Consider the following 57671-nt stretch of genomic DNA (forward strand, 5'->3'; position numbering starts at 1 on the left):
CGCGTTGGAAGCCTTGGCCGGGGCAAACAGGATGCCGTTGGCCTGCAGGTAGGCGACGGCGTCCGGGGTGGAAGGCATGTTGGCGCCTTCGGCCACGGCGTAGCAGCCGTTGGCCACCAGGGCCTTGGCGCCTTCCAGCGGCAGTTCGTTCTGGGTGGCGCAGGGCAGGGCGATGTCGCAGGCGACGGTCCAGATTCCCTGGCTGCCTTCCACGTACTTGGCGCTGGGCACATAGTCCAGATAGGTCTTGATGCGGGCGCGCTTGACTTCCTTGATCTCCTTGATGACCTTGTAGTCAATGCCGTTTTCGTCCACAATGTAGCCGTTGGAGTCGCTCATGGCAATGACCTTGCCGCCCAGCTCGGAAGCCTTCTGGTTGGCGTAGATGGCCACGTTGCCGGAACCGGAGATGACCACCTTGGCGCCGTCAAAGCTCTTGCCGTTGGCCTTGAGCATCTCGTCGGCAAAGTAGCACAGGCCGTAGCCGGTGGCTTCGGTGCGCACCAGGCTGCCGCCGAAGGTCAGGCCCTTGCCGGTGAGCACGCCGGTGAACTCGTTGCGCAGGCGCTTGTACTGGCCGAACATGTAGCCCACTTCGCGGCCGCCCACGCCGATATCGCCGGCCGGCACGTCGGTGTCGGGGCCGATATGACGGAACAGCTCGGTCATGAAGCTCTGGCAGAAACGCATGACCTCGGCATCGCTCTTGCCGTGGGGGTCAAAGTCGCTGCCGCCCTTGCCGCCGCCCATGGGCAGGCCGGTCAGGCTGTTCTTGAAGATCTGTTCAAAGCCCAGGAACTTGATGATGGACAGGTTCACGCTGGGATGGAACCGCAGACCGCCCTTGTAGGGGCCGATGGCAGAGTTGAACTGCACACGGTAGCCGCGGTTGACCTGGACCTTGCCATTGTCATCCACCCAGGGAACACGGAACATCACAACGCGCTCGGGCTCCACCAGGCGCTCGATCAGGCCGTTCTTTTCCAGCTCGGGGCGAGCTTCCACAACGGGTTCCAGGGATTCCAGAACCTCGTCAACAGCCTGCAGGAATTCTTTCTGCTCAGCATTGCGCTGGGCCAGACCCGCGTACACATTGGCCAGATAGGCATTTTTGATGGACATGGGTAACACTCCTTTGTTCTAATTTCTTTCACCGGTTTTTATGTTAGCACGTTTGGAAGTATTTGACAAGGTTTTTGCGAAACTTTTGTTGCCTGTGCGGGGCCATCTGTATCTGAATGAAAAACAAAATATACACTTTCTGTAAATTTTCACAAAATATGTAGGCACGATGTACATATGTGGTGTATAATGGACAAAACGCCGGCCGCGGGGCCGGCAACTGCATTTTTCTCTGCTTTTTCAAGGAGGAAAGTTCCTATGCAACCTGCAATTTCCGAACTTCTGGCCGGCCTGACCCTGGAAGAAAAGGCCGGTCTTTGTTCCGGCGCGGATTTCTGGCACACCAAGGCGGTGGGACGCCTGGGCATCCCCGCCATGATGGTGTCCGACGGCCCCCACGGCCTGCGCACCCAGAAGGAGGGCGCCGGCGTCAATGAGAGCATCACGGCGGTCTGTTTCCCCGCCGGGTGTGCTGCCGCCGCCAGCTTTGACCCCGACCTGCTGCGGCGGGAGGGGGAGGCCATCGGTGCCGAAGCCAGAGCCGTGGGTGTGGGCGTGGTGCTGGGTCCGGCGGTGAACATCAAGCGCAGCCCGCTGTGCGGCCGCAACTTTGAATATTATTCCGAGGACCCCTGTCTGGCCGGGACGCTGGCTGCCGCCTATATCCAGGGCGTGCAGAGCCGGGGCGTGGGCACCAGCATCAAGCACTTTGCAGCCAACAGCCAGGAATACCGCCGTCTGACCTGCTCTTCCGACATGAGCGAGCGGACGCTGCGGGAGATCTACCTGCCCGCTTTTGAGAAAGCGGTGAAGGAGGCAGCCCCCTGGACCGTCATGTGCAGCTACAACCGGATCAACGGTACCTACGCCAGCGAGAACAAGACCCTGCTCACCGATATCCTGCGCAAGGAATGGGGATTTACGGGCTTTGTCATGTCCGACTGGGGCGCCGTGGCTGACCGGGTGCGGGGGCTGTGCGCCGGCCTGGACCTGGAAATGCCCGGGTGCGGCGGGGTCAATGACAAAAAGATCGTGGCCGCGGTGAAAAACGGCACCCTGGACGAATCGGTGCTGGACAAGGCGGTGAGCCGGATCCTGAACATCGTGCTGCGGCACGCCGACCTGGCGGGGGCTGCGGCCGGGGCGGAGCTGGATCTGCCCGGTGACCACACCGCAGCCGCTGCCATGGCGGCCGACTGCGCGGTGCTGCTGCAGAACCGGGGCACCCTGCCCCTGAAGCAGGACCAGCGGGTGGTCTATATCGGCGGCTTTGCCGAAACGCCCCGCTACCAGGGCGGCGGTTCCAGCCATGTGAATGCCTTCCGGGTGGAGAGCGCCCTGGAAGCCGCCCGTGCCCGTGGCCGGGTGGTGGACTATGTGGAGGGCTTCCCCGCCGACCGGGACCAGCGGGAGGAAAGCGAGTTCCTGCGGGCGGTGGAGGCCGCCGAGGAAGCGGACGCCGCTGTGATCTTTGCAGGCCTGCCCGAGAGCTTTGAAAGCGAGGGCTACGACCGCCGCCACATGCGTCTGCCCGAAGCCCAGAACAACCTGATCGCCCGGGTGGCGGCGGTGCAGAAGAACACGGTGGTGGTGCTGCACACCGGCAGCCCGGTGGAGTGTCCCTGGGCGGAGGATGTGTCCGCCATCCTGTGCATGTATCTGGGGGGCGAAGGCGTGGGCCGTGCCGCCGACGCCCTGCTGTACGGGGAAGCGGACCCCTGCGGCCGCCTGCCCGAGACCTGGCCCCTGCGGCTGGAAGACACCCCCTGCTATCTGGATTATCCCGGCGACGGCCGCACCGCCTGGTACCGGGAAGGCGTCTTTGTGGGCTATCGCTGGTACGATGCCCGCCGGATGCCGGTGCGCTGGCCCTTCGGCCACGGCCTTTCCTATACCGGCTTTGTGTACAAGGCGGCGTCCCTGTCGTCGGCTTCCCTGACCGACGGCGGCAGCGTGGATGTCTCGGTGACGGTGCGCAATTCCGGCGCCCGGTTCGGCCGGGAGGTGGTGCAGCTGTACATTGCCCCGCCGGAGAATGCCGTGCCCCGTCCGCCCAAGGAACTGCGCCGCTTTGCCAAGGTGGCCCTGCAGCCCGGGGAGGAGACCACCGTCACCTTCACCATCACGCCCCGGGACCTGTGCTATTTTGATGAGGAGCTGGGGGACTGGTACGCCGAATCCGGGGAATACAAGGTCCTGCTGGGCCATTCCAGCCGGAACATCCCCACCGTGCTGCCCCTGCAGTACACCACTGCCCGCCGCCGCCCGCTGACGGTGGACGAGAACACCCCCATCGGGGACCTGCTGCGGGACGACCGCACCGCCCCCATCGTGCGCACCATGCTGGCCAGCTATGGCCGGCAGATGGGCGAAAACGGCGGGGATGCCATCAGTGAGGAAGCCGCCCTGCAGATGATGGACGGCATGCCCCTGCGGTCCATGGTGGCCTTCGGCGGTCCCCAGGCAGCGGCCGCTATGCCCGGTCTGCTCAGCGCCCTGCGGGGGGCGGTGCGTCCCCGGGACGAGCGGACCTGAGCCCCGCGGCCCCCATACAGAACAAAGCCCCGGCCCCGGGCGGCAGCTGCCGCCCGGGGCCGGGTTCGTTTTGCCTGGTTCAGATGAATTCCCGCCAGGTGGTTTCCGCCTGGGTCTGGAAGTCGCACAGCTCCTGCATGAGCTTGTGGGCCCCGGGGGAGGCCAGCGGATAGTCGGTCTCCGCCCGCTTGCAGTCCAGCACGCCCTGGCTGCTGCCCTCGGCCAGCATGGTGGCGATGTTGCGGGTGGACTTGTCCAGCATGGTGCGGGTGCGGATGCCCATGCTCACGCTCATGCGGGCGGCGGCGCTCTGGCCCTTGGCCTGCCGGCCGATGGCGTCCAGGGCCGTGTGGGCCTGCTGGTTCAGGCGGCGGTATTCGTTGCGCTGGCGCAGCATCTCGTTTTTCAGCGCCTGGTCGTGGGTCAGGCCCATGAGCTCTTCCAGCGTGTTCTTGCCCATTTCGGTGTTCTGGACCACTTCCTGGAGCATGCTTTCATTGTCGTTCTGCATCTGTTCGGTCTGAGACATAGAAAAACCCCCTGTGTACATTTTTTCACCGTGCGTGTATGGCGGCACGGTTAGTATGCGTACACAGGGGGTGTGTTATACAGGATCCGGTTCTCAGCCGCCCAACCGCTGTTCCGCCAGACTGAGCATCCAGTCCCAGCTGCCGGTCTCGGCCCAGTCGGCGGAGACCACCGTGGCGGTGAACTCGCCCCGGCGGGCCAGGGTGATGGAGAAGGTGCGGCGGGCGGAATCCAGAGCATCCCGCAGCCGGTGTTCCAGGGTACGGGCATCGGTGCCGATGCCCACCACCAGGAATACGCCGTCTTCCAGACGGATCAGGGGCGTGTCGGACTGCTCCGGCCCCACGGCCAGACTCAGGATGCCGGCGGCGGTGGTCAGGCAGCGGTCGGCGGCAGCCACGCTCTCGGTGCGACACAGGCGGGCGTACTCGTTCACCCGCACCAGCACCACGCTCACCGGCTGTCCGGCGGCAGCGGCCTGCCCCACACGGTCCCGGAACTCCGCGTCCAGGAAAGACCGGTTGTACACGCCGGTCACATAATCCCGGCACATTTCGCTGCGGCACTGGGTCAGCATCCGGGACAGCGCCGCGGCTTCCCGGGCGCCGCCATTGGGATGGACGGGCAGCTTGTACACCGCCGTCAGCACAAAGGGCCGGTGGTCGGCCATCAGGCTCCAGTACAGCGCCATCGAACCGCCTTCCTGACCGTACAGCGGACGCCAGGCGCGGCCGTGTTCGTCCAGATCGGGGATGGACTCAATGGTGTCGGTGGGCTGCATGGTGTCCGGGTCCAGACGGCGGCTGGTGGCCGCATCCACCACAAACACCTCGTCAAACAGGCAGCGCAAATTTGCGATCTGGTCGATCAGCTGTGAATGGGTATACTCCATGCTGTTGCCTCTCCTTCACTCCAACGCTCAAAATGGTGGGACCCGACACAGCGGGCCACGTCTTTTCTGATTTTATATTTTATCACATAGTGTTCAAAATTTCACCGTCAGCCTTGTACAAAGAATCCTTTGCACAAGTGTGAAAAGTTGGCTTTTTGCCCAATGGGTCAGCCCTCGCTGTCCCCGTCGGTCCCGGCGGGGACCAGGGCGGCGATGACCGCATCCCGCCAGGTGTCCCGGTCGGCGCGGACGAACTCGGTGCGGGGGGCGCCGGCCTCGTCAAAGCCCAGCGCCACACAGGCCGCAGCCAGGGCCTGCTGTTCCGCGGGGGTCAGGGTCACCTCGGGCAGGATGCCGGCCCCCACCTGGTCGATCTGCTTCTGGCAGGCGGCGGTGTCGTTGGAGGCGGTCCCCCAGGGGGTGATCAGGCCCAGGGTCTCGGTCAGGGTCTCCTCCCCGGGCTCGCTGGTGTACAGCCACAGGATGGCCGCGGCCGCAGCCCGCACGCCCTCCTCGTCCGTTCCGGCAGGAATGGCAAACCAGGCGGCGGTGGACAGGATGGGATAGTTCATCAGGCCGGTCAGGTTGTACTCGGTGGTGGAAAGGTCGCTCTCCACAAAATCACATTTGAGGGGCAGGCAGACCAGATTGTCCTGCAGTTCGCTGTCGGTATGGACCAGCAGGTCGGCCATGGTGCCCCGGTAGAACAGGGCTTCCCCTGCCTGCAGGGTGCCGGCTGCCTCGGACTGGTCGGGCATGGTCCCGGCGTCCCGGTTGGCCAGTTCCAGGGTCAGGGCGCTGTACAGCCCGTTCAGGGGGCCGGTCAGGGTGGTCTCGGTGCGCTCCTCCCCGGCGGCCAGCAGCACGCCGGTAAAGGCAGCGCCCCCGAACGCCGCCGATGCGTGGCTCATGGGCAGGGTGAACACCGCCTTCAGGTCGGCGGCGGATTCCGGCTTCTGGTCGGGCAGGGTATAGTCGCTGCCGTTCAGGGTCACGGTGGTCTCGGCCGGTTCGGCCAGCCACTGGGTCACCGTTTCCGCCAGCAGGCTCCATTCGGACCAGTCGGCGGCTTTCAGGTCGGCAACCAGGGTGTCGGTGTCCTCGGTCTGGAACAGAGCGGCCAGCATCCGGCTGTCCGCCCAGTACCCGTACAGGGTCTTGCCCAGGGGCAGGGCGGTCACGGCGGACACCGCGGTCTCGGCATCCACACCCGCCCGGATGGCGGCGGTGGACAGAAGGCTGTCGGCACTCATGTTCAGCCAGCTGCCGTCATCGGTGGCCGGCGCGGCACCCAGCACGGCCAGATCTGCCTGGGCGGGGTCCGCCGTGTCGGACAGATCCACCAGCTCCACACCCTGGGCGTCGGCATACTGCTGCAGGGCCCGGGCCGCGGCGGTGGAGGCCCCGGCTTCGTAATAGACGGTCAGCTGCTGAGGTGCCGCCGTGGGAGCGGGGGCGGTTTCAGCCGTTTCGGCGGTGGTCATGCCGCCGGAAGGCGCGGGGACACAGCCGGCCAGCAGGCCCAGGGCCAGGACCGAACAGAGGATACGTTTCATAATCTGGTTCTCCTAAACTATGAGGTGGCAATATATCTACCATTATACCGGATTTGCCTGTTTTTTTCTACCCCGGTTTTATGATATAATAAATGCCATATAACCTCAGGCCTGTCGGGGCCTGACCGAAAGGATGGGACCCCTGTTGCAGCCGACCGAAAAACTGTACGAACAAGACGCCTTTCTGCGCCGGTTCACCGCCAGGGTGCTGGCCTGTGAGCCGGCGGACAAAAGCTGGTGTGTGGCCCTGGACCGCACCGCCTTTTACCCGGAAGGCGGCGGCCAGCCCGCCGACACCGGCACCCTGGGCGGCGCCCGGGTGGCAGACACCCGGGTGAAGGCGGGGGTCATCTGGCACCGCACCGACGCCCCGCTGCCGGTGGGGCAGACGGTGACGGGGGAGATCGACTGGAAACCCCGTCTGGACCATATGGAACAGCACACCGGGGAGCATATCCTCAGCGGCACCCTGCACCGGCTTTTCGGGGCGGAGAATGTGGGCTTTCACATCGGGGACCCGGCGGTGCGCATGGATACCGACATCCCCCTGACCCCCGACCAGCTGGCCCGGGCGGAAGCGCAGGCCAACGCCGCCGTGCGGGCGGACGCCCCGGTGCGCTGCTGGTATCCGGCTCCCGAAGAGCTGGCGGCCCTGACCTACCGCAGCAAGAAGGAGATCGACGGCCCCGTGCGGCTCACCGATGCCGGCGGGGCGGACCTGTGTGCCTGCTGCGGCACCCATCTGCGCACCACCGGTCAGGTGGGGCTCATCAAGATCCTCAGCGCCCAGCACTACAAGGGGGGCATGCGGCTGGCGGTGGTCTGCGGGCAGCGGGCCCAGCAGACGGTGGCCGACGTCTGGCAGGACGCCGAGGCGGCCGGGGTGCTGCTCAGTGCCGGACCGGGACGCCTGCGGGAGGCCGTGACCCACACCGCCGACGCCGCCGAAGCCCTGCACCGCCGTCTGGCTGCCCTGCAGCAGGCCCTGGGAGAGGCCTGGGCCGCAGGCGCGCAGCCGGGGCAAAGAACCGCATTCCTCTGCCCGGAGGCGGACGCCGACACCCTGCGCCGTCTCTGTCTGGCGGTCACCGCCCGCACCGGTGCGGTGTGTGCCGTGCTGGCACCCGGCGGGCGGGGGCTTTCCTATGTGCTGCACTGTCCGGACGGGGACGCCCGCACCCTGGCCCATGGGCTCAACGCCGCCTTTGACGGCCGGGGCGGCGGCCGGGGCGAGCTGTGCCAGGGCAGTCTGGCCACCGATGATTTTGACGCCGTGCGGCGTTTTCTTCTGGAACAACACTGACAAAACGACGAAAGAGGTACCTTCATCATGCGCATGCGTTTCAAACCCTACGCCCGTCCGGAGCTGCTGGCCTGCAGCTTCCACGTTCACGAGCCCCTGACCCATGCGGGACACTGGCGGGAGCTGTTTGCCCGCCCGGACCAGCCCTTCTGCCTGGAACTGGGCTGCGGTAAAGGCGGGTTCCTGGCCCAGCTGGCCCCCTCCGACCCCACCCGCAACTTCCTGGGCATTGACATCACCGACAAGGTGCTGATCCTGGCCAAGCGCAAGGTGGAAAAGGCCTATCTGGAAAAACAGCTGCCCCCGGACAACGTCCTCATCGCCTCCCTGGACATCGAGCGGATGTCGGGCGCCTTTTCTCCTGCGGACCGGGTGGAGCGCATCTATATCAACTTCTGCAATCCCTGGAGCAAGAATGCCAGCAGCCACAAGCACCGGCTGACCCATCCCCGGCAGCTGCTGCAGTACCGCACCCTCATGGACGAGGGGGCGGAGATCTGGTTCAAGACGGATGACGACGACCTGTTCCGGGACAGCCTGAGCTACTTTCCGGCGGCGGGGTTCGAGATCACCTGGCAGACCTTCGACCTGCACGCCGACGAGCCCGCCTGGAACCTGCGCACCGAGCACGAGGGCATGTTCAGCGAGCAGGGCATTCCCATCAAGGCGCTCATTGCCCGCAAGGGTCCGGACAGCGCGGTGACCTGGGTGGAACCCAAGGAACTGGCCCGCCGTCTGGACGGGGAGGATGAAGAATGACCGCCGCCTGTACCCTCTCCCAATATGTGTGCTTCTTTTTTGTGTATTCCATCCTGGGCTGGTGCGTGGAGGTGGCCTTTGCGGCGGTGAACACCCGCCAGCTGGTCAACCGGGGCTTCCTCAACGGGCCGGCCTGTCCGGTGTACGGCTTCGGCATGGTGGGGCTGCTGGCGGTGCTGGGGCCCTGGCAGAGCAACATAGCCATGGTCTTCGTGGTGGCCGCCGTGCTGGCCACCCTGGTGGAACTGGTGGCCGGTGTGGCGTTGTACAAACTGTTTCACACCCGCTGGTGGGACTACACCAAGTTCCGGGGCAACCTGGGCGGGTTCATCTGCCCCCGGTTCTCCCTGCTGTGGGGACTGGGCGGCATCATCATGGTGCGTCTGGTGCATCCGCCGGTGGCCGCTGCTGTGCAGGCTGTCCCGCCTCTGGCCCTGGCCGTGGCGAACGGGGTGCTGACGGTGGTCTTCGCGGTGGATGTGGGCATCTCCTTCGCCCAGGCCGCCGGTCTGGAACGCCGCCTGGAACGCCTGAAGGACTTCTCCGCGGCCATGCGCCGGCTGAGCGATGCCATGACCGACAAGATCGGCACCGGCGCCATGACGGTGGACACCCTGCTGGACGAGCAGAAGCTGCAGCTCATGCTGGCCGCCATGGAAGGGCGGGAAAACACCGCCGCCCTGCGGGAGCAGCTGCTGGATATGGCGGCCCGGGCCCGCACCGTGCGTGCCGAAGTGGAACGTCTGGCCCGACAGCAGCATTTCGGCGAAGGCCGTCTGCTGCGGGCCTTCCCCCATATGAAAGCCCCCAGCTATGACGAGGTCCTGACCCGGCTGCGTGCCGCCACCGCCCGGTTGGCCCGCACCGCCCGGGAACTGAAGGACAAGGTCTCCGGCCAGTAAAGATCCCCTGTACAGACAAAAAAGCCCCGGCCCCGCGTTGTTGGCGCGGGGCCGGGGCTGTGTGTTTTTTTGCTTCGGACGAAACCCGTCAGCCGATCATTCGATGGCGATCAGGTTGGGCTGTGCGGGAAGTTCGGGCGCGGCCTTGGGCAGATGGATCTTCAGGATGCCATCCTCGAACTTGGCGGAGATGTCCTCCGGCTTCAGCTGGTCGCCCACATAGAAGCTGCGGCTGCAGGCGCCGGTGTAACGTTCCCGGCGGATGTAGCGGCCGTTCTTGTTCTCGTCATCCTTGTCCAGGCCCTTGGCGGCGGAGATGGTCAGGTAGCCCTGTTCCAGCTTCAGGCTGACTTCGTCCTTCTTGAAACCGGGCAGGTCGATATCCAGCTCATAGGCGTCCTCCGTCTCCCGGATATCCGACTTCATCAGGTTCTTGGCGTTCTTGCCGTAGAGCGGATTGTGGTTGCCGAAGAAGGGGCGCATACCGTACATATCATCAAACATATCATCAAACAGATCTTCACCAAAAATGCTGGGCAACATAAGTCATAACCTCCATTCAAACCGGCTGTTGGCCGGCTGTCAAACGCTGCCCGCCCGACGGCGGTCTGCTGCCGGACGTCTGCCTTGGTGGGGAGCTCTTTGTTTCTCTCTCAAGGTACGGTTATACTATACCACTGAATTTTAGCGCTGTCAAGCCTAGAGTGCTAAAATTCACATAAAGTTAACAAGTATACAAAATGTATATAATGCGGAAGGCCCGACTCCTCTTTCTGTACGCACAGGAAAGGGATCGGGCCTTTTGCCGCAAAAGTCAGCGGTGCGCCGCGTACCGGCGGCGGAAGTCCAGCAGCAGGCCGGCGGCCAGCAGGGCAGCCAGCAGGGCGGTTCCGGGCTGGTTGCACCACAATCCGCTCAGGCCCCAGGGCCACAGGGCGGCGATGAGCCCCACGGGAAAGACCAGTGCCACCGCCACCGACAGGATGGAAGCCTGCAGGGGCTTTTCCACCGCCGAAAGAAAACTCTGGGCGGCAAAGCTGAACCACCGGGTCAGATACCCCAGACTGAACAGCTGTACCGCGGGAATGGCCATAGCCAGCACTCCGCTGCCTTCGCTGCCAACAAACAGGGAGGCTGTCTGGGCGGGAAAGGCCAGCAGCAGCCCTGCCGCCGCCAGGGAGATCACTGCGCTGGCGGCAAAGCAGCGCTTTTCAATGGCCAGCACCCGGTCCCGGCGCCCGGCGCCCCAGTTGTAGCCCACGGCGGGCTGCAGGGAATCGCACATGCCGTACAAAAGGGGCAGCACAAAGCCGTCCACATACATCAGGATGCCGTAGACCGATACGGCGTTGGCTCCTCCCAGGCGCAGCAGCACCATGTTCATGATGATGGAGGTCACCCGTCCGGCAATGTTGCTCAGAAAGGTGGGGCAGCCGCAGCTGAAGATGCTGCCCACGATGTGCCGGGTGAACCGGGGCCGGCGGAACCGCAGGGGCATCCGTCCGGCCAGAAAGGGTCCCATGGCCAGCACGGCACACACCGTCATGCCCAGGCAGGCGCCCAGGGCCGCCCCCGCAATGCCCATGCCCACCACATACAGCAGGAAAAATTCCAGTCCGGCGCACAGGACCGACATGAGCACGTTCAGCCACATGCTGGTCTTGATCCGCCCGCAGATGCGCAGGTAGTTGTCCGCCGCAAAGACGATGCTCACCAGCGGGGAAAACAGGGCGTACACCCGCATGTACTGCACCGCCAGGGTCAGCAGTTCTCCCTCGGCGCCCATCCAGCCCAGCAGGGTGGGGGCCAGCAGGTACAGCACCCCGCCGGTAAGGGCGCCCAGCCCCACCACCAGCAGACAGGCACAGGTAAAGAGGTTGTCCGCTTCCCGGGGGAGCTTTTCTCCCAGCCGCACCGAGATGGGCACCGCCGACCCCACCCCGATGAGGTCGGCCAGGGCAAAGTTGATGATGACCAGGGGCATGGCCAGGTTCAGGGCCGCAAAGGCACTGTCCCCCAGAATGCGTCCCACAAAGATGCCGTCCATGAGCTGGTACAGGGAAGAAGCCAGCATCCCCACCGATCCGGGCAGGGCAGCCCGGAAAAACAGGCGCTGGGGCGGTGTTTCCAAAAACAAAGTCTTCTGATCCATACGTCCTCCTGCAACTTCGGATACGGCCCGCAGGGTTGAAAAAAGCGCCGGATAAGGCAGGCATCTCAGCCTGTGTCTTATCCGGCGCGTCATTTCTCCAAACAAATTTGTTCCGAATGACTTGCCCTCCGAGCAACAGCCTTACCATAGCACAGCTTTCCGGCCATGTCAATAGGGGTTCCTTGCTGTCCGGCGGGGAATTTTTGTCGCTGTTCACACAAAATTTACGGCGTGTTCATTTGACACCTTGTACAACAAAGCGTATAATAAAAGCGTATATCCTTATTTTGAATGATGGTGTGGTCTGTGCCGGACCAGGCACACATCCGATAGTATATATTATAGTATATATTTTAAAAAGGTAGGCGAAGGGCTTTCGGCACGGACAGAAAGAGAAAAAAGGGAGGTCTTTTGATATGGGCGAATACGCAGCCATCGAAAAGGAAGCGCAGGTCTTTACCGACCTGTGCCTGAACAACGACAAAATCGATCCGGCGCTGTTTGATCAGTTCGGCGTCAAGCGCGGTCTGCGCGACAAGGACGGCAAGGGCGTTCTGGCCGGCATCACCAACATTTCGCGCATCGACGCCTTTGAGGAGCGCGACGGCAAAAAGGTCCCCTGTGAAGGCAAGCTGTGGTACCGCGGCTACAACGTCTACGACCTGATCAAGGGGCTGCGGGGCAAGCGCTACGGCTTTGAGGAAGCTGCCTACCTGCTGCTGCTGGGGGACCTGCCCAATGCCGAGCAGCTGAAGACCTTCAACGAGACCCTGGTCAAGTGCCGGGACCTGCCCACCAACTTCATCCGGGACGTCATTATGAAGGCCCCCACCAAGGACCTGATGAACAGCCTGACCCGCAGCGTGCTGACCCTGGCCTCCTACGACGATTCGGTGGGGGACAACAGCCTGCAGACCCAGCTGGAACAGTGCCTGAAGCTCATCAGCGTCTTTCCCATGCTGGCGGTGTACGGCTACCATGCCTATAACTACTATGTGAACATGGGCAGCATGTATATCCATCGCCCCCGGCCGGAACTCTCCGCTGCCGAAAACCTGCTCCAGATGCTCCGCCCCGACCAGAGCTACACCCCGCTGGAAGCTCACGTTCTGGACATTGCCTTGCTTTTGCACATGGAGCACGGCGGCGGCAACAACTCCACCTTCACCACCCGCGTGGTCACCTCCTCCGGGTCGGATACCTACTCGGTCATGGCGGCGGCCCTGTCCAGCCTGAAGGGCCCCAAGCACGGCGGCGCCAACATCAAGGTCATGGAAATGTGCCAGGACATCCGCAAGAACGTGCACGATGTCACCGACGACGAGGAACTCAAGGCCTATCTGGGCAAGATCGTGGACAAGGAAGCCTTCGACCGCAAGGGCCTGATCTACGGCATGGGCCACGCGGTGTACTCCCTGTCCGACCCCCGTGCGGTGGTCTTCAAGGGCTTTGTGCAGCAGCTGGCCGAAGCCAAGGGCCGCAAGGAGGACTTCAACTTCTACAACGCCATTGAGCGTCTGGCACCCCAGGTCATTGCCGAAAAGCGGCACATCTACAAGGGCGTTTCCACCAACGTGGACTTTTACAGCGGCTTCGTGTACAACATGCTGGACATTCCGGTGGAGCTGTACACCCCCATCTTCGCCGTGGCCCGCATCGTGGGCTGGAGCGCCCACCGCATGGAAGAGCTGGTCAACGTGGACAAGATCATCCGTCCCGCCTACCAGAGCATCATGGAACCCCGGGACTACAAGCCCCTGGACCAGCGCGGCTGATTCCTTTCGCATCATCGGCACGGACCGTTCCCCTCCGGGAGCGGTCCGCTTTTTTGCGGTTGTATGTGAGACGGCTTCCTGTTTGTTTCTCTTGCAATCAGAGCAAACTCCTGTTACTCTAATACTATAAGGGTGACCGCCCCCGGCGGTCAATCGTGTGCGGAGGAGGAAAACCACCTATGAACCAGAACCTGAAGGACCTGCCGGTCTACACCGGCAACGACCTGGGCGCGGTGTACACAAGGCGGTCCACGACCTTCACCCTGTGGGCGCCCACCGCAGCAGGGGTCACCCTGCGCCGGTACACCACCGGCACCGACGCCGAACCCGGCGCCCGGGAACTGGACTCGGTGCCCCTGCGTCCGGCGGAACAGGGCACCTGGCGGGCCACCGTGGGCGGGGACCTGGCCGGACAGTACTATGTGTATGAGCTCACCTTTGCCGACGGCCACACCGCCACGGCGGTGGACCCCTATGCCCGGGCCTGCGGCTGCAACGGGCAGCGGGGGATGGTGCTGGACGACACGGCGGCCCAGCCGGAAAACTGGCCCGCCGACCGCCGTCCCGCCCGGGCCGACGACCCCGCCGCCCGCAGCGTGTGGGAGGTGCATGTGGCGGATTTTTCCGCCGATGAGCACAGCGGCATCCGTCCCGAATGGCGGGGCAAGTTCCTGGCCTTCACCCAGGAGGACTCCACCCTGGACTGTGAGGGGGAACACCCCACCTGCCTGAACTATCTGCAGCGGCTGGGGGTCAGCCATGTGCAGCTCCAGCCCATCTTTGATTTTGCCACGGTGGATGAGCGCGCCGGCGGCTACAACTGGGGATACGACCCCCTGAACTACAATGTGCCCGAAGGCTCCTACGCCACCGACCCCTTCCACGGGGAAGTCCGGGTGCGGGAATGCCGGACCATGGTGGCAGCCCTGCACAAGGCGGGGCTGGGGGTCGTCATGGATGTGGTGTACAACCACACCTACTACGCCGACAACTGGATGGAGCGCATTGTCCCCGGCTACTGGCTGCGCCGCACCCCGGACGGGCGGCTGACCAACGGCTCCGGCTGCGGCTGCGATCTGGCCAGCGAGCACCCCATGGTGCGCAAGTACATGGTGGATTCGGTGGTCTACTGGGCCACCGCCTATCACATCGACGGATTCCGCTTCGACCTGATGGCCCTCCATGATGTGGAGACCATGAACGCCATCCGGGCCGCCCTGGACGCTTTGCCCGGAGGCAGGAACATCCTCATGTACGGCGAACCCTGGCAGGGGGGCGCCACCTGCATGGAACCGGGGGCCGTCCCGGCGGACAAGAACGCCCTGCCTCAACTGGACAGCCGCATCGGCATCTTCTGTGACAACACCCGGGACACGGTGAAGGGCGGCGTCTTTGACGCCCGGGCCCCCGGGTATGTGAACGGCGCCCCCGGGGCGGGGTACACCCTGCTCCATGCCTTGGGGGCCTACCGGGACGGGTCCGAGGGCATGCGCCCCCAGGCATCGGGGCAGATCGTGCAGTATGTGTCTGCCCACGACAACTTCACCCTGTGGGATAAGCTCAAGGCAGTGGCGGGCCGCCGCACCTACGATATCTTCGACGGGGACCTGCTGGCCCAGAACCGGATGTGCGCCGCCATCTGCCTGACCTGCCAGGGACTGCCCTTCTGGCAGGCAGGGGAGGAGTTCGCCCGCACCAAGCACGGCGACCCCAACACCTACAAGGGTCCCCTGCGGGAAAACGCCCTGGACTGGACCCGGGCCGCCCGCATGGGAGAACTGGTGGAATTTTACACAGGGCTGCTGGCCATCCGGCACACCTGGCCGGAACTCACCGGCCTGACCGACGCCGCCCAGCCTGCCCCCCTGCTGCTGGCCGTGCCCGGGTGGCTCATCGGCTTCGTGCCCGAATTGTCGGACGATGCCCCCAACCGCCTGGTGGTCTACTACAACCCCGAGCGCACCGCCCAGCGGATGAATCTGCCCGGGGGCGGGTGGCGCACCTTGTGCGACGGCCGCCGTGCCCAGGGGGTGCCTTTCGGGCCGGTGCGCACCGGCCAGATGGAGCTGCCCGCCACCAGTGTGGTGATCCTGACAGCCGTAAGACCGTAATTTTTACGAAAGTCCGACCTGGGAGTCGGGCTTTTTTTATTGAAGAAAATTGAATGGTTGTTTAATTTTTCGTAAGAGGAAACCCCAAAAACTGCAATTTTTTGTTCAGTTTCACGCTTTGCACAAAAGGGGGTTGCAATCTTTGGGCAGAGTGCTATAATTGAGCGCGGAAAGAACCGAGGCGTCCGCAGTGCGCTGAAATGTTCACCGTGCGGCAATAGGGGCGTCGGCCATGTACCGTCAGGTGCTGGCCCGCCCCGTTTCCGCTTTTCAGAGGGTTTTGTGATAAAAAAACGAGCGGCAGACCGCGGACCGGGGGACAAAGAAGTCTCCCGGACGCAGTTTGCCGCGACGTTTCCCCCGGCAAAATCCGGCTGCGGCCGGCGCCGGGGCCGACAGACCGCACAGGCGTCTATTCGAGGTGTTACTATGAAAGATTTGAACGAATTGATGCAGGCGATCCTGGATATGGACGCCGCCCAGCGCAAGGCGGCCGACGAAGCGCAGGCGGAGCGCACCGCTCGGCTGGCCGGGTTGGAGGAGCAGCGCCGCCAGATCGCCGCGCAGGCTGCCGCCGACAGCAAGGCCCGCGCCGATGCCGCCGCCAAAGAGGCTTCCGACGCCAATACCGCTGCCCTGGAAGAGCTGGCCAAGGCCCGCGCCGCTGCCGAACAGAACCTGCAGCAGCGTGCTGACGTCTGCGGGGAACAATGGGTGGACGAACTGTGCCGCCGTGCACTGGCCGGCACAGGTGCCGGGGGTGAGGCCTGATGCTGCCGCTGCCGCTGCCCATGAAGACCAGGGCCAGCAACGCCGCCCTGGCCAAGGCCCGGGCCATGTACGGCCGCAGGCTGACCACGGCGGATTACAAACGTCTGGCCGCCTGCCGCACCATGTCGGCCCTGGCCGTGGAACTCAAGGCTCTGCCCATGTATGAGGAAGCCCTCAAGAGCGTCAACCCGCCCACGGCCCGCCGCGCCCAGCTGGAAGCCATGCTCCGGCAGGCCATCTTTGACCGGTACGACAGTCTGTGCCGGTACGAGCTTTCCTCCGGCCATCTGGTGTACGGCTACTTCACCACCAGCTGCGAGGTGGACGAGATCCTGTCCTGCCTGCGCTGCCTGGACGCCGGACGCCCGGGTGACTACCTGTACAAGCTGCCGGACTTTCTGCAGCAGCGCTGTACGGTGGACCTGTACGCCCTGGCCAAGGTGACCGACGCCAAGAGTCTGCTGGCCGCTTTGGCCGGCACCCCCTACCAGAAGATGCTGGCGCCCCTGGCCGATCTGCCGGCGGGCTCCAAGCTGCTGGTCCACGCCGAACCCTTCCTGGAGACCTGGCGCCATAAAGCGCTGGTCTCCCTGGCACCGGAGGGTCAGGGCCCTTCCGCTCCCGGCGCGGAGCCGGGGGTGCGGGACTTCATTGCGCTGGAATGTGACGCAGCCGCCATTTCCAACGCAGCCCGCCTGATCCGGATGAATGCGTCGGTGGCCGCGGTGGATGCCGCCGTCCGACGCGACTGCACCAACCTGACCGAGGCGGAATGGAACGCCATGCTGGGTGCCAAGGACATTGATGCCTTCCGCGCCGCGCTGGACAAAAACCGCTACGGCCGCGCGTTGCGGCGGTACAACTACCGCATCCTGAAAGAAGGACTGCAGATGTACCGGTACGACTGGTGCGCCAAATGGCTGCGCTTTTCCACAGACCCCAGCCTGGTCATGTTGTGTTATATCTACCTGGCCCGGTGCGAGGTGCAAAACCTTGATCATATTATCGAGGGCGTTCATTACCACATGCCTGCCGATGAACTGCTGTCCATGCTGGTCGGCTGTCAGGCAGACACCGAGAAAGGGAGGGTGAGTTGATTTGGTCGAACGCATGAAGCTTGTCCATGTGCAGGGCACCCTGCCGCACCTGGACGAATTCCTGGGCGCCTGCTGTCTGGACGGACGGTTCGGGCTGGAGCCTGCCGCCGACTACATGTCCGCCTCACTGGGCTATGCCCCGCTGAATGAGGAGGACCCCTACACGCCGCTGGTGCAGCGTGTACAGACTCTGGCCAAGGAGGTTGGCCAGGACCTGCCGGAGGATGCGCCGCAGAAAACCCCTGCGGACCCCGATACCCGGGAGTTCCTGGACAGCCTGACCCAGCGCATCGACGCGCTGCGGGACGAAAAGGCAAGCCTGCTGGAACAGCAGAAGCTCTGCCAGGAAGGCATTGACCAGTACAGCCATTTCCTGAGCCTGAAAGCCAACGTGGACGACATCGGCAACTGCAAGCATGTCAAGGTGCGGTTCGGTTTTCTGCCCAAGGCCGGCTACAACAAGCTGATGAGCAACTACGCCGACGATCCCTACATCCTCTTCGTGCCCTGCAGCCAGACGGCTGACGGCTACTGGGGCGTCTACTTCACTCCCCGCAGCAAGGCCCAGGAGACCGACGGCATCTTCTCCATGCTGTTCTTTGAACCCCTGCGGGTGCCCGGTGCCGCCGGCAGCCCGGAGGAGATCGTGGAGCACTTCCGGGAAAACCTGGAAGTGGTGCAGCAGAGCATCGACAGCCTGGACGACCGCCTGCGCAAGGTCTGGCAGGACAACCTGGAAAAGGTCCTGGCCATCTACAGTGGCGCCCGCTACAACGCCGCGGTCTTCAGCCTGCGCCAGTACGCCGCCGTCAAGGGCGCGCACTTCTTCTGCGTGGGCTGGGTCCCCGCATCCCAGATCGCCGAGATCACCGAGCTGGCCAAGTCCATCCCCAGCATTCGCATCACCGTGGACGATCCGGACAAATCCGGACGCCATACACCGCCCACCAAGCTGCGCAATGCCTGGTTTTTCCGCCCTTTTGAGTTCTTTGTCGAGATGTACGGACTGCCCAACTATGACGAAACCGACGTGACCGCTTTCGTCGCCGTGACCTTCACCGTACTTTTCGGCATCATGTTCGGGGACGTAGGGCAGGGGCTGGTGCTCACCGCATTCAGCCTGTTTATGTGGAAGGTCAAAAAGAATCCGCTGTTTCATCTGATGATCCCCTGCGGCATCGCCAGCACCCTGGCCGGCTTTGTCTACGGCTCGGTCTTCGGCTTTGAGGATGTCCTCAACCCGCTGTACCTGGCCATCGGGCTCCCCGGCAAGCCGGTGTCGGTCATGGAATCCATCACCGGCATCCTGCTGTGCGCCGTCTACATCGGCGTGGTCCTGGTCCTGGCCGCCATGGGCATGAACATCTACACCCAGGCCAAGCAGGGCCACACCGGGGATGTGCTCTTCGGCACCAACGGCGTGGTGGGCGTCATCACCTATGTGTCCGGCGTGGACCTGATCAGCGCTTTCATGGGCGCCACCGTCTTCATGCCGGTGTGGCTGGCCGTCATCCTTCTGGTGCTGGGTCTGGCCGCCCTGCTCTTTGCGGGGGTGCTGGCACCCCTGGTCAACGGCGATCCCGACTGGATGCCCGCCGAAGGCTGGAGCGGCTACCTGATGCAGAACTTCTTTGAACTGCTGGAAAGCGTGCTCAGCTACCTGTCAAACACCATCTCCTTCCTGCGTGTGGGCGCCTTTGTCATCGTCCACGCCAGCATGATGATGGTCGTCTTCACCCTGGCCGGAACCCCCGCCAACCCGGTGGTGGTCGTGCTGGGCAACATCGTGGTCATCGCGCTGGAAGCGCTCTTGTCCGCGATCCAGGGCATCCGTCTGGAATTCTACGAGATGTTCAGCCGCTTCTATCAGGGCGGCGGCCACAAGTTCCGCGCCCTGGACCTGAACGACGCTGCCACCGTCGTTCCCACCGATGCGTCCTGACAGTGCCCGCCAACCGGTGAGCCCCGTCTTTTGGATACAACCAAACCGTTCAATCACAGGAGGGTATTATCATGAAAACCAACGCTCGTAAACTGATCGCTTCTCTGTTTATCGTCTTTACCCTGGTCTGCTTCGGCTGCTTCGCCGCCAGCGCGGAAGGCACCGACACCGCCAGCACCACCGCCCAGACCACCGCTTCCGAGGAAGTCAGCCCCGAAAATGAACACAACACCAGCCTGAGCATCGGCCTGGTGGCCGCTGCCCTGGCCACCGGCCTGGCCGGCATCGGCGGCGGCATTGCCGTTGCCGCCGGCGCCCCCGCCGCCATCGCCGCCAACAGCGAAAACCCCAAGACCTTCGGTAAGAGCCTGATCTTCGTCGCCCTGGGCGAATCCATCGCTCTGTACGGCCTGGTCATCTCCATCATGATCCTGAGCAAGCTGGTGTAAACGATGCGCTTTTATCTTATCAGCGATAACTCCGATGCCATGAACGGCCTGCGTCTGGCCGGCATCGAGGGGACCGTCGCCCGCAGCGAGGACGACGTCCGCGCCGCGCTGAAATCCATTGCCCAGCAGAAGGACATCGGCATGATCCTCGTCACCGAGAAGATCTCCGAAGCCTATCCGGAGGCGCTTGCCCCGGTGCTGGGCAGTGCAGGCGGCCCGTTGCTGGTCACGGTGCCTTCCACCGGCGGTTCCGCCGGCAAGGACCGCATCACCCGTTACATCCGCGAAGCCATCGGCATCAAAGTGTAAAAAGGCTTTGCCCGACCCGGCGGTTCCGGGACTTGTCAACACAACACAAATTCGTTTTTTGGGGGTGTACCATATGCTGGAATTGAACGTCCGCGCCGAACAGTTCCTCGCGTCCATCCGGGCCGAGGGCGAACGCCAGTGCGCCGAAATCCGCGAAAAGACCGACGCCGAAGTTGAGGCCGCGCTCAGCGAAGCCCAAAAGACGGAGGCAGCCCGTGCGGAATCCACCGTCGCGTTTGAGACGGCCCGCGCCAAGACCCAGGCCAACCGCGCCCTGAGCGCCGCCCGCACCGAAGCCCGGGGCGCCCTGGCCAAGCGCCGTGCCGAACTGGCCGACGCCGTGTTTGCCAAGGCACAGCAGAAACTGGCCGACTTTACCCGCACCGAAGACTACGGCCCCTGGCTGCGCGCCAGCGCCGCCGCCCTGGCCAAGCGCCTGGGCGCAGGCACCGTGCTGTATGCCCGGTCCGCCGACCTGCCGCTGCTCACCGACCTGCCCGCCGGCTGCACCGTGCAGGCAGACGCCGCCAACACGCTGGGCGGACTGCGCGCCGAAAACCCGTCCGCCGCCCTGGCAGCCGACGATACGCTGGCTGCCCGTCTGGCGGCCCAGCGCCCCTGGTTCCTGGAGAACGCGGGGCTGGAGATCGCGCTGTAAGGCTACAAAGAGGGAAGGATCACCATGCAAACCTATAAACTTCACAGCATCAACGGCCCGGTGGTCACCGTCAAGGGCCGCACCGGGCTGTCCATGATGGAGATGGTCCATGTCGGCAACCAGCGTCTGGTGGGCGAAGTCATCCGTCTGGACGCCGACGCGGCCACCATCCAGGTCTATGAGGAGACCGGCGGCCTGCGCCCCGGGGAGCCTGTGGAACCCACCGGCGCCCCGCTGTCCGTCACCCTGGGCCCCGGCATCCTGCGCAACATCTACGACGGCATCCAGCGCCCGCTGCCTGCCATCGAGGCCGCCAGCGGCAGCTTCATCGGCCGCGGCGCCCAGGCTCCCGCCCTGGATGTGGAAAAGAAATGGGATGTGACCGTCACCGTCAAACCCGGGGATACCCTGGAACCCGGCCAGGTCTATGCCACCTGCCCGGAAACCCCGGCCGTCACCCATCGCTGCATGCTCTCGCCGCTGTACAGCCGCTGCACCGTCACCTGGGTGGCGGAAAACGGCCAGTATACCGTGGAAGAGCCCGTCGCCAAGGTCAAGGATGAAGCCGGCAACGAGCACACCCTGACCCTGTGCCAGAAATGGCCCATCCGTACGCCCCGCCCCACCGCGGCGCGTATGACCTCGCCCAAGCCCCTGATCACCGGTGAACGTGTCATCGACACCATGTTCCCCCTGGCCAAGGGCGGCGCCGCCGCCATCCCCGGCGGTTTCGGCACCGGCAAGACCATGACCCAGCACCAGCTGGCCAAGTGGTGCGACGCCGACATCATCATCTACGTGGGCTGCGGCGAACGCGGCAACGAGATGACCCAGGCGCTGCAGGAATTCAGCGAACTGACCGACCCGCGCACCGGCAACAGCCTGATGGATCGTACAGTGCTCATTGCCAACACCTCCAACATGCCTGTGGCCGCCCGTGAGGCTTCCATCTACACCGGCATCACCCTGGCCGAGTATTACCGCGACATGGGTTACCACGCCGCCATGATGGCCGACTCCACCTCCCGCTGGGCCGAGGCTCTGCGTGAGATCTCCGGCCGTCTGGAAGAGATGCCCGCCGACGAAGGCTACCCGGCCTACCTGCCCAGCCGTCTGGCTGAGTTCTACGAGCGCGCCGGTTACTTCAAGACCCTGTGCGGGGAAGAGGGCTCGGTGTCGGTCATCGGCGCCGTCAGCCCCCAGGGCAACGACTTCTCCGAGCCGGTCACCCAGAACACCAAGCGGTTCACCCGCTGCTTCTGGGCCCTGGACAAGAGTCTGGCCTATGCCCGCCACTATCCCGCCATCAACTGGAACGATTCCTACAGTGAATATCTGGGCGATCTGTCCGAATGGTACTACGACAATGTGGGCACCGACTTCATGGAGTGCCGCAGCCGTCTGGCCGACCTGCTTCTGCAGGAGACCAACCTGATGCAGATCGTCAAGCTGATCGGTTCCGACGTTCTGCCCGATGACCAGAAGCTGACCATCGAGATCGCCCGCGTCATCCGCGTGGGCTTCCTGCAGCAGAACGCCTTCCATCCGGTGGACACCTATGTGCCCCTGGAAAAGCAGCTGAAGATGATGGAGATCATCCTGTACCTCTACGACAAGTGCAGCGCCCTGGTCGCCAAGCAGGTGCCGGTAAGCACCCTGCTGGCCACCGGTCTGTTCGACACCCTGGTCAAGATGAAGTACGATATCCCCAACGATGACTTCAGCCGCTTCGACGCCCTGCGCGCCGAGATCGATACCAAGCTGGCCGCCGCAGGCGCGAACGCCGGCAGCAGAGAAGGGGGCAACGCGTAATGATTCTGGAACATATTGGTCTGAACCAGATCAACGGTTCGCTGGTCGTGCTGGACGACGTACCCGGCGTCAGCTATGACGAGGTCGTCGAGCTGCACCTGGACAACGGCACCACCCGCACCGGCCGTGTTGTCATGGTCGAGGAAAACCGCTGCGTCATCCAGGTCTTTGAGGGCTCTTCCGGCTTGAGCCTGGTCAATACCCGCACCGTCTTTACCGGCCATCCCATGATGATGGATCTTTCGCCCGAACTGCAGGGCCGTATTCTGGACGGCCTGGGCCGCCCCATCGACGGCCAGGGCGATATCTACCCGGTGGCCCGCCGGGACGTGAACGGCGCTCCCATCAACCCGGTCAGCCGTGTGTATCCCCGGAACTACATCCACACCGGCATCTCCTCCATCGACTGCCTGACCACCCTGATCCGCGGCCAGAAGCTGCCCATCTTCTCCGGGTCCGGCATGCGCCACAATGAGCTGGCTGTGCAGATCGTGCAGCAGGCCAGCGTGTCCGACGGTTCGGACTTCGCCATCGTTTTCGCCGCCATGGGCGTCAAGAACGACGTGGCCGAATACTTCCGGGATTCCTTTGTCAGCACCGGCGCCATGGACCGGGTGGTCATGCTGCTGAACCTGGCCAACGACCCCATCATCGAGCGTATCATCACCCCCCGCGCCGCCCTGACCGTGGCCGAGTATCTGGCCTTTGACCTGGGCAAGAACGTGCTGGTCATCCTCACCGATATGACCAGCTACTGCGAAGCCCTGCGTGAGTTCTCCTCCTCCAAGGGCGAGATTCCCGCTCGTAAGGGCTTCCCCGGCTACCTGTACTCCGATCTGGCCAGCCTGTACGAACGGGCGGGCATCATCAAGGGCAGCACCGGTTCTGTCACCCAGATCCCCATCCTGACCATGCCCGGTGACGACATCACCCACCCCATCCCCGACCTGACCGGCTACATCACCGAAGGCCAGATCGTGCTGGACCGTGCCATGGACGCCACCGGCATCTATCCGCCCGTGGCCGTGCTGCCCAGTCTGTCCCGTCTGATGAAGGACGGCATCGGCGCCGGCTACACCCGTGACGACCACGTCACCCTGGCCAACCAGCTCTTTGCCTGCTACGCCAAGGTGCAGGACGCCAAGGCTCTGGCCAGCGTCATCGGCGAGGAAGAACTGTCCGAGAGCGACAAGCTGCTGATGCAGTTCGGCCGGGAATTCGAGCACCGCTTCATCGGCCAGGGCAACACCAACCGCTCCATGGAAGAGACCCTGGACCTGGGCTGGGAACTGCTGGCCGGACTGCCCCGCGCCGCCCTGGACCGCTGCGACGACCAGCCTCTGGATACCTACTACGAGCCGGCCCGCAAGCGCCGTCTGCGCCGTCAGGCCATGCTGGACGCCCAGCCGGCCCCCAAGGCGGAATAATGTCCGAACATCAATTCTCTGGCAAAGGCAGGTGATTCATCGTGCAGCAGGTATTTCCCACAAAATCCAACCTGATGGCCACCAAGCGCAGTCTGGCGCTGGCCGAGCAGGGCTATGAACTGATGGACCGCAAGCGCAACATTCTGGTGCGCGAGATGATGCGCCTGATCGACCGCGCCGCGGCGATCCAGGATAAGATCAGTGCGTCCTACGCCGAAGCCTATGACGCCTTGCAGCGCGCCAACATCACCCTGGGCTCGGTGGGCGAGTTCACGGCCAGTGTCCCGGTGGAGACCGGCCTGACCATCGAGCGCCGCAGCGTCATGGGCGTGGAACTGCCCACCGTCACGCTGGAACCCAGCGCCCCCCTGGGGCTGTATTACGGTCTGGAATCCACCAACGGGCTGCTGGACAACGCCTACCTCAAGTTCAACGAAGTCAAGAAGCTGACCGTGGAACTGGCCGAGGTGGAAACCAGCGTCATCCGTCTGGCGGAAGCCATCCGCAAGACCCAGAAGCGTGCCAACGCCCTGGGCAACGTGCAGATCCCCCAGATGGAAGCCACCGTCAAGTTCATCGACGAGGCTCTGTCCGAGAAGGAGCGCGAGGAGTTCAGCCGCCTCAAGGTCATCAAGAACCAGAAAAACAAATAAATGCTTTTTCGGCCGCCGGTCCCGTTTGGGGCAGGGCGGTCTTTTTGCTTGAGCAGCTATGCTGCGAAATCGTGCGAAGCACGATGCAAAAACCAACGCGCAGCGTTGGTTCCGAAATTGGCTGGCCGCGAAAAGCGGCCAATGGATAGGGGCGGAAACCTTGGCTTGTTTCCGGGCAAACGGTAGTCTGCCCGTAAGCCCCCAACAAAACAAAAAGGAAAAACCGGCTGCCGCCCTTCGGCAAAAGCTGCGCTTTTCCCGTCCGGCCCCTTGCCAAAATGGCATGGCCGCGTTATAATTAAGTTTCAGCAAATAAGATTCCACCAAAAGGGGATAGAGAGTTATGGAAACGATGGGCAACCTGCGCCGCACCAACTACTGCGGCGAAGTCAGCCTGGCCGACGCGGGCAAGGAGATGACCGTCTGCGGTTCGATCGCCCGCGCCCGTGACAAGGGCGGCATCATCTTTGCCGACCTGCGGGATACCACCGGCATTCTGCAGATGGTTTTTGACGAGGACACGCCCAAGGATGTCTTTGCCAAGGCCGAAAGCCTGAAAAGTGAATATGTGGTCATTGCCCGGGGCACCCTGCGGGAGCGCGCCGCCAAGACCGACAAGATCGCCACCGGCGATGTGGAACTGTATGTGAGCGAACTGCGGGTGCTGAGCGAAGCCCAGACCCCGCCCTTCGAGATCCGCGACGGCATCAACGTCAACGATGACCTGCGCCTGCGCTACCGCTATCTGGACCTGCGCCGCCCGTCCATGCACGAACCCATCGTCATGCGGTCCAAGATCTGCCAGGTGGTGCGCAGCTACTTCTACGACCAGCATTTCTGCGAGATCGAGACCCCGACCCTGATCAAGTCCACCCCGGAAGGCGCCCGTGACTATCTGGTGCCCAGCCGTGTGCAGCCCGGCCACTTCTACGCCCTGCCCCAGAGCCCCCAGCTGTACAAGCAGATCCTGATGCTGTCCGGGTTCGACCGCTATTTCCAAGTCGCCCGCTGCTACCGGGACGAGGACCTGCGCGCTGACCGTCAGCCGGAGTTCACCCAGATCGATGAGGAAATGTCCTTTGTCACCGAGGACGATGTCATGACCATCAACGAAGGCCTCATCAAGCGTCTGTGGAAAGAGATCCTGAACATCGACGTGCCCACCCCCTTCGTGCGCATGCCCTGGGACGAGGCCATGAGCCGCTTCGGCTCTGATAAGCCGGATACCCGCTTCGGTCTGGAGATCCAGGACGTGAGCAGCGTCTTTGCCGGCACCGAGTTCAAGCCCTTTGCCGATGCCCTGGCCGCCGGCGGCACCATCCGTGCCATCAACGCCAAGGGCATGGCCGACCGCCTGACCCGCAAGAACATCGACAAGCTGGGCGAGGTCGCCAAGACCTACGGCGCCAAGGGTCTGGCCTACAGCCGCCTGACCGCCGAGAGCACCTCCTCCAGCTTTGAAAAGTTCCTCACCGAGGCGGAAAAGGCTGCCCTGTACCAGGCTCTGAACGTGGAGACCGGGGACGTGCTGCTGCTGGTCAGCGACACCGACTGGGTCCGCGCCTGCACCGCCCTGGGCCAGGTCCGTCTGGAGATGGGCCGCAAGTACGAGCTCATCGACAAGGATGCCTTCAACTTCCTGTGGGTGGTGGACTTCCCCCTGTTCGAGTACAGCGAGCAGGAAGGCCGCTGGATGGCCATGCACCATCCCTTCACCATGCCCAAGCCGGAAGACCTGGACAAGGTGGAGAGCGACCCCGGTGCCTGTCGCGCCCTGGCTTACGACATCGTGCTCAACGGTGTGGAGCTGGGCGGCGGTTCCATCCGTATCAACGACCCTGCCCTGCAGGACCGCATGTTCCGCGCCCTGGGCTTCACCGAGGAGAAGGCCCGCGCCAGCTTCGGCTTCCTGATGGATGCCTACAAGTACGGTGCGCCCCCGCATGGCGGTATGGCCTACGGCCTGGACCGTCTGGTCATGCTCATGCTGAAGAAGGATTCCATCCGGGATGTCATCGCCTTCCCCAAGGTGCAGAACGCCGGCGAACCCATGTCCGGTGCGCCTGACGTGGTGGACCCCAAGCAGCTGCAGGACCTGTCCATCGCGCTGGTGGACAACCACTGAACACAAATTGAATAAGGACCCGCCGCCGGGTGGGTTATACAAACGCTGGGCTTTGCGTCGTAGGCCATTGAAGACGCGAAGCACCGGCGTTTTTTGTATGTTTGGCCCGGTGCGGGGACAGACTGACAAACAAAAGGAGGCAAAACCATGAACCATACAAATCCGACCCTGCGGGCCGAATTCGGCCGCTATGCGGTGCTCAGCGTGCTGGGCATGATGGCGATGTCCTGCTACATTCTGGCGGATACCTTCTTTGTGGCCCAGGGCCTGGGCAGTGAGGGACTGGCCGCCCTGAACCTGGCCATTCCCGTCTACAACGTCATCCACGGCATCGGCCTTCTGCTGGGTATGGGCGGGGCCACCCGCTTCTCGGTGCTCAAAAGCCAGAATGCCCGGGAGGAAGCCAATGTGGTCTATACCCACACCCTGGGCATGGCGGCGGCCGCGGCGGCGGTGTTCGTGCTGGTCGGGCTCACCGTTCCCGGCCCGCTGGCCGCCCTGCTGGGGGCCACCGGCACCGTCCACACCATGACCACCACCTACCTGCGGGTGCTGCTGCTCTTTGCTCCGGCTTTCCTGCTCAATGACGTGCTGCAATGCTTCATGCGCAACGACGGCGCCCCCCAGCTGTCCATGGCCGCCACCGTTACCGGCAGTCTGGCCAACATCGTCATGGACTACATCTTCATCTTCCCCTTCGGGCTGGGCATCCTGGGCGCGGTGCTGGCCACCGGCGTGTCCCCGGTCATCGGCATCCTCATCCAGGCGCCCCACTGGGCCAACCCCCGGTGCGGTTTCCGCCCGGTGCCCTGCCGCCCCCAGCGCCGCACCGCCGTCCGCATCGCGGCGTTGGGCGTGCCCTCCCTGCTGGAACAGCTCTCCGGGGCGGTGGTCATGGTCACCTTCAACTTCCTGATCCTGCGTCTGGCTGGCAACACCGGCGTGGCGGCCTACGGGGTGGTGGCCAACCTGTCCCTGGTGGTGCTGGCGGTGTATTCCGGTCTGGCCCAGGGCATGCAGCCTCTGGTCAGTCGGGCCTGGGGCCACGGACGGCGGCCCGACCTCTTCCGGCTGCTGCGCTACGCCCTGCTCAGCATGGCCGCGGTGACCGTGGTGGTGTATCTGGGCATCTTTGCGGGGGCCGGGACCATCGCCGGCGTGTTCAACAGCGAGGCCGACCCAACCCTGCAGGCCATCGCGGTACAGGGGCTGAAACTCTACTTCCTGGGAGCCCTCTTTGCCGGAGCCAACGTGATCCTCTGCATCTGGTTCACCTCGGTGGAGCGTCCGGCGCCCGCCCAGGCCATCTCGCTGCTGCGGGGGCTTTTCGTCATCGTGCCCGCCGCCCTGCTGCTGGCGGTCCTCTTCGGCATGCCGGGGGTCTGGTTGGCCTTCCCGGTGAGCGAGGCCCTGGTCAGCGCCGTGGGCTGCGTCCTCTTTTTCCGCAGCCGGGGCAGCCTGTATCCTCCCTCCCGGGAAACCCCGTGACCCGGAACCAAAACGCCCCCGCGGCCATCTGGCCGCGGGGGCGTTGCTGCTTTGGGGTAGCCTCAGTATTTGGGAGTGCCGTCCTCCTGCGGGGGCGTCTTTTCCTCCCGGGACGGGTCCGGATTGGCAGAGGTCGGGTAGGTGTAGGCGGTGTTGCCCTGGCTGCGGGCGGCCTGTTTTGCGGCGGCTTTGGCCTGCCGACGGGCGCGGCGGGCGGGCCGGGTGGCCAGCAACACGGCGATGACCACCGCCGCCAGGATCACCAGCGGCCACATGTACACAACGGCCAGCACGGTGCCCTGGATGAAGTCCACAAAGATCTCCCAGCCATCCCCGAAGGCCCGACCCAGTTTTTCCCCGAAGGTGACGGGGGTCACCGGGGTCAGCACCGCCACCTCGTACAGATTGATGTTTATGGTGGAGTAGCTGATCTGGTCGTCCATGGCCCGCAGCTGGCGGGTGTAGTTTTCGATCTCATACTGCACATCCGAAAGCTGGCTCTCGATCTCCAGCAGGTCGGCGGTGGTTTCCGCGGAAGCGGCCAGGGCGTTGAGCCGGTCCCGCTGGTTTTCCAGCGCGGCCAGTCGGGCCTCCACATCCACATACCCGGCGGTGATGTCGTTGGCGTCCTCGCTCAGGTAGCGCTGGCTGCCCACCTGGGCGGCGGATTCCAGAAAGGCCCGGTAATGTTCCGCCGGCACCCGCACGGTGCAGGTCAGGCTGCGGCTCTGGTACTCGGCGCTGCCATCCTGGCTGCTGTGTTCCAGATACCCGCCCTGGGCTTCCACCGCCTCCATCAGGGCGGTGCGGGCGGCGTCAAAATCGGTGGCTTCCAGTTCCAGATTGGCGGTATAGATGATCTTGCGGGCGCTCTCGCTGGTGGCGCCCGGGTCCAGGGTCACGGCCCCGGCGCTTTCCCCGGCTTCGGCCCCGTCGGCGGTGCTGCCGGAAGTCAGCGTCTCCTCCGGCATGACGGCGGCCTCGGTGGATTCTGTGGTATCGGCAGCGGCAAACTTGTCCCCGCCGGATGCCCCGCAGCCGCTCAGGGAAACTGCCAGGACCAGGGCCGTCAGGGCCGCTGTCAGGCGGACGGGCCAATGGGTTCGTTTCATGGGATCTCCTCCTTTTCCGGGATGTCTTCCTCTGTCACCAGTATAACACGGAAAAGACCGCAACACGTTACAAATTGATGCCAAAAATAAAGCGGGAACGCCATTTTTCGGCGTTTCCGCTAAAGTTTTGCTGCGTTTTTCAGCCCTTTTGACCAAGGACCTTGATGTCCTCATTGTCCGCAAAGGCCACGGCATTGAACCCGGCAGCTTCCAGGGTGCCGAACTGCTTGCCCAGCTTCTTGGCCTGGGCCAGGACGGTCACGTCGTAGTCGGCCCGCAGCCGCTCGGCCTTGGTGAGCACGTCCGCAAAATCGGCCTCAGGCAGATAGAGCAGGGCCAGCTTGGGCTTGGCGCCGGGGATGGCGTAGCCCTGTTCCAGCAAAATGCCGCAGACCCGCTCAAACCCGATGGAGAAGCCCACAGCGGGCACCGTCTGGCCGATGAACTTGCCCACCATGTTGTCGTACCGGCCGCCGCCGGCCACCGCGCCGGAGAACTGGGGGCAGGTGACCTCGAACACCATGCCGGTGTAATAGCCCTGGCCGCGCACCAGGCTGGGGCAGTAGGCGATGCCGTACCGTCCGGCGGCCAGCTTTTCGGCGGTGGACAGCACATACCGCAGGTCGGCGGTGAGCTCGGGGCCCTTCTCGCCGCAGGCGGCGGTGACGGCCTCCAGGCTGAAGTCACCCCCGCGCAGGAAGGCGTCCAGGGCGGCGATGGCTTCGGCAGGGAAGCCCTTCTCCTCCAGTTCGCCCCGCACACCGTCGGCGCCGATCTTGTCCAGCTTGTCAAAGCTGATGCAGACCGAATCCAGGGTGTCCTCGGCAAAGCCCATCCCGGCCAGCATGGCCCGCAGGATGCGGCGGTCGTTGATGTTCACGGTGAAGCCGGAGAAGCCGATGCGCAGCAGCGCCCGGGCGGTCACGTCGATGAGTTCCACCTCGGCGTTGGGGCTGGCATCGCCCAGGATGTCGATGTCACACTGGACGAATTCCCGCAGGCGGCCCTTCTGGGGACGCTCGGCCCGGTAGACCCGGTCGGTCTGGATGACCTTGAAGGGGTGGGGCAGGGAATTGCGGTTGGCCGCGTAGTAGCGGGAGAGGGGCAGGGTCAGGTCGTACCGCAGGCCCATGTCCGAAAGCTGGGACTCGTCCCCGCTGCGCAGGGCGGCGGCCAGCTTGTCGCCGCGTTTGAGAACCTTGAAGATCAGGTTCAGGTTGTCGCCGCCGTCGCTCTTGTCCAGATTCTCCATATCCTCCAGGATGGGGGTGGAAATGCGCTGGAACCCGGCAGCACGGTAGGTGGCCAGGATCTCGGCCTGGATGTGGTCGCGCAGGGCCTGCTCGTTGGGCAGCAGATCCCGCATGCCTTTCAAGGGTTGGGTTTTCATAGCTTGGCAGCTCCTTACTGTATTTGAAATGTCCGCGAAGATCGCGGGAAATGGCGGATCCGCGGCGTTTTGCCGCGCTGTACTGTATATCATAGCCCCCGGGCGGTGGGTTTGTCAACCGAAAGCAGGCTCTGCTGCCGGGAATTTCCGCCCTTTTGGCGGGGAATACTGAAAGGAGACAAAGGGGGCGGAACTGTGAAGCAGAAGAAAGGCGCGCCGCAGATTCTGGCGGCGGGGGCGGCGGTGCAGCTGCTCACCGGCATCCCGGCGGCGTGGGGGGTGTTCCAGCGCCCGGTCATGGAGGAATACGCCTTTACCCGGGCCCAGGCCAGCATGGTCTTTGCGGTGCTGGTGGCGGGTTACGGGGTGGGGTGTGCCATCGGCGGCCTGCTGCAGGACGCCCGGGGCCCCCGGTTTGCCGCGGGCTGGGGTACCCTGCTTATGGGCGGTGGCTTTTTGCTGGCGGCGGCGGCCCCGGCGGGCAACGCCCCTTTGTTTCTGCTGGCCTACAGCGTGCCGGCGGGGGTGGGCAGCGCCTTTCTGGCCCCGGCGGTGCTGGCCTGTGCCCAGAAATGGTACGCCGACCGCAAAGGTCTGGCCACCGGGGTCACCGGGGCGGCCATGGGACTTTCGGGGGCCTTCCTCACCCTGTTCGTGCGGGGCATCGGGGGAAAATTCGGCATGCGGGCCTGCTTCGGTGCCCTGGGGGCGGTGATCCTCACCGTCTGCGGGGCGGGGGCGGCGGTGCTGAAAAACCCGCCCCCCAAACCCGGCGCCCCGGCGGGCACCGCCGCCGACCTGCCCCCCAAAGCCATGGTGCGCACGGCGCAGTACAAGCTCTGCGTGGCGGGGGTGGCGCTGGCGGCGCCGCCGGTGCTGCTCTTCAGCCCGGACCTTTTACAGATCGCCGCCGACCGGGGCATGGCGGAAAACCTGGCCCCGCTGTGTGTGGTCATCGGGGCGGCGGCTTCCGCGGCAGGCCGGCTGGCCTGTCCGGCCCTCAGCGACAAGGCGGGACGCAAGCCGGTGCTGTACGGGGTGTACGCGGGGCTGGGCATCGGTTCGGCCTTCTTCGCCCTGGCGCAGAACTGGTGGGTGGCCGCCGCCTACGCCCTGCTGACCTTCTTCTACTCCGGCGGGGCGGCGGTGCAGCCATCCCTGAACACCGACCTGTTCGGGCTGCGCCATGCGGGGGTGAATTACGGTTTCCTGGCCCTGGGCATGAGCGCCGGCAGCCTGCTCAGCTACGCGGGCAGCCAGCTGCTGCCCATGGGAGCACGACATTGGGCGGCGGGGCTCAGCGCCGCCGCGGGGCTGGTCTGCTTCGCACTTGTAAAACCTTTGTGTCAAAATGGTACAACGGTTGCAAAAAAAGGCACAGGAAGGTAAAATAGCTAGGTGACCCCGGACACAGTCCGGCGGCCGCCTTCTTTTTTGTCATTTCACTCTCAGGAGGTCTTTTGTTTTCATGCCCAAGCATACCCAATCTGCCCGACAGCGTCAGCAGCAGGATCTGGCCCGGATGACGGCATCCACCGCCACCGCCCTGCTCACGGCGGTGCTGTGCATCTTTCCTTTGTATATCGACCGGTTCTCCAACCTGGGTCTGACCAAGTTTTCCGGCGGCTTCACCCTGATCCTGCTCTTCGCCGCCGCCCTGGGGGCCTGCCTGCTCATCGGCGGCAAGGTCCCGGCCGGCCGCTTTGCCAGACGGGATACCGGCACTCTCTGGCTGGGCGCCTTCGCCCTCACCGGTCTTTTGTCCACGGTGACCTCCATTGCGCCGGTCTCCTCCCTGTGGGGGCTGGGCGGCTACTACGGCGGCTTCGCCCTGGTGGTCATCACGGCCCTGGCGTATCTCTGCGTCCGGGCTTTTGCCCCGACGGGGGATATGAACTTCCTCTTTTTCGGGGTGGGGGTCACGGCTTCCATCGTCACGGTGCTGTATGTGCTCAATATCTTCAACATCGACCTCATCGGTGCGTACCGGGATACGGCGGTGGTGGAGCGGGCCCAGTTCTTCTCCACCCTGGGGCAGAAGGACTTCAACGCCGGATTCTTTGCCATCGTGCTGCCCATTGTCTTTTACGCATGGCTCACCGCCAAAGGCCGCGCCCAGAATATCGCCTACGGGATCCCCATGGTCTTCGGCGGACTGGCCCTGGCGGTGGTGGACGCCGAAGCCCTGACCCTGGGTGTGGTGGCCTCGGCCATGGTGCTGGTCTGCCACAAAAACTTTGACACCCGCATGGTACGCCGGGGTGCCCTCATCGGTCTGGCTTTCTTCGCCTGGGCGGCCTGGATGCACCATATGCGGGCCACCGTCTACACCCAGGGCGGCCGGTCCCTGCTGTCCCATTTCGGTGACCCGGAACTGGCCATTCCGGGGATCGTGTTCTGCGCCGCCGTGTGGGGGCTGCTCTATTGGCGGGCCCGGCGGGGCAAGGCGGAACGCAGCCTGTGCCTGGTGGGCCGGATCATGACCGCCGTCTGCGTGGCAGCGGTGGCGGTGCTGTTCCTGCTGGCCAATCTGTGGGACGGGTTCCCGGCCCTGGGCAAGCTGGACAACTTCCTGGTCTTCAACGATGACTGGGGCACCTACCGCGGCACCGGCTGGCGGGCTGCCTGGGGCACCTGGAGCAGCGCACCCTGGTGGCGTCTGCTGCTGGGGTACGGCCCCGGCACCATGCACAAGGCCATGGTGGCCTGGGCAGGGGACAGCCTCACCGACCGGATGAATACCTTCTACGCCGCCCACAACGAGTACCTGGAGCAGCTGCTCACCACCGGTATCCTGGGTCTGGCGGCCTGGGTGGGCTTTGTGGCGGTGCATCTGCGCCGGGGCTTCCGGGCCTGGAACCGCCCCGGTGCGGCCCCGGTGCTGCTGGCTCTGTGCAGCTACCTGGTGCAGGCGGTGGTGTCCATCCGGGTGTCCATGCTCTTCCCCCTGGTGATGGTCCTCTTCGCCCTGCTGTGGGTGCTGGGCACCCCCCGGCCGGATGAGGAGACCCCGGCCCTGCCGGCGGGCGCGGCCCGACTGCGGTATACCGAGATCACCCTGTTTGCGGTGATCATGATGGCTCTGGCGGCCCCCTTGTCCCATGTGGTGCTCTTCTTCCTGTTCTGAATCTTGTGGTAATCATGCGGCGGCCCGCCGGGAATTTTCCCGGCGGGCCGCTGTTTTGCCAAAATGGTATAGGCCCTTCCGTATAAACCCACCCCTTCCCGCCCAGAATTTCCGTGCAGGGGTTGCATCCTGCGGAAAGATCGGGTATACTGCGGTTAGTTAGATATAACTAACTAATAAGCGCTATCGCTCACCTGCAACAACAGGCGGGCGTTCTGGAAAGGAAGGTACACCAATGAAACACCTCAGTATAGAAAAGGTCCTGGGCCGCCAGATCATCGACTCCCGGGGCAATCCCACCGTGGAGGCGGAAGTCTGGCTGGCCGACGGCACCGTGGGCCGGGGCGCGGCACCCAGCGGCGCCTCCACCGGCGAGTTTGAGGCCCTGGAACTGCGGGACGGGGACAAGTCCCGCTACGGCGGCAAGGGGGTGACCAGGGCGGTGGAGAACATCAACACCGTCATCAACGACGCCCTCGCCGGCATGGACGCTTCGGATATCTATGCCATCGACGCGGCCATGATCGCCGCCGACGGCACCAAGGACAAATCCAGCCTGGGGGCCAACGCCATCCTGGCTGTGTCCATCGCCAGCGCCCGGGCCGCCGCCGCGGCGCTGGATATCCCCCTCTACCGCTTCCTGGGCGGTGTCAACGCCAACCGGCTGCCGGTGCCCATGATGAACATCCTCAACGGCGGCGCCCACGCGGCCAACACGGTGGACGTGCAGGAATTCATGATCATGCCCGTCGGGCTGCCCTCTTTTTCGGAGGGGCTGCGCGCCTGCACCGAGGTCTTCCACGCCCTGCAGGCCCTGCTCAAGAGCCGGGGGCTGGCCACCGCCGTGGGGGATGAGGGCGGCTTTGCCCCCGACCTGGCCAGCGATGAGGAAGCCATCCAGGTCATTCTGGAAGCCATCGAACAGGCGGGCTACACCCCCGGCAAGGACTTTGTGCTGGCCATGGATGCCGCCGCCAGTGAGTGGAAGAGCGGCACCAAGGGCGAGTACAAGCTGCCCAAGTGCGGCAAGACCTATACCTCCGCCGAGCTGGTGGCCCACTGGAAGGACCTGACCGAAAAGTATCCCATCTGGTCCCTGGAGGACGGCCTGGACGAGGAAGACTGGGAAGGCTGGCAGCTGCTGACCAAAGAACTGGGCGGCAGGGTCCAGCTGGTGGGGGACGACCTCTTTGTCACCAACACCGAGCGTCTGGCCAAGGGCATTGCGCTGGGATGCGGCAACTCCATCCTCATCAAGCTCAACCAGATCGGCTCGGTGTCCGAGACCCTGGAAGCCATCAAGATGGCCCACAAGGCCGGCTACACCGCCATCTCCTCCCACCGTTCCGGCGAGACCGAGGACACCACCATCGCCGACCTGGCCGTGGCCCTGAACACCTGCCAGATCAAGACCGGCGCCCCCAGCCGCAGCGAGCGGGTGGCCAAGTACAACCGGCTGCTGCGCATCGAGGAACAGCTGGGCGCTTCGGCGGTCTATCCGGGCTTTGGCGCCTTCGGCGTCAGCCGCTGACCGTACAGTGAAAAAGTAACAGCAGGACCTGCTCTTTCCGGAAAGAGCAGGTCCGTTTTTTTGTGTGAAACCGCCCTTTCTCAGCTTGACATCGTCCGGCATATCCACCATAATAAAAAAGAACTATTGATTTTTTGGCAGAGGAGCAACCGCACATGACAGATTTCTGCGGGATGACCCGACAACTGTGGCATATCTATGTGTTCCACCGCACCAAGGAGGACTTCTCCCGCCTGTACCCCATGATCGACCCGGCTTGTGTGGTGATCGGTACGGGCAAACATGAATTCTACACCTCCGGTGAAATGCTGTTGCAGGCACTGGACGAGGAATGCGCCCAGACCGAGCAGATCACCTTTGTCTTGCTGGATGAGTGGTACCAGGAGAGTGCTTTGAGCCCGGATACCCACCTGGTCTACGGCGGCTTCCATGTCCGGAACGGCCAGGATGACGCCGGCATGGATATGGACATCCGGTTCAGCGTGGTCTACGCCAGACGGGGCGAGGACTGGAAGATCGTACATATTCACCAGTCGGTCCCCTACAAGGAACAGGCCTACGGAGAATTTTACCCCAAGACCCTCAGCGAGAAGATCCGGGAGACCCAGCGGCTGGCAGCCCGCATGACCGAGCTGGCCAACACCGATCCGGTGACCGGCCTGTATAACCACCGTGCCTTCTTTGAGCAGTGCGAATCCCGGCTGAAGGAGGGGGCACTCTACCTGATGGTGCTGGATCTGGACGATTTCAAACAGATCAACGATACCTTCGGTCATCTGGCCGGGGACGAAGTCCTCAAACAGGTGGGGCGGCTCCTCCACGAAGCCACCCGCCGTGTGGACGTGCTGGGCCGCGTGGGCGGTGACGAGTTCGCCGTGCTCTGCCCGGGCGTGACCACCGATGAGATCGCCGAGCGCATTGCCCAGCGTATCATCGGCAAGATCAACGGCGGTGCGGGCGCCACCATCGGCCGGCCGGTGCACATCTCCATCGGGATCGCCTCCAAACAGCCGGATGATACGGTGCGCGGCCTGTTCCAGCGGGCGGACGAGGCCCTGTATGCGGCCAAACACAAGGGCAAGAATGTCAGCTGCGTGTATGCGCCTACCCTCTGACCACCCGGATATACGGCAAAGAGCCGGTGCTTCTGCACCGGCTCTTTTTTTCGGGCAGGGTGAGACTTTTCGGCTTCGAGGAACGTCATAAAGGGTGCAAGCAAAAAAAGAAGGCAGCATGTGTAACATTTACCCCCCGAAACCCCACTGAATAAAGGAAAGGGCGCAGAAATTTGTCCGATCCGGAAACAAGTCGGACACAAACCTGCCTTATACTACCAATTACACCGCGGGTCATACCCGCACAAACGGTCCAGGAAGTACAAAAGAGGTGACACACATGTCCCGGCAGGAATCCATGAGTCAGGCGAGCAAGATCCAGTACCGCCGGCCGCAGCCGGCACAGGCCCGCCGCAGCCCCAACATGGCGGGAGCGGTGCGTGCCGGACGGGATACACGGCATTCCCGGGACTGGTATGCCCTGCGCCGTCGCCGCCGTCGGGCCAGACGTCTGGTCCGCCTGGGCATCCTGGCGGCTCTGGCGTGTGTGGTGGCTGCGGTGGTGCTTTTCCTGGTGCCCTGCGTGGAACGGATTTTCGCAGCGGAACCGGAACAGCTGCCTGTGGATGAACCGGCAGCCGCCAAGGCGGTGACCGCCCCGGCGGAACAGCTGCCGGTGGTGGCCATTGATCCGGGACACGGCGGGGTGGACCGTGGGTCGGAAGGCCCCGGATTCGGGGAATATGAGATGACCTGGCGCACCGCCAATGAGCTGGCCGACCTGCTGGAGGCGGACGGCCGGTTCAGCCCCTACCTGACCATCACCGAGGAGGAGAGCCAGAACCCGGACTGTGCCCGCATCAAGCCCAGCGAGCGTGCCCAGCGGGCCGCCGCCCAGGGGGCCCAGCTGCTGCTGTCCATCCATGGCAATTCCGATTCCAGCGCAGGCACGTCCGGGTACGAATGCTATGCCATTCCCCCGGGCGACGCCAACCATGAGGAGAGCCTGCGCTTTGCCCGCTGCCTTACCGAAGGCTTCGGCAATCTGGGCCAGCGGCTCCGGGGACTGGACGGCGTGCGGTACTTATATTACGGCGACGACAACGAAAAGCTGCTCTACGAATCCGACGATACCACCGTCCACGATGACCCCACCTTCGGCGTACTGGAATACGCCCAGTGTCCGGCGGTGCTGTCGGAACAGTGCTTCCTCACCAACAGCGCCGACGTGGACCTGCTGGCGGACGAGGACGGCTGCCAGCGGGCGGCCCGACTCTATTATGAGGCCATCTGCAGCTGGTTCAATCTGGAACCCGACCAATCCTGACATTCCCGCAATGACGCGCTTCTTTTTCTGTGTGGCCGGGGAAGTCCCCCAACCATCCCCGGCAAAAACCCTCCGTGACGGACAACACGGAGGGTTTTCTTTTGCCAGCCCGGAAGAGAATGCCGGAAATTGGGCAAACTCTCGACAAGGGACCCTATATATGGTATATTGTGGAAAAGGCCGCCCGGTGCAACGGGCAGCCGGCAAGGAGAACAAAACCATGAGTGAAATGATCTATGATATGGCTGTGGTAGGCGGCGGCCCGGGCGGCTGCACCGCCGCTTTGTACGGGGCCCGGGCGGGTCTCAGGACCATTGTGCTGGAAAAGCTGGCGGCGGGCGGCCAGATGGCCGATTCCCCCCTCATCGAGAACTATCCCGGTTTCCCGGAAGGTCTGGACGGGTATTCCCTGGGGGACCTGATGTGCCAGGGTGCCGAGCGGGCGGGGGCGGAGTTCCGCTATGCCCAGCTGACCGGCGCCGACCTCACCGGTGCGGTCAAGCATCTGCAGACCGACGACGGGGAAGTGCTGGCCCGCACGGTGGTGCTGGCTCCCGGGGCTTCCCCCCGTCCCCTGGGCCTGCCCAACGAAAAGGAACTCATCGGCCGGGGCATGGGCTACTGCGCCGCCTGTGACGGCATGCTCTACCGGGGCAAGACGGTGGTGGTCGTGGGCGGCGGCAACACGGCGGTGGGAGATGCCCTGCATCTGGCCAAGCTGTGCCAGAAGGTATACCTGGTGCATCGCCGGGATACCCTGCGCGCTCCGGCGCCCAACGTCCGCGCCCTGGAAAACAGCGGGGTGGAGATCGTCTGGAACGCCCGTCCGGCAGAACTGGTCCAGGGGGAGGACGGCCGTCTGTGCGCCCTGAAGGTGGAGGATGTGCATACCGGCGCCATCCGGGAGCTGGCCTGTGACGGCGTGTTTGCGGCCATCGGCCGTGTGCCGGACACCCAGCTCTTCCGGGAGCAGGTGACCTGCGACGCTGCCGGGTATTTTGCCGCCGATGAGACCACCCGCACCAACCTGCCCGGTGTCTTTGCGGTGGGCGATGCCCGCGCCAAGGCAGTGCGCCAGGTGGTCACCGCCACCGCCGACGGCGCCGTGGCCGTGCACTTTGCCCAGGAGTATCTGGCAGGGGTGGAGGGGTAAGGTGCCTCCCCGGCTCTCGGCTTGTGCGACATATAGCAAGAATCATAAACTTGTTATTGACATTGTCAGTGATAGGGTTTATGATGATATAAAATTTGATAGAAAGCGAGGTGCTTCATTATGAAAAACAGCAAAATCAATGGGACAGCTGAATATCTTTGGAGGACCTCGGTTGCACTATAAGTTTTTCATGGGATTTCTTGTGCCGTGGTTTGTCAGCCACGGCTTTTTTTATTTGCTTTTGGTGTGCGCTTTGGTTCTTCCTGGATATCCAGACAAAAACCGCTAATCGAGTAAGTTGGTCTGATCTATGGAGGATTTTATGATTTATCTTAAAGCAATTACAGAGGATAACTTTATGGATGCATTTTCCCTGAAACTTGCACCGGAGCAGGAACGCTTTGTTTCACACCCTGTTCGCAGCCTTGCACAGGCGTATGTGTACAGGGAGCAGTGCCAGCCGTTCGGAATCTATGAAGACGACAGGATGGTTGGGTATGTCATGGTGATTTACGATTATGACATCCCGGAATATGATATATGGCACATGATGATTGAGCAGGCGGAACAAGGAAAAGGGTATGGAAAGTCCGCACTGGACAAGGTGCTTGCGTATATCAAAAACAAGCCTTTCGGCGTTTCCGATCGAGTGACTTTGACCTGTAACAAAGAGAACAGTCGGGCGCTGAACTTGTACAAAAGCAAGGGCTTTGCAGAAACAGGCGCAGAGGATGGGGAGGAAATCGAATTGTCGCTGATGATTCGGTAACAGGAAATTCTGCGGCGCTGCTGCGCTAAACAGTAACAAAACACACCGCCCCCGGTCCTGTACAGGACCGGGGGCGGTGCTTTATTTCAGCAAAGGAGTATCAGGAAAAATCGGAACCATCAGGCGTCGTCGTCGGCCATGTTGCCCAGCGCCTTGGCCTGCTCGATGACCTTGCCTTCCAGCATCTGGGGCAGGGTCTCATAGCGGACGAAGGTGAAGGTGTAGTGGCCGCGGCCCTGGGTCAGCTGCCGCAGGAAGGTGGTAAAGTCCTGCATCTCGGCCATGGGCACTTCGGCGTCCACCACCTGGCCGCCTTCCTCGTCCGGGTTCATGCCCAGCACGCGGCCGCGGCGCTTGGTCACTTCGCCCATGATGTCGCCGGTGTTCTCCGCCGGGACATGGACCTGCAGGGTGCCGATGGGTTCCAGCAGCACCGGGCTGGCTTCGGGGATGGCGGCCTTGTACGCCAGCTTGGCGGCCATGATGAAGGCCATTTCGCTGGAGTCCACGGGATGGTAGCTGCCGTCCAGCAGGGTGGCCTTCATGCCCACCATGGGGTATCCGGCCAGCACGCCGTGGGCAGCGGCCTGACGCACGCCCTTTTCCACCGCGGGGAAGAAGTTCTTGGGCACGCTGCCGCCGAACACCTTCTCCTCAAACTGGATGTCGTCCCCTTCGCAGGGCTCGAACTGGATCCACACGTCGCCGAACTGGCCGTGGCCGCCGGTCTGCTTCTTGTGGCGGCCCTGGGCCTTGCAGGTCTTGCGGATGGATTCACGATAGGGCACCCGGGGCACTTCCAGGGTGATCTCCACACCGAACTTGTTCTTCAGCTTGGCCACGGCCACTTCCAGATGCTGGGTGCCCAGGCCGGCAATGATCTGCTGCTTGGTCTCGGGGTCTACCGTGAAGGTGATGGAGGGATCTTCTTCCATCAGGCGGTTCAGCGCGCCCGAAACCTTGCCCTCGTCGCCCTTCTTGGCCACCTTGACGGCCATGCGGTAGCAGGCGGTGGGATAGTCGGGGGCGGGCAGGCTCACCACCCGGGCGGGATCGCACAGGGTGTCGCCGGTCTTGGCGGTGGTCAGCTTGGCCACAGCGCCGATGTCGCCGGCCGCAATGGCCGGGGTGTCGCTCTGGCGTTTGCCGCAGACGGTCATGGTCTTGCCCAGGCGCTCGGGCTGTCCGGTGCGGGCGTTGATGACGTTGGAGGTGGCGCTCAGCTTGCCGGCCAGCACCTTGATGAAGCTCAGCTTGCCCACAAAGGGGTCGGCCACCGTCTTGAAGACGTAGGCGCAGGTGGGGGCGGATTCATCCACCGTGATCTCCACCGGGTTGCCGTCCTTGTCCTCGGCCACCTGGGCGGCGGCGTCGGCGGAGGGCAGCAGCTCCTTCAGGTTGTACACCAGCATGTCCATGGCCTGCATGTTCACGGCACTGCCGCAGAACACGGGGGTGATCTGGCCGGTACGCACGCCGGCGGCCATGCCGGAAACGATCTCCTCGGTGGTGAACTCCTCGCCCTCAAAGAACTTTTCCATCAGGGCCTCGTCGGTCTCGGCGATGGCCTCGTTCATGGCCTGGATCAGGCCCTCGAACCGGTGGCCGATGTCCGGCAGGTCCACCTGGACCTGCTTGCCGCCCTCATACTTGAAGGCTTTCTGGCTGAACAGGTTGATGTAGACGATGGTGCCGTCGTCCAGACGGGCGGGCACCACGCAGGGGCAGATGGAGGGGCCGAATTTGATCTTCAGCTGTTCCAGAATCTTGAAGTAATCGGCATTTTCCAGGTCGGCCTTGGTCACAAAGACCATGCGGGCCTTGTTGTTTTTCAGCGCCAGGGCATAGGCCTTCTCGGCACCGACGGTGACGCCGGAACGGCCGGACACACAGATCAGCACGCTTTCGGCGGCACGGATGCCCTCACAGGCACCGGATTCAAAGTCAAACAGTCCGGGCACGTCGATCAGGTTGTACTTGGTCCCGTCGATCTCCACCGGCACCACGCTGGAATTCAGCGAGGCCTTGCGCTTGGCTTCCTCGGGGTCAAAGTCGCTGGCGGTGGTGCCGTCTTCCACACGGCCCATGCGCTCGGTCGCGCCGCTCATATACAGAAGTGCTTCCACCAAAGTGGTCTTGCCGCAGCCGGCATGGCCGGCCACCAGAATGTTGCGGATGTCCTTGCTGGCGTATTCCATCGTATTCAAACCTCTTTTCGCGCCGGACCCGGTCCCACGCAGCAACTCAAATTCCGACCGTTCGGCGTTATGTGATGGGGGCCGCGGGCCGCGCCCGTTCCCCGAATGATTCTACTTTACCACATGTTTGGAGAAAATTAAACAGTTTTTTTGGCAAAGTTATAAAAATTTTGTAAATAAAAACAAAGAGTGGGAGCGGTTTGGCGTTGGAACGTGGTTTGTCTCAGGCGGCTTTCAACGGTCCAGCCGCAGCACCGCCACCGTGATGTCGTCCTGTCTGGCCCCGGACCGGCGCACGGCGCTGTCGGCCACCGCTTTGGCCACCTGGTCGGGGTCATGGTCCAGTCGGGCGCACAGCTGCAGCTGCTCCACCAGCCAGTCGCTGCCGTCGCACAGGGCCCCGTCGGATACCAGCACCACCATGTCTCCCTCGGCCAGACTCAGGGCGGTGGACCGTCCCACCACCGAATCGCTCACCCCCATGGGCAGGCTGGACGCTTCCAGCACCCGGGCCACCCCGTCCCGCACCAGAAAGCTGGGCGCTGCGCCGGCTTTGAACAGACCGGCCCGTCCGGTGTACAGGTCCACCGTCAGCAGGTCCAGGGTGGCGCCGGATTCCTGGTCGGCACACTTCATGCCCAGGGCCACGTTCACCAGGCGGGCTGCGCTCTCGGCGGCAAACCCCGCCCGCAGCAGCTGGGCGGTGAGCTTGGCGGCCATCCGGCCATCCACCGCGGCGGCCTTGCCGGTACCCATGCCGTCGCACAAAAGCATCTGGGCCCGACCTGCCCGGTCGCAGAACTGGTCACAGGCATCCCCGCTCACTGTTTCCGGTGGTGCGGGCCGGCTGGCCAGCCCGAAGGCCGGCGTGAACAGCGGCCGTTCCCCGAACCGCAGCATGCTCACCGTGCGGCACTGGGCCAGATCGGGCAGGTCAAAGTCCCGGCGGCAGATGCGTCCCACCTCCCGGGCCAGGGCCTGCAGCTCCACATCGGTGAATTTCATGCGGGGGATGGTCACATTCACGCTGATGCGGCCGGCCACATCGCTGGTGGCACTGCATTCCAGGGGCTCCAGCCCCAGGGTGGAAAACAGATTGGCCACCTTGGCCTCCCGGCGGGGATCGGGCAGCCCCGCCTGACCCAGGCGGGAGGCCATCTGGGCCAGGGCGGAGGCCATGGCGCTGTATTGCTCGGTCAGAGCCCCCCGCAGCAGACTGGCCCGGGCCCGGGTCTGGCGCCGGCTGACCCACAGACGGTAACCGTGGGTCACGGCGCTGCACAGGTCACTGGGATGGATGCAGACACTCAGCTGCCCGGGCAGGTCTTCCAATTCCACACGCCCCCGGGCGTCCAATGCACCCCGCAGCTTGTACAGCCCGTCCACCGCAGTGGAATACCCCCGGATCCAGCAGCTGGACCGGCGCTCACACTGCTGGCAGACATGGCGGGCGGTGTATTCCACCACAAAGTCGTAGGTCTCCCCCTTGGGGGGCAGCTGCCGTTCACAGACCTCGTTCACCGTGTCCGCAATGTCCGAAAGGCTGTCGGCCACCCCGGCCAGCCGACGGGCGGCACTGCCCAGGGTCTGGCTTACCACCGGCGGTGCCGGGGGCGGAAAGATCCCCCGCAGCAGACTGGGCGGGCAGGCCAGAAATCCAAGCATGCCCGCACCGGCCGAAACACACAGCCACAGCGCCCCGGCAGGGGTGGGGGCGGCCAGGGCGCCCACTCCGCATCCCAGGGCAAAGATGCCGGCGCAGCGCCAGCGTTCCCCGTTGGCCAGCACCGCAGCGCCCAGGGTTCCCAGGGCCACCGCCAGGGCCGCGTAACTCAGGGTGGGGGCCGCCGCCGTCACCGCCGCCGCCATGGCCACGGCCAGCACGGCGCTCTGTTCCAGGCTGCCCGCAAAAGCGGTACACAGCCCCGCCCCGGCGGCCAGCATCAGCCCGGGGGCAAAGCCGCCTCCCAGCAGGGGGGGCAGCCTCTGCGCGCAGACCGCTGCCATGGCCAGCCAGAGGCACAGCCCCCGGGGCTTGCTGTGGGGCAGGGCGTGGATGGCCGCCCCGAACCCGGCCGCCAGCAGGGCGGTGGCCAGGACCTGGACCGTGTCTCCCGGGGCGGAGGGGCCCACGGCGCTCACGGTCAGCTGCTCTGTCAGCAGGGCGGCACAGCCGGCGGCAGAGCCCCATATGTATTGTTTCTTTCCCAGCTGGGCGGCCACGCACCGGCCGGCGACGGCGGCCACCAGGGCACCGGCCAGTTTCAGCCCCAGAGTGAAGGGCTGAAAGGCCAGGGACCCGGCCAGCGCCCCCGCCATGGCCGGCAGGGCGAACCCGGGCGGGCACCCCACCGTCAGTGCCAGCCCCAGGGGGGCGGTGCCATAGAGCTGGCCGGCCCCCAGCAGGCATCCGGCGCCCAGCGTCCCCAGCCGCCACAGCAGCGCGCCCGAAAGAAACCGGCTTTCCGGTGCGGCCTGCAGCGCTGGCGGGCTTTCGGACTCCCGGACCGGGGCCTGCGCCCCGGCGGGGGACGGTGATGCGGCCGGCACACGGGCCTTGTCTTTGGTAAAAATCGGCATGATAAAAACCCCTCCTCCTATGCGGTTGTGCCAGGAAGTATAGCCTGCTTGCCCCGCACTTTTTGCCGCAGGACAGCGAAAGCCCAAAACCAAACAAAAACCCGCCCGCCCCGCCCGAAAGAGCAGGCAAGAACGGCTTTGTCCTTGTGAAAAGGGGGAAAAGGGAATATACTGATAAGATACAATGAATGTCGAAAGGCGTACCGGGAGGTTCAGGGATGCAATATTATCAATGTACAGCACCGGATTGTGAATTCGTCACCATGCGGGAGGACCTGGAAGTCTGCCCCCGGTGCGGCAACGAAGGATTTGTCCCGGTGGAGGAATCCGATATCACCCCCCGGGGCTGGATGTACCTGTGCCGGGAAGCGGACCGGGCGGGGAACTGGAAACAGGCCTATGATTTCTGCGCCCGGGGTGCCGAAAAGGGCGACCCCGACTGCCTGTGCGAGCAGGGGCACCGGATGCTGTATGGCAAGGGCGGTCCCCGTGACCCGGAACAGGCGGCGGCCCTGTTTGAGCAGGCGGCGGCGCAGGACAGCGCCCACGGGCGGTTCCTGCTGGGGCTGTGCTATGAAAAGGGGGAAGGACGGCCCCAGAGCTGGGAAAACGCGGTGTTTCTGTACAAGCAGGCGGCGCAGCAGGGGTCTGCACCGGCGCAGTGCAATCTGGGCTGGTGTTATGAGTTCGGCAAAGGGGTGCCTGCGGACCAGAAATCTGCCGCTTACTGGTACGGCATGGCGGCACTGAAAAAGGAACCCCGGGCCCAGTGCTGTCTGGCGGTGTGCTACCGCGAGGGCATCGGGGTGGAAAAGGACATCCGCCGGACGGTACAGCTGTACCGGCTTGCGGCGGGAACAGGATATGCGCCGGCCCGTCTGGCTCTAGGCCAGCTGTACGAGAAGGGCCTGGGCGTGAAAAAAGACCCGCAGCGTGCGGTCCGGTACTATCACCAGGCGGCCGACAGCGGGCTGGACCGGGCGCAGCTTGCGCTGGGCCGCTGCTATGACAAGGGCATCGGTCTGCAGGAGGACCAGACCGCCGCCACCCGGTGGTATACCGCCGCCGCCGAGCGCGGCAATACCGAAGCGCAGGTCCTGATGGGGCTGCGGTGCCAGATGGGCAAGGGGACGGAACAGAATGACTGTGCGGCCATGTTCTGGTACCAGCGTGCAGCCGATCTGTCGGACCCTGTGGGGGAGTATTACTATGCGCGGTGCTGCCAGAAAGGCATCGGCACCGAGGCCAACCAGGCAGAAGCGGTGCGCTGGTATGCGGCCGCTGCCGAGCGCGGGGAACCCCGGGCGATGGCGGAACTGGGAAAATACTACGAGGACGGCATCGTTCTGCCCCGCAGACCCTTTCGGGCAGCCAAGCTCTATTCCCAGTCGGCCAAGGCGGGGAACCCCCGGGGCATGACCCTGTTGGGCTGGCTCTATGAGAACGGCATCGGCGTGCCCAAAAGCGTGTCCAAGGCCCTGGAACTGTACAACCGTGCGGCGGAAAAGAATTACGCGCCGGCGCAGTGCAGACTGGGCTGGTTCTATGAGAATGGCGAGGGGGTGGAGCAGGACTCCCGGCGGGCGGCGCGCCTGTACCGGGCGGCGGCGATGCAGGGCAGCAGCCAGGGGGCGTGCAATCTGGGGGTCTGTTATGAAAACGGTATCGGCCTGGAAGCCGACCCCAAAGAAGCGGTGCGCTGGTATCTTCTGGCTGCCCGGAAGGGGGACGCGCGGGCGCAGTGGTATCTGGGCCTCAACTATGAGGAGGGCATTGGTGTGCCGGCCGACCCGGCCCAGGCGGTGCATTGGTATACCATGGCGGCCGAACAGGGATATGCGCCGGCGCAGGAACGCCTGGGCTGGTGTTTTCTGGAAGGGCGGGGGACCGAGCCCTCGCTTCCGGATGCGCACCGCTGGTTCCGGGAGTCCGCCGCCCAGGATCTGACCGGGGCTCAGTACGGTCTGGGGTTGTGTCATGAGCGGGAGGAGGAAGGCCCGGAAGCCGTGGCCTGCTACCGCATTGCGGCGGACCAGGGGGATACGCGGGCCATGTATCGTCTGGCCCTGTGCATGGAACGGGGCTTCGGCGTCCAGAAGAATCCCCGGGCAGCCCTGCAATGGTTCCGGCAGGCCGCCCAGGAACAGCCGGAAGCCCGGTACAAGATGGGGCTGTATGCGGAAAAAGGCTGGGGCGGCGAGCCCCGCAGCCACATCCGGGCCAAGATCCTGTATCGCATGGCGGCGGACCAGGGCAGCGAGGAAGCCCGCAAGGCCCTGGAACGTCTGAATCGCCGCTGGATCTGACCCTTACGCCCAGGGGTGGGCCAGCCATTCCCCCAGGTAGATATAAGGCAGGGCATACCGGTCCCGCAAAAGTTCCTCCGCCCCGGAACTGGGGGCGCAGAGCCCCGGGCACAGGGGCAGGCGGACCGAGGCGGTGAACACCGGTCCCGCACCGAAGACCGCGGCCCCGCCGCCCTCGGCGGCCAGACGCTTCCACAGCGGGATGGTATCTGCGGGGGTCAGGGCGGCGGCCCCGCCCTGCACACACAGCAGAATGCCGCCATTCCGGGGCAGGCAGCGCACCACCGCACGGCTGCCGCCGGTGCGCAGGGCGCCCCGCAGCGTGCACAGCACAGCCGCCTGCAGCAGCCTGCCGTGCACCGGCACGGGCAGTTCCCGCCCCGGCGGTACCATGGCATACAGCCATCCGCTGCGGCGGCGGACACTTCCCTGTACGGCGGTGCACAGGGCGTCCAGCACCGCCCCCGCGTCGGCGGGCCGGCGGGGCGGGGCGCCGCGGCAGAGCAGTTCCGCGGTGGTCAGCAGCCGCAGCCCGCTGAGCACAGGCAGCGGGTCCAGACCGCCCAGACGCCGTCCTGCAGCCTGCTCCGCCAGCCGTGCCCGGATCTCCCGGTTGGGCAGTTCCATGGTAGCGGCCTCCTTTCCCTGCAAGCAGTAACAGCGCTATTGTATGCAGAAAATCTTCCCGGTGCGCCCGGAAAATGCTGCCACACCGTTTTTTGGCACCCCGAAGCCCCGGATGCCGGTACGGAAGCGGAACAGGAATGGACACAACGCTGAAAAAAGAGGCAAAAATCCCTCCTGATTTTGACCAAATAGCATGATTTTTCAAATTCGGTGTTAAAATAATAACAACAGACTTGCAGTTTTTGTGCAAATCGAGTACAATAGAAGCATACCGGAACGCGGTGATGTCACCGCATCAAGGTGGGGCGGACAAGCCGTCCCGAATCAATAAAATCTTGGGAGGATTTTACTATGGCTGTTAAAGTTGCTATCAATGGTTTTGGCCGCATCGGCCGCCTGGCCTTCCGTCAGATGTTCGAGGCTGAGGGCTACGAAGTCGTCGCCATCAACGACCTGACCAGCCCCGCTATGCTGGCTCACCTGCTGAAGTACGACACCGCTCAGGGCTCTTTCCTGGGCAAGATCGGTGAGAACAAGCACACCGTCGAAGCCGGCGAGGATTACATCGTCGTCGACGGCAAGAAGATCACCATCTACGCCATCAAGGACGCCAAGGATTGCCCCTGGGGCGAACTGGGCATCGATGTCGTGCTGGAGTGCACCGGTTTCTACACCTCCAAGGCCAAGAGCATGGCTCACATCGAAGCCGGCGCCAAGAAGGTCGTTATCTCTGCTCCTGCTGGCAACGACCTGAAGACCATCGTCTACTCCGTCAACGAGAAGACCCTGACCGCTGACGATCAGGTCATCTCCGCTGCTTCCTGCACCACCAACTGCCTGGCTCCCATGGCCGACACCCTGAACAAGACCTATCCCATCGTCTCCGGCATCATGACCACCGTTCATGCTTACACCGGTGACCAGATGATCCTGGACGGCCCGCAGCGCAAGGGCGACCTGCGCCGCGCTCGTGCTGGTGCTCAGAACATCGTTCCCAACTCCACCGGCGCTGCCAAGGCCATCGGCCTGGTCATCCCCGAACTGAACGGCAAGCTGATCGGCTCCGCTCAGCGCGTTCCCGTCCCCACCGGCTCCACCACCATCCTGGTTGCCGTTGTCAAGGGCAAGGACGTCACCAAGGAGAGCATCAACGCCGCTATGAAAGCTGCTGCTTCCGAGAGCTTCGGCTACAACGAAGACCAGATCGTCTCTTCTGACGTCATCGGCATGCGTTACGGCAGCCTGTTCGACGCCACCCAGACCATGGTCACCAAGATCGACGACGACACCTATCAGGTTCAGGTCGTGTCCTGGTACGACAACGAGAACAGCTACACCAGCCAGATGGTCCGCACCATTAAGTACTTCGCTGAGCTGTAATCGCTTCCTCCCACTGATATAAGCGTGGTTGCGGGTCCTGTCGGTTTATGACCCACAAGACCTGCCGCGGTTCCGGCCGCGGCCAGCAGTGAACACGAACAAAGCCCCTTCCGATTGTGTATGCAGCCGGAAGGGGCTTTTTGCATAGTTGTGCCCGGGCGGCATCAGCCGCCCGGGCACGCTGTTTGTATGTCGGCTGTCCCGGAAAAAGCAGAAAGAACAGCAGTGCCGCTGCTATTCCAGGAAGCACCAGCCCGTTTCCGGCACCGCACACGGGTTTGGGCCGGGGCCGCAGTGCGGGGCAGGGAAGAGGCCCTGGCATCCTGCCGGCGGCAAAGCTCCGGTCAAAAGCCTGCTTGTGGTGGAGATCCCCGATGATACCCTTGCCGAACCAGACGAAATCCCACTCTTTCATCCCTGCACCTGCCTTTCGTCAAAGGCTTATCTGCGGGCCTCACGGGGCGGGTACCGCCGCGGGGTGTCGGTGCAGAGCAGGATGTAGTCGATGCTCACATCGTAGATCTTTGCCAGCGCCACCAGAAAATCGGCGGTCAGCGGCTGGGTACCGGTCTCCAGATAACTGTATTTGCGCTGGGTGATGCCGATCATATCGGCCAACTGCTGCTGGGTGTAGTCGTGATCTTCCCGCAATTCCCGTACGCGATTGGTCATTGTGTCCACCTGCCTTCTTCTATTACAAGAATAGGCTAGATAGATTCTGTCTATTGACTTTTAGATAAATATTATCTACAATAAAGAGAAAATGGACCACAAAAGGGGAGAGCACAAACGAAAATCAATTCTGAAAAGTCGGACGGGCCGGCCGCGGAGGACAAGGCCCGTCAGGATCTGCCCCACCTGGGACTGAATACGCTGGCCTTTCTGCTGCCGCCGGTGGGGGCGGGGATATACCTGGCCCTGCGGCGAACCATGCCCCGGCGGGGCGGTTCGACGGCCCGGTGGGCCTGGGCGGGAGCCGGCTTTTACGCGGGATGCTACCTTGTGCTGTGGCTCTGTTTCCGATAATCAAAAAGCGGCGTGCTTCCGGGCAGGAAACACGCCGCTTTTATTTCTGTCAGTTGTTCTTTTGTCGGGCGATGGAGGCCACCACGCCGGACAGGGCCAGCAGGGCAATCAGGTTGGGAATGGCCATGAGACCGTTGAAAAAGTCGGCCAGTTTCCACACCAGGTCCACCTTCAGGGTGGAGCCCACCAGAACAAACAGCACCACGATGGCACTGTACACCGGCAGGGCCTTGGAACCGAACAGCGCCTTGAAGTTGACCTGTCCGAAGAAGTACCAGCCCAGGATGGTGGAGAAGGCGAAGAAGAACATGCACACGGCAATGAAGACCTGCCCGAACGGCCCGAAGGTCTGGGCAAAGGCTGCCTGGGTCAGGGCGGTGCCGTCCAAGCCTGTAGAGACCAGACCGGAGGTGATGAGCACCAGACCGGTGAGGGTCAGGATCACGAAGGTGTCGATGAACACGCTGACGATGGCCATGGCGCCCTGGTCCTGGGGATGCTTGACCTTGGCGATGGCGTGGGCGTGGGGGGTGGAACCCAGGCCGGCTTCGTTGGAGAAAAGCCCGCGGGCCACACCGTAGCGGATGGCCTGCTGTACCGTCACACCGGCCACGCCGCCGGCCATGGACTGCGGCCGGAAGGCCATGCCGAAGATCTGGGCAAAGGCACCGGGCAGGGCCGTGATGTTCATGAGCAGGGTGACCACACAGCCCAGAATGTAGAAGATGGCCATGATGGGGACCAGCTTTTCGGTGACAGCGGCAATGCGCTGTACGCCGCCCAGGAAAATGAACGCCGCAATGGCCGCTACCACAACGCCCACCACCAGTTTGTTCACGCCGAAAGCGTTGTGGAAGGCATCACTGATGGAGTTGGACTGGACCATATTGCCCATGAAGCCCAGGGCCAGCACGATGGCCACCGAGAAGAACCCGGCCAGAAACTTGCCGAAACGCCCCTTGAAGGCGGCGCGGATGTAGTAGACGGGACCGCCGGTCACATGGCCGTCCACGGTGGTCTTGTATGTCTGGGCCAGTACGGCCTCGGCGTAGATGGTGGCCATGCCGAAAAAGGCGGATACCCACACCCAGAACAGCGCTCCCGGGCCGCCGCTGACCAGGGCGGTGGCACAGCCGGTGATGTTGCCGGTGCCCACCTGGGCGGCCACAGCGGTGGACAGTGCCTGGAAGGAGCTCATGCCGTCCTTGCCGGCGGCCTTGCCGTGCAGGCTGAACCCGCCGAACAGACGGCGCATGCCCTCGCCAAAGCGGCGGACCTGGATGAATCCCAGCCGCAGGGTGAAAAAGATGCCAGTGCCTACCAGCAGAAACACAAGGATATAATCCCACAAAAAGTTGCTTGCCTGGGACACCAGGGCGGTAAACTGTTCCATGATACTTTCCGTTCCTCTCTTCCAGTTGTAATACACCAAAACGCTCCCTCAAAACGGAACGTCGATATCTAGGATACCATGATTGCGAAGAAAGGTCAAGTGTATTTGTGTGGAGGACAGACTGGGTCAACGGGGCGCCTCCCCGCTGTGCCATCGCTTGCTCAGCATCTGCAGGGCCCGCTTTTCCAGTCGGGAAATGTAGGACCGGCTGATGTGGAATTCCTCGGCCACCTGCTGCTGGGTCAGGGGAGGGCGCCGGTCCAGGCCGTAGCGCAGGGTCAGGATGCGCTGTTCCCGTTCCGGCAGCTCCGCCACCAGTCCGCGCAGCCGTCTGGCCAGATCCCGCTGCTCGCAGTCGTCCTCCATGACGCCATCATCGGGCAGTACATCTCCCAATGTGAGGGACCCGCCATTCCGGCTGCTGGCTTCCAGCGGTTCCTGCAGCGAGACCACCGTCCCTTCCCGCCGGATATGCCGCAGATGCATGCGGATCTCATTTTCAATACACTGGCTGGCATAACTGGAAAACCGGACCCGGCGTTCAGGCCGGAAGGTATCCACCGCCTTGATGAGCCCGATGGTGCCGATGCTGATGAGGTCGTCCTGCCCGCCCGGGGCGGCGTAGTATTTTTTGACCACATGGGCCACCAACCGCAGGTTGTGGCTGATGAGTCTGTCCCGGGCAGCGGTATCGCCGGTATGCATGGCGGCAAAGGCGGCCTGTTCCTGGGCAGGGGAGAGGGGGCGGGGAAAACTGCCGCTCTCCAGGTGCAGGGCGGCGAACCAGATATGTGCGGCCGCGTTTTGCAGAAACACCCATAAAATTGAAAACACGTTTCTCACCTCCCATTCAGTGCAGGCTATGCAAAAAAAGGGGAGAAAAGAACCGGACTGCGCTTCCCGGAAGAAAGCGGTTGTCCCGGGGGAAACAGACATGTATAATGACCATAGACAAAAAGAAGGGCAAGCGCCATCACAGGGAGGCCTGAACGGATGAATGTGCTGTGCTTCGGAGATTCCAATACCTATGGATACGACCCGCGTTCCCTGCTGGGCGGGCGATATCCCAAGGAAAGCCGCTGGGTGGATATTCTGGCGCAAAAGACCGGCTGGGAAATCATCAACCAGGGAGAAAACGGCCGCTGCATTCCGGATGCGCCTTGTTCTTTCCCCATGCACACCGATCTGGTGATCCTGATGCTGGGAACCAATGACCTCATAAAAACGGGGGGTTCACCGGACAAGGCTGCGTGGAAGATGGAGCGCTTCTTGTCCCGGCCCACCTTGTCGGGGCACCAGATCATGCTGATTGCACCGCCGCCGGTGGTGATCTATGATGAATGGACGGAGGAACCGTGCGGCCCTGATAAAATCATAGACGATTTTGCCGTACTGGCCGCGCACTACCAGGCTCTGGCCAAGCAGAGAGGCTTCCGGTTTGCCGATGCGGGAAAATGGCAGGTGGAACTGGCTTTTGACGGCGTGCATTTTACCGAGCAGGGACACCGGACTTTTGCGGAGAAACTGTACGAGGAACTTACCCGTTGAAACGGCTTTGCCGCTGCCATGTGGGGAACTGGGACGCCGGAGCAAGACGGTCCGGCCGCATAAGGAAAGGGTATATAGGTACCGGCATGGAAAAGCAGGGAGGCAGACCCGTCGGGTCTGCCCCCCTGCTTTTTCTGTGATTCAGCAATTGCCCGTATATACATACCGCAGCTGTTCCCGGGCCAGGTCGGCCAGACGGCAGACGGTGTCCACCGGTGTGGCCGGACGGTCCGACATCCGATGCCGCGGGAAAAAGCGGGAAACATGCAGCGGGATGTCCGGACTGACCGAAGCCAGCCAGACCGACAAGGCCCGCATCTCCTCTTCGCTGTCGTTTTCCCCGGGGACCACCAGGGTGGTGACCTCCACATGGCAGCGTTCCGCCGCCAGGGTGATGGACCGCCTGACCGTTTCCAGGTCCCCGCCCAACCGCCGGTACCAGCTCTGGGTAAAGCCTTTCAGGTCGATGTTTACCGCATCCAGCAACGGCAGCAATTCCCGCCAGGGCTTTTCCGCAATGGTCCCGTTGGTCACCAGCACATTGACCAGTCCGGCCTGATGGACCAGCTCGGCGCAGTCCCGCACATACTCGTAGCCCACCAGGGGTTCGTTGTAGGTGTAGGCCACCCCGATGCTGCCCTTGTCCCGCAGCCGCAGAGCCTCCTGTACCAGCTGCCCGGGGGTGAAGTCCCGGGTGAACGCCTCCGTCCCCGCGGCGGCGATCCCGGCGTTCTGGCAGAAAGGGCAGTGCAGGTTGCAGCCGAAACTTCCTGCCGACAGAATCAGGCTGCCGGGGTGGAACCGGCGCAGCGGTTTTTTCTCGATGGGATCCAGCGCCAGGGCGGTGAGTCGGCCGTAATTCAGCGATACAACGGTGCCGTTCCGGTTGGCCCGGGCCCGACAGGCGCCGGTCTGGCCCTCATCCAGACGGCAGCGGTGAAAACACAATTCACAGGTCACGCTCATAGATGCCGCACCACCTTGAACCGCTGCAGGGTGTAGGGGTCTTCTTCCCGGATACCGCCCTTGCGGCGGGCGATGTCCACCTGTTCCGCTGCCGTGTCCACACCTTCCAGGTCCGGCAGCAGCAGCCCGCGTTTGCGTCCGTAACTCACAATGACGCCGTAGATCTTCGGGTCTAGACAGTCGGGCGAATCCACCGGTTCCGGGCGGCCCAGCACGTCCACGCTGTATTCCAGCTCGTCCAGTTCCCCGGCGCGCACCGGGGGAAACCGGGGGTCCTGGGTCCCGGCGGAGACCGCATTCTGCACGATCTCCCGGGCCACGTTCTCCTCCGTGGGGGTGATGGTCCCGATGCAGCCCCGCAGCCGGCCGTCCTTGTGCAGTGAGACAAAGGTCCCGGCGGCCCGATGGGTCAGTTCGGCGGGCAGGTCGTCCGGCAGGGTCTGCAGCACCCGGCCCTGCCGGAGAAAGGTTTCCAGCGAGAGCCGTGCCAGCCGGACCCAGGGATCCTCTCCGGCCCGACGGGCGGCCATGCGGTCTTTGCGTATCTGCTCGCAGGCAGCGGCGTACCGGCGGGTGTCGTCCCGGCCGGTGACCGGAAAGAGCGCAACACCGTAGCCCACCCCGAAGGTGCCTTCGTGGCTGAGCAGACGGGGCCGGACCGCCAGTCCGTCCAGGGCACCGGCCATGATCTGGAAGGAGCGCAGACCGCATTCGGCTGCCCGCTCGCAGAGGGAGGAATCCAGGGTGAAAAAGTCAAGAAAGCTGCCGGTGTCCATGGCCCGGGTCACGGCCTCGTCAAAGACCGGACCTTCCGGTGCAAAGCCGTAGGGCCCGTCGGCCTTGAGCTTGTGGGAAAGATCTCCGCTGGCCACAAAGACGGCACGGCGGCCCAGGCTTTCCACCGCCTGGGCCACACACTGCCCCAGACGGTAGTGGTCCAGGGCCGAAAATCCGGACAGCCCCATCCGCACGATGGGACAGGTCACCCCTGCTTTGCGCAGAAAATACAGCGGAATCAGAACACCGTGGTCCAGGCTGGGGTCCCGCTGGCCCATCGTGCCGGCCTGCAGGCCGGCGGCTTCGGCGCAGCGGATGATTTCCTCCCGCAGGGGGACATCATACGCGGTCTCCATGCGCACCTGGGGCGCACCGAAGGCCGCCATGGAACCCGACGCGCCGCGGCCAGGGGCAATGTGGAAGTAATCCCCGTACAGAATGGTGTGCGGGGAGGAGATGATGAGCACCTCGGGGGCCCAGCGGGCCACCTCTGCGGCGGCTTTGGCCATGGCGTTCCCGGTGGCGGCAATTTCCCGCTCCCGGCCTCTGCCCACCTCGGGCAGCAGAACGGGCGGATGCGGGGTCAGAAAAGCACCCAGCATGGGCATATACGATCACTCCTTTGGGGCAAACGGGGCAGGGGATCAGTCCAGTTCCACAATGTCCACGGCGGTGCCGTGTTCCTGCAGCAATGCGGTCAGGTCCCGGGCTTTCAGCCAGACGGTGGCGGTGTTGTCGTTGGGATGCACGCCGATCAGGCCGGAGCCCTGCCAGAAATCCCGGTCGATGTAAAAATGTACCCGGCACTGGGTATCATTGAGCAGACCGAAGGGGGTCACGGCGCCGGGAACAAGGCCCAGGATCTCCTGCAATTCCTCCGGGGAGGCGAAGGTCAGTGGCTTGGTGCCCTGCCTGCGGCGGAAATCTTTCAGGTTTACCCGCTTGTCTCCCCGCACGGTGATGAGATAATAGTTGCGCCGCTTGTCGTCCCGCACAAAAAGGTTCTTGGCATCCCGGTCAGGGTAGGGCAGCTGCACCCGAGCCAGTTCCTCCATGTTGTAGACGGCGGCGTGTTCGGTGATTTCGTGGCCGATGTGCTTCTGGTCCAGAAACGCATAAACTTCCTGTTTGTTCATACAATGCCTCCTGATCGGATTCTGCCCGCCGGACACAGACCGATACCCGGATTTTTTATCAGTATACGGCCCGCAGACAGGCAGGTCAAGCCGTCGGTGCCTGTTCCAGACCGGACTTCAGCTGGTCCAGGGCAGCACGGCAGGCAGGAACGGCCCAAAGGGGACGGTATTGCGCCTCTTGGTCAAAAGCTCTGACCAGCATGCGGAGCATCTCCCGGACGGCGGCCAGGGGCGGCTCCGAAGTCCGGGCGGGCAGTCCCGGGGCAAACAGATCCGGGTCCGGCAGCCGGAAGGGGGCCTGCAGCGCATGGGCGTACTGCACAAAGCAGGCTGCGGCTTTTTCGATGTTTCCCTGTTCCAGGTACAGTTCCAGCAGCAGGCCGTCGCTCCTGTCCGGCAGGGCAAAGGTCTCCGCCAGGGTCCGGTAGGCGTCGCACAGCTTGTGCCGCTTGTCCGGGTCCGGCTGCAGCTTGGGATTGGTCATGGTCACCAGGGCGGAGATGGCCTGGGTCACGGCCCGGTACAGCTGTTTCTGGGTCAGTTCCAGGGCCTGTTCCGGCCGGTCCGTTTTCATATAATACAGGGCCCACATACCTCCGATATCCCAGGTCTGCTGGGGCAGTTCCTTCAGCTGTGCGGCGCCCTGCTCCGGGTCACCGTCGGCGATCTCCAGGGCGGCCAGACTGAGGGTGGCGCTCTGCCAGTAGGCAGCATTGCCGCCGGAACGTATCCGCTCCAGTAAAGACCGCTTGCTGTCCTTCCATTCCTGCTGCAGCGATTCCGGCGCCGTGGGAAAGAACAGGCGGAAGGAATCATAAGCCACGGCGGCATTGTACTGCAGGGCGGTGCAATTGGGATAACGGCGCAGCAGTTCGTTCAGCTGCTGTTGGGCCGCATCCACGGTGCCGTCCCGCAGAGCCTGTTCCAGAATGGCGTTGATCCGGGTGATGACTTCCTCGTCGGCAAGGGTCTCTTCAAATTGCAGCAGGGTATCCACGTTGGTGTCCAGCGCCCGGGCCAGAGGACAAAGCAGGGCGATGTCCGGACAGGAGCTGCCGGTCTCCCACTTGCTCACGGCCGGGGCCGATACCCCCACCCGGGCGGCCAGCTGTTCCTGTGTCAGACCTTTGGTTTTGCGCAGGGCGGCGATGCTGCCGCCCAAAGTACGGGAAATGGGTTCCATAAGACTGGTGCCTCCCTTTCATGGTCTCAGAGCCGCGCGGTTTCTGTATCTGTATTGTACCGCGGGTCTTCCCTGCACCGCAAGCGAGGCGTGGTCAAGCAACGGGCAGGTTTTCCTAACCGATGTTCAAGAGGGGCGGTTGACGGGGAAAACCGGCTTCCGTATAATGAAAGGAACTTCACCATGCAGCGGGGAGGAAAGGCAAGATGCAAAAGATACTGGTCATCGGCTGCCCCGGCGGGGGCAAAAGCACCTTTGCCCGGGCACTGCGGGACAAAACCGGGCTGCCGCTGGTCTATCTGGACCGGATCTGGCATAAACCGGATGGTACCCAGATTTCCCATGCCGAATTTGACACCCGGCTGGAAGAGGTCCTGTGCGGGGACCGCTGGATCATCGACGGCAACTATCTGCGCACCATGGAGCGCCGTCTGCAGGCATGTGACACGGTATTTCTGCTGGACTACCCGCTGGAAGTCTGTCTGGCCGGGGCGGCGTCCCGGGTGGGCAGGCCGCATGAGGATCTGCCCTGGGTGGAAACGACCTTTGACCCGGAGTTCCGGCGTTGGATCGAAGATTTCCCCCAGAAGCAGCTGCCGGTCATCCATGCCCTTCTGGACAAGTACCGGCAGGGACGCACCCTGCACATTTTTCATGCCCGGACCGAGGCGGATGCATGGCTGGAAAGCTGTGCCGCCGGAAACGGAGAGGTCTGATACGC

The 57671-nt window shown here is 63.7% G+C and carries 46 protein-coding genes (1 of these 46 cut by a window edge); 28 read left to right on the forward strand and 18 right to left on the reverse strand.

Annotated features, from left to right (window positions below; genetic code table 11):
• A protein-coding gene (gdhA, locus tag AC127K_RS09550) for an NADP-specific glutamate dehydrogenase (RefSeq protein ID WP_483720400.1) crosses the window boundary here: on the reverse strand, positions 1 to 1122 show its 5' portion. It extends 225 nt beyond the left edge of the window; only the first 1122 of its 1347 coding nucleotides appear in the window; its start codon is at positions 1120 to 1122; the stop codon falls past the left edge of the window.
• 258 nt (positions 1123 to 1380) lie between these two features.
• On the opposite strand from gdhA, the gene AC127K_RS09555 reads away from it, so the two are divergent.
• Positions 1381 to 3657: a glycoside hydrolase family 3 C-terminal domain-containing protein gene (locus AC127K_RS09555; RefSeq protein ID WP_294540745.1), complete on the forward strand. Its 2277-nt coding sequence runs from the start codon at positions 1381 to 1383 to the stop codon at positions 3655 to 3657.
• A gap of 79 nt (positions 3658 to 3736) precedes the next feature.
• Here the strand turns inward: AC127K_RS09555 and AC127K_RS09560 are convergent, their stop codons facing one another.
• The 3 genes from AC127K_RS09560 to AC127K_RS09570 all read right to left on the reverse strand — a co-directional run bounded on the left by AC127K_RS09560 (position 3737) and on the right by AC127K_RS09570 (position 6633).
• Positions 3737 to 4186: a hypothetical protein gene (locus AC127K_RS09560; protein ID WP_294540747.1), complete on the reverse strand. Its 450-nt coding sequence runs from the start codon at positions 4184 to 4186 to the stop codon at positions 3737 to 3739.
• Between the two features lie 93 nt (positions 4187 to 4279).
• A complete protein-coding gene (locus AC127K_RS09565; protein ID WP_483720401.1) occupies positions 4280 to 5077 on the reverse strand; it encodes a GGDEF domain-containing protein in 798 nt (265 codons plus the stop codon).
• A gap of 167 nt (positions 5078 to 5244) precedes the next feature.
• Positions 5245 to 6633 carry a hypothetical protein gene (locus AC127K_RS09570; RefSeq protein ID WP_483720402.1) on the reverse strand — a complete coding sequence of 463 codons (1389 nt, stop codon included), beginning with the start codon at positions 6631 to 6633 and terminating at the stop codon, positions 5245 to 5247.
• A gap of 145 nt (positions 6634 to 6778) precedes the next feature.
• Here AC127K_RS09570 and AC127K_RS09575 point away from each other — a divergent pair, with 145 nt between their 5' ends.
• From AC127K_RS09575 to AC127K_RS09585, 3 genes are read left to right on the forward strand one after another with little or no spacing between them, the layout of a single operon-like run.
• Entirely contained in the window at positions 6779 to 7936 is a 1158-nt protein-coding gene (locus AC127K_RS09575; RefSeq protein WP_483720403.1) for an alanyl-tRNA editing protein, read from the forward strand.
• Positions 7937 to 7963: 27 nt separating this feature from the next.
• A complete protein-coding gene (trmB, locus tag AC127K_RS09580) occupies positions 7964 to 8695 on the forward strand; it encodes a tRNA (guanosine(46)-N7)-methyltransferase TrmB (RefSeq protein WP_294540753.1) in 732 nt (243 codons plus the stop codon).
• Positions 8692 to 9597 carry a putative ABC transporter permease gene (locus tag AC127K_RS09585; RefSeq protein WP_483720404.1) on the forward strand — a complete coding sequence of 302 codons (906 nt, stop codon included), beginning with the start codon at positions 8692 to 8694 and terminating at the stop codon, positions 9595 to 9597. Before trmB ends, AC127K_RS09585 begins: the two co-directional genes overlap by 4 nt.
• A gap of 96 nt (positions 9598 to 9693) precedes the next feature.
• Here the strand turns inward: AC127K_RS09585 and AC127K_RS09590 are convergent, their stop codons facing one another.
• Both AC127K_RS09590 and AC127K_RS09595 read right to left on the reverse strand, forming a co-directional pair.
• Positions 9694 to 10140: an Hsp20/alpha crystallin family protein gene (locus tag AC127K_RS09590; protein WP_483720405.1), complete on the reverse strand. Its 447-nt coding sequence runs from the start codon at positions 10138 to 10140 to the stop codon at positions 9694 to 9696.
• 271 nt (positions 10141 to 10411) lie between these two features.
• Positions 10412 to 11749 carry an MATE family efflux transporter gene (locus tag AC127K_RS09595; RefSeq protein ID WP_483720406.1) on the reverse strand — a complete coding sequence of 446 codons (1338 nt, stop codon included), beginning with the start codon at positions 11747 to 11749 and terminating at the stop codon, positions 10412 to 10414.
• Positions 11750 to 12165: 416 nt separating this feature from the next.
• On the opposite strand from AC127K_RS09595, the gene AC127K_RS09600 reads away from it, so the two are divergent.
• The 13 genes from AC127K_RS09600 to AC127K_RS09660 all read left to right on the forward strand — a co-directional run bounded on the left by AC127K_RS09600 (position 12166) and on the right by AC127K_RS09660 (position 28366).
• Entirely contained in the window at positions 12166 to 13524 is a 1359-nt protein-coding gene (locus AC127K_RS09600) for a citrate/2-methylcitrate synthase (protein ID WP_483720407.1), read from the forward strand.
• A 179-nt stretch (positions 13525 to 13703) separates the two neighbouring features.
• On the forward strand, positions 13704 to 15635 hold the full coding sequence (pulA, locus tag AC127K_RS09605; protein WP_483720408.1) for a type I pullulanase: 1932 nt from the start codon (positions 13704 to 13706) through the stop codon (positions 15633 to 15635).
• A gap of 429 nt (positions 15636 to 16064) precedes the next feature.
• Positions 16065 to 16406, forward strand: a complete 342-nt coding sequence (locus AC127K_RS09610; protein ID WP_483720410.1) for a hypothetical protein — start codon at positions 16065 to 16067, stop codon at positions 16404 to 16406.
• Positions 16406 to 17503, forward strand: coding sequence for a V0D/AC39 family V-type ATPase subunit (locus AC127K_RS09615; RefSeq protein ID WP_483720411.1), 1098 nt, complete (start codon positions 16406 to 16408; stop codon positions 17501 to 17503). Before AC127K_RS09610 ends, AC127K_RS09615 begins: the two co-directional genes overlap by 1 nt.
• A gap of 1 nt (position 17504) precedes the next feature.
• Entirely contained in the window at positions 17505 to 19445 is a 1941-nt protein-coding gene (locus tag AC127K_RS09620; RefSeq protein WP_483720412.1) for a V-type ATP synthase subunit I, read from the forward strand.
• Positions 19446 to 19516: 71 nt separating this feature from the next.
• The gene (locus AC127K_RS09625) at positions 19517 to 19894 is read left to right on the forward strand and encodes an ATP synthase subunit C (protein WP_294540770.1); all 378 of its coding nucleotides are present in this window, start codon (positions 19517 to 19519) and stop codon (positions 19892 to 19894) included.
• Between the two features lie 3 nt (positions 19895 to 19897).
• Positions 19898 to 20203, forward strand: a complete 306-nt coding sequence (locus AC127K_RS09630) for a V-type ATP synthase subunit F (protein WP_294540772.1) — start codon at positions 19898 to 19900, stop codon at positions 20201 to 20203.
• A gap of 73 nt (positions 20204 to 20276) precedes the next feature.
• A complete protein-coding gene (locus AC127K_RS09635) occupies positions 20277 to 20861 on the forward strand; it encodes a V-type ATP synthase subunit E (RefSeq protein WP_483720413.1) in 585 nt (194 codons plus the stop codon).
• A 24-nt stretch (positions 20862 to 20885) separates the two neighbouring features.
• Complete coding sequence (locus tag AC127K_RS09640) at positions 20886 to 22673, forward strand: V-type ATP synthase subunit A (protein WP_483720414.1); 1788 nt, start codon at positions 20886 to 20888, stop codon at positions 22671 to 22673.
• Positions 22673 to 24100, forward strand: coding sequence for a V-type ATP synthase subunit B (locus AC127K_RS09645; RefSeq protein WP_294542957.1), 1428 nt, complete (start codon positions 22673 to 22675; stop codon positions 24098 to 24100). Before AC127K_RS09640 ends, AC127K_RS09645 begins: the two co-directional genes overlap by 1 nt.
• Before the next feature lie 38 nt (positions 24101 to 24138).
• Positions 24139 to 24753, forward strand: coding sequence for a V-type ATP synthase subunit D (locus tag AC127K_RS09650; RefSeq protein ID WP_294542958.1), 615 nt, complete (start codon positions 24139 to 24141; stop codon positions 24751 to 24753).
• A 343-nt stretch (positions 24754 to 25096) separates the two neighbouring features.
• Complete coding sequence (aspS, locus tag AC127K_RS09655; RefSeq protein ID WP_483720415.1) at positions 25097 to 26878, forward strand: aspartate--tRNA ligase; 1782 nt, start codon at positions 25097 to 25099, stop codon at positions 26876 to 26878.
• A gap of 147 nt (positions 26879 to 27025) precedes the next feature.
• Positions 27026 to 28366 carry an MATE family efflux transporter gene (locus AC127K_RS09660; RefSeq protein ID WP_483720416.1) on the forward strand — a complete coding sequence of 447 codons (1341 nt, stop codon included), beginning with the start codon at positions 27026 to 27028 and terminating at the stop codon, positions 28364 to 28366.
• A gap of 62 nt (positions 28367 to 28428) precedes the next feature.
• Here AC127K_RS09660 and AC127K_RS09665 read toward each other — a convergent pair whose 3' ends face one another.
• Entirely contained in the window at positions 28429 to 29478 is a 1050-nt protein-coding gene (locus AC127K_RS09665; protein ID WP_483720417.1) for a DUF4349 domain-containing protein, read from the reverse strand.
• Positions 29479 to 29617: 139 nt separating this feature from the next.
• A complete protein-coding gene (hisS, locus tag AC127K_RS09670; RefSeq protein ID WP_294541797.1) occupies positions 29618 to 30868 on the reverse strand; it encodes a histidine--tRNA ligase in 1251 nt (416 codons plus the stop codon).
• A gap of 195 nt (positions 30869 to 31063) precedes the next feature.
• Here hisS and AC127K_RS09675 point away from each other — a divergent pair, with 195 nt between their 5' ends.
• The 7 genes from AC127K_RS09675 to AC127K_RS09705 all read left to right on the forward strand — a co-directional run bounded on the left by AC127K_RS09675 (position 31064) and on the right by AC127K_RS09705 (position 39830).
• A complete protein-coding gene (locus AC127K_RS09675) occupies positions 31064 to 32257 on the forward strand; it encodes an MFS transporter (protein WP_483720418.1) in 1194 nt (397 codons plus the stop codon).
• Between the two features lie 79 nt (positions 32258 to 32336).
• The gene (locus AC127K_RS09680; RefSeq protein ID WP_483720419.1) at positions 32337 to 33995 is read left to right on the forward strand and encodes an O-antigen ligase family protein; all 1659 of its coding nucleotides are present in this window, start codon (positions 32337 to 32339) and stop codon (positions 33993 to 33995) included.
• 235 nt (positions 33996 to 34230) lie between these two features.
• Positions 34231 to 35526, forward strand: coding sequence for a phosphopyruvate hydratase (eno, locus tag AC127K_RS09685; protein WP_294541788.1), 1296 nt, complete (start codon positions 34231 to 34233; stop codon positions 35524 to 35526).
• Between the two features lie 155 nt (positions 35527 to 35681).
• Positions 35682 to 36641 (forward strand): diguanylate cyclase domain-containing protein, encoded by a 960-nt coding sequence (locus tag AC127K_RS09690; RefSeq protein WP_483720420.1) that lies wholly within the window; start codon positions 35682 to 35684, stop codon positions 36639 to 36641.
• A 280-nt stretch (positions 36642 to 36921) separates the two neighbouring features.
• The gene (locus AC127K_RS09695) at positions 36922 to 37908 is read left to right on the forward strand and encodes an N-acetylmuramoyl-L-alanine amidase family protein (RefSeq protein WP_483720422.1); all 987 of its coding nucleotides are present in this window, start codon (positions 36922 to 36924) and stop codon (positions 37906 to 37908) included.
• A gap of 220 nt (positions 37909 to 38128) precedes the next feature.
• On the forward strand, positions 38129 to 39061 hold the full coding sequence (locus AC127K_RS09700; RefSeq protein ID WP_483720424.1) for an NAD(P)/FAD-dependent oxidoreductase: 933 nt from the start codon (positions 38129 to 38131) through the stop codon (positions 39059 to 39061).
• A 322-nt stretch (positions 39062 to 39383) separates the two neighbouring features.
• A complete protein-coding gene (locus AC127K_RS09705) occupies positions 39384 to 39830 on the forward strand; it encodes a GNAT family N-acetyltransferase (RefSeq protein ID WP_483720426.1) in 447 nt (148 codons plus the stop codon).
• Positions 39831 to 39949: 119 nt separating this feature from the next.
• On the opposite strand, the gene AC127K_RS09710 is transcribed toward AC127K_RS09705, so the two are convergent.
• Both AC127K_RS09710 and AC127K_RS09715 read right to left on the reverse strand, forming a co-directional pair.
• Positions 39950 to 42028, reverse strand: a complete 2079-nt coding sequence (locus tag AC127K_RS09710; RefSeq protein WP_294542359.1) for an elongation factor G — start codon at positions 42026 to 42028, stop codon at positions 39950 to 39952.
• 234 nt (positions 42029 to 42262) lie between these two features.
• Positions 42263 to 44608, reverse strand: coding sequence for a SpoIIE family protein phosphatase (locus AC127K_RS09715; RefSeq protein WP_483720427.1), 2346 nt, complete (start codon positions 44606 to 44608; stop codon positions 42263 to 42265).
• A 218-nt stretch (positions 44609 to 44826) separates the two neighbouring features.
• On the opposite strand from AC127K_RS09715, the gene AC127K_RS09720 reads away from it, so the two are divergent.
• Entirely contained in the window at positions 44827 to 46914 is a 2088-nt protein-coding gene (locus AC127K_RS09720; protein WP_483720428.1) for a tetratricopeptide repeat protein, read from the forward strand.
• A 3-nt stretch (positions 46915 to 46917) separates the two neighbouring features.
• Here AC127K_RS09720 and AC127K_RS09725 read toward each other — a convergent pair whose 3' ends face one another.
• On the reverse strand, positions 46918 to 47541 hold the full coding sequence (locus tag AC127K_RS09725; protein WP_483720429.1) for a hypothetical protein: 624 nt from the start codon (positions 47539 to 47541) through the stop codon (positions 46918 to 46920).
• 351 nt (positions 47542 to 47892) lie between these two features.
• Here AC127K_RS09725 and gap point away from each other — a divergent pair, with 351 nt between their 5' ends.
• Positions 47893 to 48921, forward strand: coding sequence for a type I glyceraldehyde-3-phosphate dehydrogenase (gap, locus tag AC127K_RS09730; protein WP_483720430.1), 1029 nt, complete (start codon positions 47893 to 47895; stop codon positions 48919 to 48921).
• Positions 48922 to 49362: 441 nt separating this feature from the next.
• Here gap and AC127K_RS09735 read toward each other — a convergent pair whose 3' ends face one another.
• The 3 genes from AC127K_RS09735 to AC127K_RS09745 all read right to left on the reverse strand — a co-directional run bounded on the left by AC127K_RS09735 (position 49363) and on the right by AC127K_RS09745 (position 52174).
• Positions 49363 to 49593: a helix-turn-helix transcriptional regulator gene (locus AC127K_RS09735; RefSeq protein ID WP_294542564.1), complete on the reverse strand. Its 231-nt coding sequence runs from the start codon at positions 49591 to 49593 to the stop codon at positions 49363 to 49365.
• Positions 49594 to 49996: 403 nt separating this feature from the next.
• A complete protein-coding gene (locus tag AC127K_RS09740; protein ID WP_483720431.1) occupies positions 49997 to 51340 on the reverse strand; it encodes an alanine/glycine:cation symporter family protein in 1344 nt (447 codons plus the stop codon).
• A 126-nt stretch (positions 51341 to 51466) separates the two neighbouring features.
• Positions 51467 to 52174, reverse strand: a complete 708-nt coding sequence (locus AC127K_RS09745) for a sigma-70 family RNA polymerase sigma factor (protein ID WP_483720432.1) — start codon at positions 52172 to 52174, stop codon at positions 51467 to 51469.
• 159 nt (positions 52175 to 52333) lie between these two features.
• Here AC127K_RS09745 and AC127K_RS09750 point away from each other — a divergent pair, with 159 nt between their 5' ends.
• Positions 52334 to 52888 (forward strand): GDSL-type esterase/lipase family protein, encoded by a 555-nt coding sequence (locus tag AC127K_RS09750; protein ID WP_483720434.1) that lies wholly within the window; start codon positions 52334 to 52336, stop codon positions 52886 to 52888.
• Between the two features lie 141 nt (positions 52889 to 53029).
• On the opposite strand, the gene amrS is transcribed toward AC127K_RS09750, so the two are convergent.
• From amrS to AC127K_RS09770, 4 genes are all read right to left on the reverse strand, one after another.
• Entirely contained in the window at positions 53030 to 53854 is an 825-nt protein-coding gene (amrS, locus tag AC127K_RS09755; RefSeq protein WP_483720436.1) for an AmmeMemoRadiSam system radical SAM enzyme, read from the reverse strand.
• Positions 53851 to 55239 carry an AmmeMemoRadiSam system protein A gene (gene amrA, locus AC127K_RS09760; RefSeq protein WP_483720437.1) on the reverse strand — a complete coding sequence of 463 codons (1389 nt, stop codon included), beginning with the start codon at positions 55237 to 55239 and terminating at the stop codon, positions 53851 to 53853. Before amrA ends, amrS begins: the two co-directional genes overlap by 4 nt.
• 36 nt (positions 55240 to 55275) lie before the next feature.
• Positions 55276 to 55767 carry a prolyl-tRNA synthetase associated domain-containing protein gene (locus tag AC127K_RS09765; protein WP_483720438.1) on the reverse strand — a complete coding sequence of 164 codons (492 nt, stop codon included), beginning with the start codon at positions 55765 to 55767 and terminating at the stop codon, positions 55276 to 55278.
• 85 nt (positions 55768 to 55852) lie between these two features.
• Positions 55853 to 56950 (reverse strand): helix-turn-helix domain-containing protein, encoded by a 1098-nt coding sequence (locus AC127K_RS09770; RefSeq protein ID WP_483720439.1) that lies wholly within the window; start codon positions 56948 to 56950, stop codon positions 55853 to 55855.
• 206 nt (positions 56951 to 57156) lie between these two features.
• On the opposite strand from AC127K_RS09770, the gene AC127K_RS09775 reads away from it, so the two are divergent.
• Entirely contained in the window at positions 57157 to 57666 is a 510-nt protein-coding gene (locus AC127K_RS09775) for a P-loop NTPase family protein (protein ID WP_483720440.1), read from the forward strand.
• Positions 57667 to 57671: the final 5 nt, after the last annotated feature.

This window comes from Subdoligranulum sp. DSM 23681 (genome assembly GCF_057005535.1).

Excerpts from the sequence above, each read along its gene's own strand:
- AC127K_RS09555 (WP_294540745.1), top strand. The coding sequence starts at position 1,381 with ATGCAACCTGCAATTTCCGAACTTCTGGCCGGCCTGACCCTGGAAGAA.
- AC127K_RS09560 (WP_294540747.1), bottom strand. The coding sequence starts at position 4,186 with ATGTCTCAGACCGAACAGATGCAGAACGACAATGAAAGCATGCTCCAG.
- AC127K_RS09565 (WP_483720401.1), bottom strand. The coding sequence starts at position 5,077 with ATGGAGTATACCCATTCACAGCTGATCGACCAGATCGCAAATTTGCGC.
- AC127K_RS09570 (WP_483720402.1), bottom strand. The coding sequence starts at position 6,633 with ATGAAACGTATCCTCTGTTCGGTCCTGGCCCTGGGCCTGCTGGCCGGC.
- trmB (WP_294540753.1), top strand. The coding sequence starts at position 7,964 with ATGCGCATGCGTTTCAAACCCTACGCCCGTCCGGAGCTGCTGGCCTGC.
- AC127K_RS09585 (WP_483720404.1), top strand. The coding sequence starts at position 8,692 with ATGACCGCCGCCTGTACCCTCTCCCAATATGTGTGCTTCTTTTTTGTG.
- AC127K_RS09590 (WP_483720405.1), bottom strand. The coding sequence starts at position 10,140 with ATGTTGCCCAGCATTTTTGGTGAAGATCTGTTTGATGATATGTTTGAT.
- AC127K_RS09595 (WP_483720406.1), bottom strand. The coding sequence starts at position 11,749 with ATGGATCAGAAGACTTTGTTTTTGGAAACACCGCCCCAGCGCCTGTTT.
- AC127K_RS09600 (WP_483720407.1), top strand. The coding sequence starts at position 12,166 with ATGGGCGAATACGCAGCCATCGAAAAGGAAGCGCAGGTCTTTACCGAC.
- pulA (WP_483720408.1), top strand. The coding sequence starts at position 13,704 with ATGAACCAGAACCTGAAGGACCTGCCGGTCTACACCGGCAACGACCTG.
- AC127K_RS09610 (WP_483720410.1), top strand. The coding sequence starts at position 16,065 with ATGAAAGATTTGAACGAATTGATGCAGGCGATCCTGGATATGGACGCC.
- AC127K_RS09615 (WP_483720411.1), top strand. The coding sequence starts at position 16,406 with ATGCTGCCGCTGCCGCTGCCCATGAAGACCAGGGCCAGCAACGCCGCC.
- AC127K_RS09625 (WP_294540770.1), top strand. The coding sequence starts at position 19,517 with ATGAAAACCAACGCTCGTAAACTGATCGCTTCTCTGTTTATCGTCTTT.
- AC127K_RS09630 (WP_294540772.1), top strand. The coding sequence starts at position 19,898 with ATGCGCTTTTATCTTATCAGCGATAACTCCGATGCCATGAACGGCCTG.
- AC127K_RS09635 (WP_483720413.1), top strand. The coding sequence starts at position 20,277 with ATGCTGGAATTGAACGTCCGCGCCGAACAGTTCCTCGCGTCCATCCGG.
- AC127K_RS09640 (WP_483720414.1), top strand. The coding sequence starts at position 20,886 with ATGCAAACCTATAAACTTCACAGCATCAACGGCCCGGTGGTCACCGTC.
- AC127K_RS09645 (WP_294542957.1), top strand. The coding sequence starts at position 22,673 with ATGATTCTGGAACATATTGGTCTGAACCAGATCAACGGTTCGCTGGTC.
- aspS (WP_483720415.1), top strand. The coding sequence starts at position 25,097 with ATGGAAACGATGGGCAACCTGCGCCGCACCAACTACTGCGGCGAAGTC.
- AC127K_RS09660 (WP_483720416.1), top strand. The coding sequence starts at position 27,026 with ATGAACCATACAAATCCGACCCTGCGGGCCGAATTCGGCCGCTATGCG.
- AC127K_RS09665 (WP_483720417.1), bottom strand. The coding sequence starts at position 29,478 with ATGAAACGAACCCATTGGCCCGTCCGCCTGACAGCGGCCCTGACGGCC.
- hisS (WP_294541797.1), bottom strand. The coding sequence starts at position 30,868 with ATGAAAACCCAACCCTTGAAAGGCATGCGGGATCTGCTGCCCAACGAG.
- AC127K_RS09680 (WP_483720419.1), top strand. The coding sequence starts at position 32,337 with ATGCCCAAGCATACCCAATCTGCCCGACAGCGTCAGCAGCAGGATCTG.
- eno (WP_294541788.1), top strand. The coding sequence starts at position 34,231 with ATGAAACACCTCAGTATAGAAAAGGTCCTGGGCCGCCAGATCATCGAC.
- AC127K_RS09690 (WP_483720420.1), top strand. The coding sequence starts at position 35,682 with ATGACAGATTTCTGCGGGATGACCCGACAACTGTGGCATATCTATGTG.
- AC127K_RS09695 (WP_483720422.1), top strand. The coding sequence starts at position 36,922 with ATGTCCCGGCAGGAATCCATGAGTCAGGCGAGCAAGATCCAGTACCGC.
- AC127K_RS09700 (WP_483720424.1), top strand. The coding sequence starts at position 38,129 with ATGAGTGAAATGATCTATGATATGGCTGTGGTAGGCGGCGGCCCGGGC.
- AC127K_RS09705 (WP_483720426.1), top strand. The coding sequence starts at position 39,384 with ATGATTTATCTTAAAGCAATTACAGAGGATAACTTTATGGATGCATTT.
- AC127K_RS09710 (WP_294542359.1), bottom strand. The coding sequence starts at position 42,028 with ATGGAATACGCCAGCAAGGACATCCGCAACATTCTGGTGGCCGGCCAT.
- AC127K_RS09715 (WP_483720427.1), bottom strand. The coding sequence starts at position 44,608 with ATGCCGATTTTTACCAAAGACAAGGCCCGTGTGCCGGCCGCATCACCG.
- AC127K_RS09720 (WP_483720428.1), top strand. The coding sequence starts at position 44,827 with ATGCAATATTATCAATGTACAGCACCGGATTGTGAATTCGTCACCATG.
- AC127K_RS09725 (WP_483720429.1), bottom strand. The coding sequence starts at position 47,541 with ATGGAACTGCCCAACCGGGAGATCCGGGCACGGCTGGCGGAGCAGGCT.
- gap (WP_483720430.1), top strand. The coding sequence starts at position 47,893 with ATGGCTGTTAAAGTTGCTATCAATGGTTTTGGCCGCATCGGCCGCCTG.
- AC127K_RS09735 (WP_294542564.1), bottom strand. The coding sequence starts at position 49,593 with ATGACCAATCGCGTACGGGAATTGCGGGAAGATCACGACTACACCCAG.
- AC127K_RS09740 (WP_483720431.1), bottom strand. The coding sequence starts at position 51,340 with ATGGAACAGTTTACCGCCCTGGTGTCCCAGGCAAGCAACTTTTTGTGG.
- AC127K_RS09750 (WP_483720434.1), top strand. The coding sequence starts at position 52,334 with ATGAATGTGCTGTGCTTCGGAGATTCCAATACCTATGGATACGACCCG.
- amrS (WP_483720436.1), bottom strand. The coding sequence starts at position 53,854 with ATGAGCGTGACCTGTGAATTGTGTTTTCACCGCTGCCGTCTGGATGAG.
- amrA (WP_483720437.1), bottom strand. The coding sequence starts at position 55,239 with ATGCCCATGCTGGGTGCTTTTCTGACCCCGCATCCGCCCGTTCTGCTG.
- AC127K_RS09765 (WP_483720438.1), bottom strand. The coding sequence starts at position 55,767 with ATGAACAAACAGGAAGTTTATGCGTTTCTGGACCAGAAGCACATCGGC.
- AC127K_RS09770 (WP_483720439.1), bottom strand. The coding sequence starts at position 56,950 with ATGGAACCCATTTCCCGTACTTTGGGCGGCAGCATCGCCGCCCTGCGC.
- AC127K_RS09775 (WP_483720440.1), top strand. The coding sequence starts at position 57,157 with ATGCAAAAGATACTGGTCATCGGCTGCCCCGGCGGGGGCAAAAGCACC.